Origin of the sequence: Haliea sp. E1-2-M8 (genome assembly GCF_030649675.1) — a bacterium.
GTDB lineage: Bacteria > Pseudomonadota > Gammaproteobacteria > Pseudomonadales > Halieaceae > Haliea.
On the sequence record NZ_JAUTDR010000009.1, the window covers coordinates 1 to 57,671 of the forward strand.

Genomic DNA, 57,671 nt, shown 5'->3' on the forward strand with positions numbered 1-57,671 from the left:
CTCCCGCAATGCCCTGCAAACGGCTTCCTGCGCCTCCTGGCGCACCCTGGCTGGCTTGTCTGTGTCGAGTGACTTCATTACCGGAGTCTAGCCGGTAGGCCAGTGGACGGCCACTGGTGGGGCATGTGCACCAGATGTGCACCGGGATTTTTACGGTTTTGAGGCGGCAGAGGCTGGCTTGGCGCGACTGAGAAATATGCTTTAAAAATAGGTGTTTTCTGGTGCCCGGGACCGGAATCGAACCGGTACGATCGCAATGATCGGGAGATTTTAAGTCTCCTGTGTCTACCAATTTCACCACCCGGGCGCTTTGGGGCAGCGCCGGACCCGGCGCTGCGGCATGATAGCACACCGCTTTCGGTGGACAAGTTGCGGCGCCGCCGCGTGCTACACTGCCGGCAACTGACTTTCCCTGTTTGGTGGACATGCGCAAGCTCTGGATACTGCCTGTCGCGTTGCTGGTGGCACCGCTGGCAGCGGGCGCTGCCCTGCTGTCCTCGCCGGCGCTGCTGGTGCCAGCGCTGCAGTGGGGCGTGGAGCGTTTCACCAGCTTCCGGCTGGAGCTCAAGGGCCTGGAACTCCGCCCGCGCACAGTCGGCCTCAGCCTGGAGGCGCTGCACCTCTACCAGCAGGGCGTCGATGGGCCCGCGCTGATTTCGGTCCTCGGTTTCAGCGGCAACAGTCGCCTGCGGGACCTCTGGGATATGGACTTCGTCAACACCACTCTGAGTGCGGACAGCGTCATCGTTTATGTGGCGGCCGATGACGCCGCGGAAGACCCCACCCCGGAGCAGTGGCTGCAGTACCTGCGCTTCCTGCCGCGGCAACTGGATGTCGCTACGGTGCATGTGATCAACCAGCATGGCGACGTCTCCATATTTCCCGTCGAGGGCCTGTCCGGACGGCGCACGGACAGCGACGGGTTCAGTGCCGAGTTGCGCGCCGACATAGACGGAGCGCCGCTGGACGTTGCGCTGGCCCTGTCGTCCATCAGGCAGGATCTGGATCGTGGAAGTGTGAACTTCTCCGCCGATGTTGAGGCGCCGGACAGCGCCACCAGGGCACAGCTGGAGGGCGTGTTCGCAGCCGATGCGCAGTCGGTTCGCTACGATGTAACGGTGAATGCGCGGTTTCCGCAGGTATCCGCCCTGCTCGGAGCCTTTCCCGATGCCCCGCCGCTGGCGGGGAACCTGTCGCTGCGCGGGCGGCTCACCGGCGACCTGGTCAACTACGAGCTCTCCGATGCCGGCTTTGAACTGGACAACCGCCCCGCCTACTATTTCGAAGCCAGCGGCAATCTGCAGCGGGCGGATAGTGCGGACCCGACCCTGGCCCTGGTGGCGTCCGGGGAAATGGACTCGCTGGCCTATTTCCTGCGCTGGCTGGACCTGGACCTGTCACCGCTGGGGGGCATCCGGGCCAGTATTGCGCTGTCGGGTACGCTGACGGCGACTGCCGTCGACCAGTTAACCGTTGTCACCCAGAGCAGCGAGGGGCTGTGGATTACCCTGAACGGCTCTTCCGGCCCCGGCAGCCTCGGCAGTACCCAGTTGCCGGCCGGCGCCGACTTTACGCTCCACGCCTTCGCCCCGGGTCTTGCGGCACTCGATCCCTGGCTGGAGCAGCCGATTGGCTTTGATGCCGGCCCCTGGCAACTGTCGGCCAGCCTGATGGAAGCGGAGGGTGACCTCTGGGTGCGGGATATTCAGGCGCAGCTGGGCGTCGCGGGCGCCACGTTGCTGCGCGCCAGCGGCGAGACCGCGCGTATTGACCTGGACAGAATCGGCGACCCGGCCGGGGTGCAGGGCATCAATATGGAGCTTGCGGTCGCCAGCCCGGATCTGTCCGTCCCGGCGGGTTGGCTGGGGCAAACCGTGCCCCCGGACTTCGCCCTGAAGGCGAGCGCCATGTTGAAGGGCAATGGTGACGAACTGGCGCTGACGGCCGGCACTGGAACGATTCTCCATCCGCAGCTTGAGATTCGTTTCGAGGATGCGGGCCTGCGGCTGCACCGGGCCGAGGACTACCAGCCCCTGGGCGGCCAGGCCAGCCTGCGCGTGCAGGCCCCGGAGCTGGAAGCCCTGTCTGGCCTGGCCGGCATGGCACTGCCGGACCTGGGCAGGGTGGACGTTACTGCAGGGGCGCGGCAGCGCGACCAGCGCATCGATTTGCAGGACATCACTGCCAGCCTGGCGGGCCCGCGCCTGAATATCACGGCCCATGGCAGTGCCCGTGACATTGCTGGCGCGCGCGAGGTCAAGCTCACCAGCACCGTTGACCACCTCGATATCGACGGACTCCTGGCGTTGCTGGCGCCGGAGGCAACGCTGCCGGAGAACCTCGGCACACTGACCGGCGGCTTCAAGCTGGCCACCAGCGCTGTCCGCTACAGCCTGTCAGATTTGGCCCTGGCCAGCCCACCGTGCTCTCCGCTGCGGCTGCGACTGGACGGGAGCGGAAACTACGGTGCGGAAGAGGCCTGGCAGGGTCAATTCGCGCTGGACTTCGGCAGCGAGGATCGCGCCCTGCTGGAGGCATTGAGCGGCCTGCCGCTGGCACCGGTGGGTGGTTCCATGGCGCTGAACATGGACCCGGCCAACGCGGTGCTGACCAGTAATACCCGGGTAGGCGATACCGAGTTGGCGCTGAAAGTCGAAGCCAGCCACAGCGGCGGCACTCTGACCAGCCTCAGCGCCAGCCTGGAATCCCCGCTCGCCAGGCTGCGCGACCTGGGACTGCAGGCCACCGGCACCGAAGAAGAGGACTACCGGCCAGCAGACAAGCTGGAACCTGTCGCCGAGAAGACCACGCTACAACGGCTACTCGAACTCGCGCCGCGCTATCCGGTGGACCTGCGTCTGGCGCTTGGCAGCCTGCAGGGGGATGAGAGCCAGTTCGACGACATCAAGGTCCACCTCACCGGCGCCGACACCACCTACCTGCTGCGGGAATTTGACTTTGTCTACGCCAGCGCACCCGCCCAGATCCGGGGGGTGATCGATATCAGCCTTACCCCGCCGGGGCTCAGCATAGCCGGCCAGGCGGAGTCCATTCCACTCAACACCCTGTCCCGCGACCTGGGCATCGAGACCGACATCAGCGGCTCCCTCAACGTGCGCGGGGGCATCAGCGCACAGGGCCTCACCGGTGGCGAACTGCTGAGCCAACTGGACGGCACAGTGGGCTTCGCGCTGGAAGCCGCCACAATCGAGGGCGCCGCCTATGACGTGCTGGCGAGCGGTATCCTTACCTGGCTGTTCTCCGGTGCCGCGCGGGAGGAATCGACCTATCTGGACTGCGTGATGGCCCAGTTCAGTCTGGAGGATGGAGTCGCCCGCAGCAGTGACATCTTCATAGAATCACCGAACATGACCGCCAGGGGTGTTGGCGAGTTCAACCTGCCCGCCAAGACCCTGGCCCTCACGCTCACTCCGCGCTCGAAATCCCGCAGTATCCAGATTCCTTCCAGCATCAGCCTGCGAGGGGACATGGCCAGCCCGCGCACCTCGGTGTCGCCTGTAAGCACCACTTTGGACATTACCAGCGAGGCCCTGCTGTTCCTGCCGCGTCTGGTAATGAGGATTTTCGGTTTCGGCAAACATGACAAGACCGCGCAGCGCAGCTGCGTGATTACGGTCAACCCGTAGGCTGAACCACGGATCATCGTGATACACTGCCCAGGACAATAAAACAGACACTGACGGACCAGAATATGGCATCTCCAAGGGGCGAATTCAGCTCGCGATTCGGCTTTATCATGGCAGCGGCCGGCAGTGCCGTTGGCCTCGGCAACATCTGGGGTTTTCCGACCCAGGCCGCCAGTAACGGCGGCGCGGCTTTCCTGCTGGTCTACCTGGTGCTGGCCTTTACCCTCGCCTATCCGGCATTGATGGCAGAGCTGATCATCGGCCGCCACGCCCACGCCAATGCGGCCAGCGCCCTGCGGCTGATCTCGCCCAATAGCGGCCTGCGCCGGATCGGCACCACGACCGGCGTCATCGGCTTTATCGTCGCCAGTTTCATCCTCAGCTTCTACGCCATCGTCGCCGGCTGGATGCTCGCACATTGCGCGGCGGCGGTCGCCGAACTGTTCCGTTTTGACGGTCTTGCCACCTGGCTGACCGAATTCAGCCTGGCCCGCAACCTGGGTTTCATGCTGGTATTCATGGCCCTGACCGTCGGCATCATTTCCGAGGGTGTACAGCAGGGCATTGAACGCTGGTCCAGCCGACTGATGCCCATGCTGCTGGCATCGCTGATCCTGCTCGTTGTTTACGTCTTTACTCTGGATGGCGCCGTGGACGGACTGCGCGTCTACCTGTTGCCGGACTTCGAGCGGGCGCTGACGCCGGATCTCATCGTGAAAGCCCTGGGTGCGGCCTTCTTCTCCCTCTCGCTGGGGGTTGGCACCATGCTGATATACGGCTCCTACATCAGCGACCGGGAGAACCTGCCGGTGGTCGGTGGCCTGGTAACCCTGGTCGATATCTTCATTGCGGTGCTGGCCGGCTTCCTGGTGCTGCCCGCAATGTACGTCGCGCTGCACAACGGGGTGGAGATCTTTACCGCAACCGGCGAGCTGATTTCCGAGGACACGCTGATCTTCAACGTGCTGCCGCGACTGTTCGACACCATGGGACTGGCCGGCGTGTTGGTCGGCTTCGTGTTTTTCTTCCTGATGAGCATCGCCGCCCTCACCTCCTCCATTTCCATGCTGGAAGTACCGGTGGCCTATACCATTGAGGAGCACGGGGTCGATCGCAAGCGTGCGGTGGTGGTGATCGGTATCCTGATTGCGCTTGCCAGCACGGTGATACTGCTCAACTTCGAGCTGCTGTTCGGGCTGGTGATTGCGGCCACTACCCGCTATAGCCAGCCCCTGCTGGGCTTCATGTTCTGTCTTTACGCCGGCTGGGTCTGGCGCCGGGACCAGCTACTGCAGGAGTTGCGCAAGGGTAACGCCATGGTCGAGCACAGCCTGTTCTGGAAGATCTGGCCCGGCTATGTACGCGTGGTATGCCCGGCCATCATTCTGCTGATCTTCGCCCAGTCGTTGTTGGGCTAGCATTCAACGCGACGCTGCCGCTGTCCTCGACATACTGGGTCGGCAGCAGGCCACGAAAGTCGATCTTGGCCTTGAATCGGTAATCCAGCGCGTCGCCGCTGCTGTGGCCCAGATTGCCGAGCAGGCGCAGCAGTTCCAACAGGTTCACCCCGGCGTCAATGACGACCTGTTCTTCCGTGTAACCCGCGATCCGGGGCACCTGGTTAGTGACGCCGCTGACCAGCTCCCGGCCCAGCAACTCGACGCCATAGCTGATGCCGGCGATATCCAGGGCCCGGGCATTGGGATTGGCAATCCGCAGGACGATCTGAAAGCGGGGCCCGCTGCCCTCGGCGGGAACACTGCGTACGCTGTCCACACTTACCTTGGGGGGCTCGATGCCCTGGAACAGGCTGCTGCAGCCGCCCAGGAGCAACGCCAGGGTCACCGCCACCAGTAGCCGTGCGCTCGGTAACATCATGAGATATCCCTGTCGCGGGGGGTAACAGAGAGAAAGAATACGCCGTAGCCGAGACTGAATGCAGCGAACACGAGCGCAACCCAGTCCCTGGTCTGCAGGTACATCCAGCCGCTGAACACCAGCATGGCCAGGGTGACAACAATGCCTATGGCCCGCGCAGTCTGTGACACCTTTTCGCTCCACTGTGGTATTCTCGGACCCGTCTTGAAACAGGCGCAGGGGCGCATAATAGCATCAGCATGGCGAAATTTATTGTTATCTTCATGTCCGTTCTGGTGGGGCTGTTCACGCTGGAAATGCTGCAGCCGGTACAGGCGGCGGTCATTCAGCCCTTCACTGCCTCGCTCGCCACCCTGAGCGCCGCACTGATCACTCCCTTTGACAGCAACGTGCTCGCTTACGGGCGGGTTATCGCCCACAGCGTCAACAATTTTGCCGTATCCATTGAATCCGGCTGTAACGGCGTGGAAGCGGCGATCGTGTTGATCGCCGGGGTGCTCGCCTACCCCGCACCCTGGCACTACCGCCTTGGAGCCATAGTCGCCGGCTTTGTGACCATCCAGGTTCTCAACATTGCCCGCATCATCAGTCTTTTCTACCTTGGGCAGTGGAGCCAGGAGGTCTTTACCTGGACCCACCTGTATCTGTGGCCGGTGTTCATCATGCTGGATGTGCTGATCGTGTTCGTGGTCTATCTCCGCTTCCTGGAACGGCGCCGGCCGCTCGCTGCCGCATGACCCTGTACCGCTTCATTGGACTGGTCGTCCTGCTGATGATCCCCTGCTTCGCCCTCTGGTACGCCCTCGGCGCCCTGCCGGCGGCGCCTGCGGTCTGGTTGGCCCAGTTCAGCATGCCCTGGGCGATGCCGGAAATCTTTGCGAAGGTCACGCTGGACCAGAACAAGCTCATGGTTTTCAGTCAGTTTGGCGAGAGGAACGGTGCTATCGTTCCCCTGGCCGAGGCCGAATATCAACTGGCCTTCCCGCAGAGTATCCGCCTGCTGTCCTATTCCATACCGTTCTACACCGCACTGCACTTCGCCAGTTCCATAGAGGCCTCTGTTGAACGCTATGCCAGGAGCCTGCTGGTACTGTGGGTGCTGATGTTTGTCGGCATTATCGCCGTGGCGCTAAAAGACGTGATGCTCGGCGTTGGGGCACCGATGCACGAGGCTTCCGGCCTGCCCCTGCCGCCAGAGGCGATCGGACTGTTGTACCAATTCAGTGTGCTGATTGTGCCTACGGTGGCACCGATACTGCTCTGGGCCTGGGTGGTGCGCGACAGCCCCCGCTGGCGCGCCCTTCTGCTGGGCCGACCAGAAGTGGATCAACCCCCTCCCGACCATCCGGCCTGAGCCCCCCCTCCGGCTCAGGCGGCGGCATCTCCCACAGGGCTCTCGACGACTTCCCTGAGCAACCCCTGGTATTCGTCTCCGCGCTCCTCCAGCACAGCCTGCAGGGCCCGCTCCATCAGCCAGCGAGCCTGGCAGGTGTAGGCGTAAATGCAGGCGTGGACGGCCGCATCGTGCCAGTTTTCGACTGAGCAGTTGGAGGTGTACTCCTCGAAATGGCTGAGCGAGCGGATCAGGTCGGCTATGTGGCGGGGACATTCACAGTCGAGGGTGCTTTTCAGCTGGCGCGCAGCGCGCAGCTGCAGCTCGCTGAACTGGCGCGGTTTGGCGCTCATCAGGTCTCCCAGGTTGGAATCGCCCTGGCTGGTGCTTTTGTCCGCCACGCTGCGGGCGAGCTCAAATGCCAGGTAGGCGGGGTCCGGGGGAAACGAAGTCGCGGAGATATTCTGCTTTTCCAGCGCCTGCAACCAGCGCTCGCTGGCAAACTGGTAGGTAACCAGCGCCTTTTCGACGTCCAGATCCCGCATCAGATCACCCAGCTGCCGGGTCTGCAGACCACTGACATTGGCGCACTCGACCACCAGGGAGTCGGCCCGGCCAATTTCCTCGCAGCATTGCGGCGTAATGTCGCCCAAAGGGAGCCTCACCAGCAGCGCATCCACCCCCGCGAGACAACCCTGGTGCTCTTCCAGCCATTCGCAGAGCTGGAGCCCGATGAAAACGACTCTCGGCTTCGGCGCAGACAGGGCTGCGCGACCGCTCTTGCCACGGCTGCGCAGCAGCATTTCCAGCGTCTTGCGCTCGGTGGACGCGATTTCCCCGATCCTGGAGCCGCTGTTAACCAGCGCCGCGATCAGCTGCAGGTGCTCCAGATCAGCCTGGGAATATTGGCGGCGCCCAGTCACGGACTTGTGACTTGCGCCCAGCCCGTAGCGGCGCTCCCAAACCCGCAGGGTGTCGGGCTTGAGTCCGGTGAGCCGCGCGACGGTGCCAATGCCGTACAGGGGGCGAGGTTCCATAACAGCCTGGTCCATAATACAAAGCCTCAGTGGGTTGTCGAGTTTGTTACGCTGCCCAGGCCCGGCTGGATGAGTTGCCCAGCTTGTGTTCGCATGTTATCTGGACAACTGTACGGTTTGCTTGTCCAACACAGTGAGAGAGGGCGTATCAACAGCAAACCGGGAAGGAGCTGTATTGTGGATAACTGGAAGACGGAAACCGACGAGCGGGAACTGGAGCGGTTGTTTGCGGAGGCCCGCCGCTACCCTCTGTTAAGTGCCGACCAGGAGCGCGACATTGACGGCAGCAAGTGGCAGGCCGTGGCTGGCATCCAGGCCCTGCTGCTGGCCAGCGCCGGAGGGCGGGCATTTTTCCGGGATCTGCTGGACCGCATTGTTGCCCAGCCGCCGGACGTTGCCGCTTTCGTCAACCGCGACCATCACTTCCTGCTGCGTCGCGAGTTGGTGGCTTATCTGCCCGGCGGAGACCACGCCAACTGTGTAGCCCAACTGGCTGCGGCGTTGGCGGCAGGTGATCACTCTGCCGCCAGCGACATTGCTGCCGATATGTCCCTGCCGGCCAGCCTGCTGGTCGGCATGGCCAGCGTCGTCAGCCGCCACAACAGCCACGCTGCGAAGTGTCGGGTGGCAGATGCCCTGCAAGCGTGGCAGGCAGTGGCTGAGGGCGTCGAGCGCGGCGACCAACGCTACCGCCTGGAGCCGGCCCAGGTGGCCACTCTGAAGCTGGCGCTGTCGCGCTTCAACCAGGCCCGGGACACCCTTACCCTGCACAACCTGCGGCTGGTCTATTCAATTTCCGGCAAATACCTGGGCAAGGGCGCTCCCTACCGCGACCTGATCCAGGAGGGGACTCTGGGCCTGATTCGCGCTGCGGAAAAATTTGAAGCCCACAAGGGTTACCGGTTCAGCACCTACTGCTACAACTGGATTTCCCAGGCTGTGCGCCGCTACGTCAACGACGGCGCCGCGTTGATCCGCTATCCCACCCACGTCCGGGAACAGGTTGGCAAACTGTACCGCGAACGCAATGCCATCTGGTCGAGTACCGGCGAAGAGCCAACCGAGGAAGAGCTGGCCAGCGCCGCCGGCATCGAACCGGAAAAAGCCCGTCAGCTGCGGCAGCTGCGCAACATGGCGGTGTCCCTGGACCAGCCCCAGTACGAAGACGATGACGAGTCGCTACTCGACAGCGTCCCCGGCGGACCCTTCCAGGACATCGCCGCGCGCGCCGAGACCGCCTCCCTGCAGCGCTGTCTGTTGCAGGAGATCGAGCAGCTGGAGCCCGCCGAACAGCAAGTCGTCATCGCACGCTGGGGCTTGCACCAGGGCCCTCCCCTGACCCGGGCCGAGGTGGCCGACAAGATGCGGGTAAGCCGTGAGTGGGTGCGCCAACTGGAGCGCTCAGCGCTGGAAAAGCTGAGCCGCAACAACACCGTGCGCGATGCGGCCCGGGATCACGGCAACCTGTCGCCCGCTTGAGCGTCAAAAATGGCAGCCAGTGCATCTTCGATAGCCGGATGCCTGAATCTGAAGCCCGCGCGCTGGAGGGCCTCGGGCAGTACCCGCTGGCCGGTGAGCAGCAGTTCACCCGCCATTTCGCCCAGCAGCAGGCGCATGACCGGGCTCGGCACAGGCATGCCTGGCAGGGTCCGGAAATGCGTCTGCAACGCCTGGCAAAACTCGCGCTGGGTCACAGGCGCGGGAGCGGTGAGGTTGAATACGCCCGCCAGATCATCTTTCTCAAGCAGAAACCCCATCGCCGCCACCACGTCCTCCCGGTGAATCCAGCTCAGGTACTGGTAGCCAGTGCCGGGCCAACTCGCCACGCCGAAGCGAAAGGGCAACGCCATTTCCTTGAGCGCTCCTCCCTGGCTGTCCAGGACCACGCCGAGGCGCAGCAGACAGGTACGAATGCCGAGTTCCGCGGCCCGGGCAGCCTCCGCTTCCCAATCCTGGCACAGCTGGCTGGCGAAGCCGCTGCCGGGCGCGGCATCCTCCGTCAGCGGTTCATCTCCACGCGCCCCGTAATAGCCAATGGCGCTCGCGCTCAGCAGTATCCGCGGGCGCTGGGCGGAATCGGCAAAGTGGTCAACCAGCGCCCGGGTACCCTGCACTCGACTGGCGACGAGCTCCTCTTTATAGGCCCGCGTCCAGCGTTTACCCGCCAGGGATGCCCCGGCGAGATTGATCACCGCATCGGGTCCGGAGTCAGCTGGCAATTCTTCCAGAGAGCGCAGGTAGGTACACCGGGAGGTGTCGCGGTGCTGGCTGCGACTGAGAATACTGATGCGGTGACCCGCCTGCAGCAAGCGGGGCACCAGCGCCTGACCAATAAAACCGGTGCCCCCGGTGATAAGGATGTGCATGCCCCGTCTTCTCCCCTCTCAGCGTGAAACACCATCATGAACAATATCGGGCCTGAACTGCAACAGCTGCTGACTTTGCTGCGCCGGCGGCCCCGTCTGGTGGTCCTCACCGGTGCCGGGATCAGCGCCAGCTCGGGTATCCCGACCTACCGCGATGCAGACGGGCAGTGGCTGTACAGCACCCCGATACAGCATCGGGACTTCCTGCAGGACCCTGCCACCCGCCAGCGCTACTGGACCCGTTCCTGGCTGGGCTGGCCCGGAGTACGGGACGCCAGCCCCAATGCGGCGCACCGCGCCCTGGCCACACTTGAGCGCGCCGGCGCCATTGAACTGCTGGTGACCCAGAACGTCGACCGCCTGCACCAGCGTGCGGGCAGCGACGCCGTAGTGGATCTGCACGGACGCCTGGACCGGGTGCGCTGCCTCACCTGTGGCAGCTACTCGCCGCGCCAGGAGATGCAGGGGCGGCTGTTGCAGGCAAATCCCCACCTTGCCTCGCTGGAGGCAGATGCCGGCTCGAGGCCCGATGGCGACATGTCCCTGCCCGATGGGCAGGCGCAGCACACGGTAGTTCCGCCCTGCCCCGTGTGTGCGGGCACCCTGATTCCCGACGTGGTCTTCTTCGGCGGCACTGTGCCCCGGGAGCGGGTGGAGCGCGTCAGCGCCGCAATCGACTCAGCGGATGCCCTGTTGGTGGTAGGCTCCTCCCTGCAGGTCTACTCCGGCTTCCGCTTCTGCCGCGCGGCCCACGCTGCAGGCAAACCACTGGTGTTGCTGAACCCAGGCATTACCCGTGCCGATTCAATCGCCAGCCTGAAGTTCGCCACGCCCTGCGAACCCCTGCTCGGCGCGCTGGCAGATGCCCTGAGCAACAGCCACGACGACACGCCTCAGCCGCCGACCGGTTATCATGCCAGTTTGCCAGACTCCGGGAACCTCGAGTGAAAGCCATGACCACCACCATTTACCTGTTCCGCAACGACCTGCGTCTGGCCGACCTGCCGGGCCTTGCAGCTGCGGCCGCAAACGGCCCGGTACTGCCGGTTTATATCCTGGATGAGGACAGCGCCGGAGAGCGGGCACCCGGCGGCGCCAGCCGCTGGTGGCTGCACCACAGCCTGCAGGCGCTGGCTGCCGAGATCGAGGCATCCGGTGGGCAGCTGCTACTCCGCCGCGGCGACACGGTGAGCTGCCTGCGGGAACTCGCAGACGCCAGCAGCGCCGACGCCATTCACCTGAGCCGCAGTTACAGCCCCTGGGAGACAGCGCTGGAACAGCGGTTGCACAAGGCATTTGAAAGTAGCGTAGAGGTGAAACGCTTCCCCGGGGTCCTGCTGCACGAGCCCGAGAATATCGCCAACCAGGCCGGTGAGCCGTTCAAGGTATTCACGCCGTTCTGGCGCCACTGCCGGCGTCAGAACGAGCCGGGGCAGCCCCTGCGGGCGCCTTCCACAATTACCTGGGCGGAGATACCCGGCACTTCCGACACCCTTGCGGACTGGGCGCTGCTGCCGCAAAAACCGGACTGGGCTGCGCACTGGCCAAAGCTGTGGACACCCGGCACAGCGGGGGCACGGCACGCCCTGGAACAGTTCCTGCGCCACGTTATCCAGAACTACGCCAGCGGCCGCGACCATCCGGCCGAAGAAGCCACTTCCCGGCTGTCACCGCACCTGCGCTTCGGGGAGATTTCGCCGCGCGAAATCTGGCACAAGGCCCGGGAACTCGCCGCACGCAATCCGCAGCGGCAGGAACAGGTCGACAAGTTCCTCAGCGAACTGGGCTGGCGCGAGTTCTCCTACCACCTGCTTTTCCACTTTCCGACAATTCCCGAACAGCCCTTCAAGGCGCAGTTCGCCGACTTCCCCTGGCTGGGCAGCAAGGCACAGTTGCGCGCCTGGCAGTGCGGCCAGACCGGTTACCCGGTGGTGGACGCCGGCATGCGCGAGCTCTGGCACACCGGCTACATGCACAATCGCATCCGCATGGTGACCGCGTCTTTCCTCACCAAGCACCTGCTGACCCACTGGCGCGCAGGCGAGCGCTGGTTCTGGGACACCCTGGTGGACGCGGACCCCGCCAGCAATACCTGCAGCTGGCAGTGGGTTGCCGGCAGCGGCGCCGACGCGTCTCCCTACTTCCGTATTTTCAATCCGGTTACCCAGGGCGAGAAGTTCGATACCGGCGGCGACTATGTGCGGCGCTGGGTACCGGAAATTGCCGGCCTGCCCGACCGCTATCTGCACCGGCCCTGGGAAGCGCCCGCCGAGGCATTGTCAGCGGCCGGCATCGTGCTCGGAGAAAGCTACCCGTTCCCTCTGGTTGACCACCGCGAGGCCCGGGAGGCCGCCCTGACGGGCTATCAGCAAATCCGCGCCGGCTGAAACGGCCGCGACAGCGGTCCACTGGCTTTCCGCGGGCTCAGGGTCGATACTGAGAGCCAACAGGGGTAGCATTCCCCTTGAACCAACCCGCCAGACCCGGAGTACCGATATGATCACGACAGCACGCCGCGCACTGTACCCCGCCCTGCTCCTGACTCTTGGACTCGGAGCTGGACCCGCCAGCGCCGATATCGCCCAGGTGGTTAACGCAGAAGGTGACAAAATGACCTTCGAATACCAGGGCGACCAACTGCGTATAGACATGAACAAGGACAAGAACTATATGCTGGTGCGGGGCGAGGAGATCTATGCCGTCACCGACAACGACGGCGAGATCATGGTTATCGACGTCAAGCAGACCCTGTCCATGTTCGGCAATATGGCCCAGTCCGCCATCCCGGATATGGCGGCGGTTAACGTGGAGTCACTGGAAGCAACCGGCCGCAGCGAAACCGTCGCCGGGATCCAGGGCGAAGTGTACAAGCTCACGTATACCGATCAGGAAGGCAAACGCCAGCAATCAGACCTGGTGCTCTCGGCGGATCGCCGGGCCATGGGCTTTCGCGACGCAGTGCATCGCATGGCATCGACCCTGTCCAGCATGCTCGCACAACAGGGAACCCATGACCGCCTGCAGGCGCAACTCGCTGCACAGAACCTCGGGGTATTGCGCTACGGCGAGGACATGCGCGTGACCGCCATCACCGAAACCCAGGTCGCCGACGCCCGCTTCGTGCTGCCGGCGGAGCCGACAGACCTGTCTGGCCTGGGCGGATTGTTCGGCGCAGGTGCAGTGGGCGGCGGCGATGGCGGCTTCATGTCGGGTATTCTGGGAAGCAATAACGCGGAAAAAGCCGCTGAGTCAGCCGAGGGGGAGGAAGAAGCCGCCAACCCGGTCGAAAATGCCGGCAAGGAGATCGGCAAGGCCCTTGGCAAGCTGTTCGGCAATTGAGCGGCAGTTTTGCCGGAGATTGAACTGGCACCGGAGGCGGCTTTAGGGCAAAATGCGCCCCTGATTTTACGAGGGATTGCCGCCGCATGGCAAAAGAAGACCAGATCGAGATGGAGGGCGAGGTTATCGACACCCTGCCCAACACCACCTTTCGCGTACAGCTGGAGAATGGTCACGTTGTGACTGCACACATCTCCGGCAAGATGCGCAAGAACTACATCCGCATCCTGACCGGAGACAAGGTAAGGGTGGAACTTACACCCTATGACCTGACCAAGGGCCGCATTACCTACCGCGAGCGGTAGGCTTTCCTCTAGGCCGGTTCGGCCTCGGTTTCCTCGACCAGCACCTCGAGCCCGTCGTGTGCGTCATTCACGCGCACCCGGGCCATGCCGCCGGACTGGGCGAGGGATCCGAACAACACCAGCTCCGCCAAAGGCTTCTTTATGTGCTCCTGGATGACCCGCGCCATGGGGCGGGCACCCATGTTGCGGTCGTAGCCCTTCTCCACCAGCCACAGACGGGCATCTTCATCCACGTCCAGCATGACTCGCTTCTCGTCCAGCTGCCCCTGCAGCTCGGTCAGGAACTTGTCCACCACCGTCAGGATAATATCCTCGCCCAGGGGCTCGAACTGCACGATGCTGTCGAGACGGTTGCGGAACTCCGGCGTGAACAGGCGGTTGATTGCCTCCATGCCGTCGGTGCTGTGGTCCTGGGTGGTGAAGCCAATCGTGCGGCGACTGATGCTCTCGGCGCCGGCATTGGTGGTCATGACCAGGATAACGTTGCGGAAATCTGCCTTGCGGCCGTTGTTGTCGGTGAGGGCACCGTGGTCCATGACCTGCAGCAGCAGGTTGAACACCTCCGGATGTGCCTTCTCGATCTCGTCCAGCAGGATCACCGCATGCGGGTGCTTGGTCACGGCGTCGGTCAACAGGCCGCCCTGGTCGAATCCGACATAGCCCGGAGGCGCACCGATCAGGCGTGACACGGTATGGCGCTCCATGTACTCGGACATGTCGAAGCGGATCAGCTCCAGGCCCAGCAAGCGTGCCAGTTGCCGGGTCACCTCGGTCTTGCCCACCCCGGTGGGGCCGGCCAGCAGGAACGAACCGATCGGCTTGTCACCGGAGCGCAGCCCCGCGCGTGCCAGCTTGATGGACGTGGCCAGGCTGCTGATGGCCCGGTCCTGGCCAAAAACCACCATCTGCAGGTTGGTTTCAAGTTTCTGCAGGGTTTCGCGATCATCCGAGCTGACGGATTTCGGGGGTATCCGGGCTATTTTGGCAACCACGGCCTCGATATCCGCTACCCCGATAACCTTTTTCCGCTTTGAAGGCGGCTGCAACTGCTGGTAGGCGCCGGCTTCGTCAATAACGTCGATGGCCTTGTCCGGCAGGAAACGGTCGTTGATGTAACGGGCCGACAGGTCGGTGGCCACCCGCAGCGCCTTGTTGGTATAGCGCAGGCCGTGGTGCTCCTCGAAGCGCGACTTCAGACCCTTGAGGATCTTGTAGGCATCATCCGGGGTGGGTTCCATCACGTCGATCTTCTGGAAACGGCGGCTGAGGGCCTTGTCCTTGTCGAAAATACCGCGGTATTCCTGGAAGGTGGTCGAGCCAATGCAGCGCATCTTGCCCGAAGTCAGCAGCGGCTTGAGCAGGTTGCTCGCATCCATGACGCCGCCGGAGGCCGCACCGGCACCGATGATGGTGTGAATCTCGTCGATAAACAGAATCGCGCCCTCGCGCTTCTTCAGATTGGCGAGCAGCCCCTTGAAGCGTTTTTCGAAGTCGCCACGGTATTTGGTCCCTGCAAGCAGGGCGCCCAGATCCAGCGAGTAGACCACGCTGTCCTTGAGCATCTCGGGCACTTCGCCGTCCACGATCATTTTCGCCAGACCCTCGGCTATGGCCGTCTTGCCAACGCCGGACTCACCCACCAGCAGCGGGTTGTTCTTGCGCCGACGGGCGAGAATCTGGGCCACCCGCTCCACTTCCGGGATGCGCCCGATCAGCGGATCGATGCGCCCGGCCCTGGCCTCCTCATTGAGGTTGGTGGTGAAATTGTCCAGCGGGTTGCCCTCGCCCTCCTCCACCGTTGCGCCCTCGGCACCCGGGGCACCGGGTTCAGCGCCCTCGTTGTCCTCGGAAACCTTGGAAATGCCGTGGGTGATGTAATTGACCACGTCCAGGCGGGCAACGCTCTGGGTCTTGAGGAAGTAAACAGCCTGGCTTTCCTGCTCGCTGAAGATGGCCACCAGCACATTGGCACCGGTGACTTCGCTGCGGCCGGAAGACTGGACGTGGAACACCGCCCGCTGCAACACCCGCTGGAACCCCAGCGTCGGCTGGGTCTCTCGCTCGTCATTGTCCTCGGGAATCAGTGGCGTGGTGGCATCCACAAACTCGACCAGATCACCGCGCAACGCCTTGATATCGGCGCCACAGGCCTTCAGGACGCGAATCGCGTCGTTATTGTCCAGCAGCGCAAGCAACAGATGCTCCACCGTCATGAACTCGTGACGCTTGCCCCTTGCATCCCGAAACGCCTCATTCAGCGTCAGTTCCAGGTCTTTGCTCAGCATACCTTACCACTCCCGGGCTCTTAGCCCTCCGATGCCTCGATTTCGCATAACAGCGGGTGCTGGTTCTCCCGCGCGTACTGATTGACCTGGGCCGCCTTGGTCTCAGCGATGTCTCTTGTGTATATACCACATACGCCCTTGCCCTTGGTATGGACCGTCAGCATGACATGGGTCGCCTGTTCGCGGTTCATGCGGAAGAACACTTCCAGCACCTCAACCACGAACTCCATGGGGGTGTAGTCATCATTCAGCAGTATGACTTTGAACAGCGGAGGCTTCTTGAGTTCCGGTTTGGACTCCTGCAGCGTCAATCCGCCGTCGTTGTCACGCTCTTCGTCGCCGGCGGCAAGCCGCCAGTGGCCGACTACGGGTACCTCGTTCACACCTTTCCTCTCACGTCGTTGTCATGCCCAGATAGTGGATATGGGCTTATTATAAGTCAATTCAAGAGCACGCTGTGTGCTCAGCGCCCCATTGGGCCCCCGTGTATCCATTGCCGCAGTAGTTCGCCGCGCAATTTGCGCCTCTCTGGACATGCCGTGACTTCCCTCGGGAGGCGAGGTAGCGTCGGGGAAGTCGCCGCGTAACCTGCATGGATGCGCGTTACGAGCCTACATGGATGTACTTGCGGCGTGTCCCGGAAAGCCCCGCAACGCATGCGGCCCGGCCTACGAAGTGCCGTCGCCAACCGAGAAGTACCGTCAAGAACTGACCACAAAAAAGGGCCCGTGTTGCCACGAGCCCTTGAGGGTAACGCCGCGAACGGAATTACATATTGTCGATCAGTTTCTGACCAAACCCGGAACAGCTCACCAGGGTAGCCCCTTCCATCTGGCGCTCGAAGTCATAGGTGACCGTGCCGTTCTGGATGGCGCCGTTCATGCCCTTGATGATCAGGTCGGCGGCCTCATTCCAGCCCATGTGGCGCAGCATCATTTCCGCCGACAGGATCAGGGAGCCGGGGTTGACCTTATCCTGGCCGGCGTACTTGGGCGCGGTGCCGTGGGTCGCTTCGAACAGGGCGATGGTGTCGGACAGGTTGGCGCCTGGCGCAATGCCGATACCACCGACCTGGGCCGCGAGGGCGTCGGACAGGTAGTCACCGTTCAGGTTCAGGGTGGCGATGACGCTATAGTCCGCGGGACGGGTCAGGATCTGCTGCAGCATGGCATCGGCAATGACGTCCTTGACGATGATGTCCTTCCCGCTCTTGGGGTTCTTGAACTTCACCCAGGGGCCGCCGTCGAGCAGTTCGCCGCCAAATTCTTCCTGGGCCAGTTCATAACCCCAGTCGCGGAAAGCGCCTTCGGTGAACTTCATGATGTTGCCCTTGTGCACCAGAGTCACGGAAGGCAGGTCCTGGTCGATCGCGTACTGGAACGCCTTGCGCACCAGACGCTTGGTGCCTTCTTCGGAGACCGGCTTGATGCCAATGCCCACTTCCTGCGGGAAGCGGATCTTGGTCGCGCCCATTTCCTTGATCAGGAAGTCCACGACTTTCTGCGCTTCCGGGGTGCCGGCCTGGTACTCAATGCCGGCGTAGATGTCTTCGGAGTTCTCGCGGAAGATGACCATGTTGCAGGCGCCGGGATCCTTCACCGGCGAGGGCACGCCTTCGAACCAGCGCACCGGGCGCAGGCAGGTGTAGAGGTCCAGCTCCTGGCGCAGGGCCACGTTCAGGGAGCGGAAACCGCCGCCAACCGGAGTGGTCAGCGGGCCCTTGATGCCCACGGAGTATTCCTTGATGGCCGCCAGGGTCTCTTCCGGAAACCAGTCGCCGTCGTACAGTTCGGCCGCTTTTTCACCGGTATAGATTTCCATCCAGGAAATCTTTTTCTCACCGCCATAGGCCTTGTCGACCGCGGCGTCGACCACGTTGATCATGACCGGGCTGATATCCACGCCGATGCCGTCGCCTTCGATGTAGGGAATGATCGGATTGTTGGGGACGTTCAGGCTGAAGTCGTCGTTGACCGTGATCTTTTCACCGGTCGCTGGCACCTGGATATGCTTATAGCCCATAGATTGTTCTCCGTAGATGTGGGTCCATTGATTCTCGGGGTGCGGTATCCTTGCAGGATGCCCCGTCAAAACGGCGCCTAGTGTATCAGGTTTCCGGCTATTTCTGCTTTGCCGGGGGCAGTTTTTTGGCCGCGCGGCGGAGTTACGATGGCTACACTGATTCTCTTCAACAAGCCGTTCCAGGTGCTGAGCCAGTTCAGTGACCGGGAACCTGTAGGAGCCCGCTCCTCTGTAGGAGCCCGCTCCGCCGTGGGAGCCCGCTCCGCCGTGGGAGCCCGCTCCGCGGGCGATGATCCGGGGTCGCCCGGAGGACCGGGCTCCTACAAGGGTCCGGGGTCGCCCGGAGGACCGGGCTCCTACAAGGGTCCGGGGTCGCCCGGAGGACCGGGCTCCCACGGGAAGCGGGGTTCCTCGAGGGCAACGCTCGCGGACTATCTGCAGGCGCCGGGTTTCCGGGTCGCGGGGCGCCTCGATTATGACTCCGAGGGCCTGCTGCTGTTGACCGATGACGGCCGGCTCCAGCAGCAGATCGCCAACCCGCGCCACAAGCTGTGGAAAACCTACTGGGTACAGGTCGAGGGCGTCGCCGACGATGCCGCCCTGGCCAGTCTGCAAAGCGGCGTGGAACTCAAGGACGGCCGCACCCTGCCCGCCCGGGTGCGCCGGATACCGGAGCCGGAGGGACTGTGGGCCCGCGACCCACCCGTGCGGCGGCGTCTGACGGTTGCCGACAGCTGGCTGGAAATCAGCATTCGCGAGGGCCGCAATCGCCAGGTCCGGCGCATGACCGCGGCGGTGAATCTACCCACCCTGCGGCTGGTCCGCTGCCAGGTCGGAGACTGGACGCTGCAGGACCTGGCGCCGGGCGAGCACCGGCAACTGACCATACATCGTCCTGCGCGCAAACCAGCCGCCCGGAGAGGCAAGCCGGCGCCACGAGCACGGAGAACAGAGTAATGCCCAACTGGTACGCCCACGTCACTGTCGCCACCGTAGTCGAGCGGGAGGGCAGCTACCTGCTGGTGGAAGAGCGGGACAAGAGCAGCGGCCGGATCGTCTTCAACCAGCCAGCGGGACACCTGGAGCGCGGCGAATCGCTGCAGCAGGCGGCGTTGCGGGAAACCCTGGAAGAAACCGGCTGGAGCGTGTCGCTGGAGGGCGTGCTGGGGCTGGCTCTGTACACCGCGCCGGGCAACGGCGTGACCTACTACCGCACCACCTTCTGCGCCCGCGCCGTCGGGCCCCAGGCGGGGGCGACACTGGACCCGGACATCCTGGCCGTGCACTGGCTCGATTACGAGGCAATCCTGGCCAACTCTGCTAGAATGCGCAGCCCGCTGGTGCTCGCCGCTATCGACCAGCACCGCAGCGGGCTCCGTTATCCGCTGGATCTGATTGCACCGCCATGAGTCTCAACGCAGCCACCACAGTGATCGTCGGCATGTCCGGCGGCGTCGATTCCTCCGTCGCCGCGCTGCTGCTGAAGGAGCAGGGCTACCGGGTAGAAGGCCTGTTCATGAAGAACTGGGAGGAGGATGACGGCACCGAATACTGCACCGCGAAGGAAGACTATGCGGACGCGCAGGCCGTTGCCGACAGGCTGGGCATCACCCTGCACGGCGCCAATTTTGCGGCGGAATACTGGGACCATGTGTTCGAGCACTTCCTCGCGGAATACCGGGCCGGTCGCACGCCCAACCCGGATATCCTCTGCAATCGGGAAATCAAGTTTCGCGCCTTCCTCGACTACTCGCTGATGCTGGGCGCCGACTACATCGCCACCGGCCATTACGCCCGCCGCGGCGAGTTCGAGGGCAAGGCGACGTTGCTGCGCGGCCTCGACAGCAACAAGGACCAGAGCTATTTTTTGCACGCGGTCGGGCACCGGGAGCTGGCGCAGTCGCTGTTTCCGGTTGGCGGCATTGCAAAGCCCGAAGTGCGGGCGTTGGCACAGACGCACGGCCTGGCGACGCACAGTAAAAAGGACTCCACCGGCATCTGTTTTATCGGCGAGCGCCGCTTCCGGGATTTCCTGCAACAGTATCTGCCGGCCCAGCCCGGAGAAATTCACAACCTGGAAGGCGAAGTTCTCGGGCGCCACCAGGGCCTGATGTACCACACCATCGGTCAGCGCCAGGGCCTCGGCATCGGCGGCCTGGCGAACCACGACGACGCACCCTGGTATGTCGTCGCCAAGGACCTGGAGCGCAATGTCCTGCTGGTTGCACAGGGCAACAACCACCCCGCCCTGTTCAGCGGTACGCTGGAAGCCGGGCAGCTGTGCTGGATCGCCGGTGACGCGCCGGCCCTGCCACTGCGCTGCACCGCCAAGGTCCGCTATCGGCAGGAAGACCAGGCCTGCACGGTGACGGCCGCTGGAGGCGGCTGCCAGGTTGCTTTCGACGCCCCCCAGCGCGCGGTCACCCCCGGCCAGTCAGTGGTTTTTTACAGCGGCGAGCGCTGTCTCGGAGGAGGCATCATTGAACGCACCGATTGAGGCGGGCCGGCCCCGGCGCAGCGCGCTGGACGAGCAAACTATTGCCCTGGCAGGCGTGGCCCAGGCCGCGCGCCTGGTTGATCATGTGTCACGCACTGGCGCCTGCCCACCGGAGTTCCTGCAGGCCTCACTGAACAGCCTGTTTGCTTTCGACACCGACAGCGTCGAAGCCGTCTATGGCGGGCTGCCGGGAATCAAGCTGGGGCTGGACACGCTGGCGATGGTGCTGCACAACCAGCAGCCTCCAGAGCAGCGGGACATGGTGCGCTACATATTCAACTTGCTCTATCTGGAGCGCAAATTCGCCGCCGACCCGGCGATGATGGCGGTGGTGCGCTCGCGTCTGGAACATGCGAGCTTTCGCGCCGAGCACTTTGCCGCCCACGCCAACGACATCTGCCACAGCGTGTCCGGTATTTACCAGGACACCCTGAGCAATCTGAAATTCCGCATCAAGGTCAGCGGCAGCGCCCAGCATCTGCAAAATCGCCAGTCCGCCGATACCATTCGGGCCCTGCTGCTGGCGGGCGTCCGCGCCACCTTCCTCTGGCGCCAGCTTGGTGGCCGTCGCTGGAAACTGGTACTGCAGCGCCGGGCCATCGGCCAGCGCGCGCAGGAACTGTCACGCGAACTGGATGTGATTTAACATTTCTGACTGGTTTTTTGGAGCACAGCATGGACCTCACAGCCCTCACCGCGGTATCACCCATCGACGGCCGCTACGGCGCCAAGACCGCCAGCCTGCGCGAGGTATTTAGCGAATACGGCCTGATCAAGCGCCGGGTACTGGTGGAAGTGCGCTGGCTGCAACAGCTGGCGCGGATGCCGGACATCGCCGAGGTGCCTGCGCTTTCGTCGGCGGCCAATACGCGGCTGGACCAGATCGCCACCGGCTTCAGCCCCATTGACGCGCGCCGTATCAAGGACATCGAGGCCACTACCAACCACGACGTCAAAGCGGTGGAGTATTTTATCAAGGAGCGCTTTGCCGGCAACGCCGAGCTGGAGGCGATCTCCGAGTTCGTCCATTTCGCCTGTACCTCCGAGGACATCAACAACCTGTCCCACGCCTTGATGCTGCGCGATGGCATGGAGCAGGTTCTGCTGCCGGCCATGCGCCAGCTGGTCGCGGCACTGACCGAGCTGGCCACCACCCACGCCGACGCGGCCATGTTGTCGCGGACCCACGGCCAGACCGCCAGCCCCACCACCATGGGCAAGGAAATTGCCAACGTGGTGGCGCGCCTGCGCCGGCAACTGCAGCAACTGCTGGCCATGGATTACCTGGGCAAGATCAACGGCGCGGTGGGCAACTACAACGCCCACCTGTCGGCCTACCCCGATGTCGACTGGCAGGCCAACGCGGCAGCCTTCGTCAACGGCCTCGGGCTCAGCTGGAACCCCTATACCACCCAGATCGAACCCCACGACTACATGGCCGAGCTGTTTGACGCCGTCGCCCGCTTCAACACCATCCTGGTGGACCTGGACCGGGATATCTGGGGCTACATTTCCCTGGGCTACTTCAAGCAGCGGACCATCGCCGGCGAAGTGGGCTCGTCCACCATGCCGCACAAGGTCAACCCGATCGACTTCGAGAATTCCGAGGGCAACCTCGGTCTCGCCAACGCCGTGTTCCAGCACCTGGCCGCTAAGCTTCCCGTCAGCCGCTGGCAGCGGGACCTGACCGATTCGACAGTGTTGCGCAATATGGGCGTGGGTTTCGGTTACAGCCTGATCGGCTACGAAGCCAGCCTCAAGGGCATTGGCAAGCTGCAACTGAACGAAGCGCGTCTGGCCGACGATCTGGATCACAGCTGGGAGGTTCTCGCCGAGCCCATCCAGACCGTGATGCGCCGCTACGGGATCGAAAAACCCTACGAAAAGCTCAAGGAACTGACTCGCGGCCAGGACATGAACCAGGAAACCCTGGAGCAATTCATTAGTGGCCTGGGCCTGCCGAAAGAAGCCCGGGAGCAACTGCTGGCTCTGACCCCGGCCAGCTACACCGGCAACGCGGCCGCCCAGGCCCGCGCCATCCGCGAGGGCTAGCGGCGCCATGCTGGCGCTGGACCGGGCCAAATTCCTGGCGCAGTACTGGCAACGGGAACCGCTGCTGCTGCGCGCCGCGGTGCCCGATTTTGCACCGCCGCTGGGCGCGGAGGAACTGGCAGGACTGGCCATGGAACCGGAGGTGGAATCGCGCATTGCGGAATACCGAGGAGATCCGGGAACCGCCGGCGCCTGGCAGTTGGAGCACGGCCCGTTCCCCGCCAGCGCCTTCGACCGCGGCCATCCGTGGACCTTGTTGGTACAGGGAGTTGACCAGCTGCTGGATGAGGTGGCGGCACTGCGCTCGCTGGCGGGCTTTATTCCCGGCTGGCGCCTCGACGATATCATGGTCAGCTACGCCAGCGATGGCGGCGGCATCGGCCCGCACTATGACCTCTACGACGTCTTCCTGCTCCAGGGCGAGGGTGAGCGCAGCTGGCGCCTCGGCCAGCGCTGCGACGACAACACAGCGCTGCTGCCGCACCCGGAGCTGAAACTCCTCGCGGAGTTCGACTGTCAGGCAGAGTACACCCTGCAGTGTGGCGACGTGCTCTACATCCCGCCCGGCGTTGCCCACTGGGGCATTTCCCGCGGCGACTCCACCTGCTTCTCGATCGGCTTTCGCGCGCCGCGCCTGGCGGATCTGCTGTCACGCTGGGTGGATGCGCGACTGGAGCGGCTGCCGGACAGCCTGTTGCTGCGGGATCCCGGCCGCGCGCCGGCCAGTGCAGCGGGAGAAATCAGTGGCGCCGACATCGATAACGCCCGGCAGCAAGCGTTGGCGCTGCTGACAGCGGGTGACGACGAGCGCTGGTTTGGCGAGCTGGTTACCGAGACTACGCTGGAGCCGCCCGCAGCCAGGACGCTGCGCAGACTGCAGAAAGGGCTTGCTGCAGCCGCCAGCACCAGATTGGCAGCGGGCGCCCGGGTTGCCTGGCAGGCGGCAGACAATGCAATCCTGGTATTCGCCAACGGCGCCAGTGCCAGTTTTACAGCGTTGCCGAAAGAACCACTCTGCACACTGTGCGCCGGCGACCTGCTGCCGTTACCTGCCGACCCGGCCGTAAATGACATGCTGCAATTTCTGCTGCAACAGGGGGCTCTCGATGTCGACTGATACGCTACCGGAACTGGAACTGTGCATGGCGGACTGGAGCACGGACCGCGACGCCCTGCGCGCCCTGCGTGAACAGGTCTTCATCGTCGAACAACAGGTGCCGCGGGACATTGAGTGGGACGGCTGCGACGAGGACGCCCTGCACATACTGGGGACCCTGGACGGTGTGCCCAGCGCCTGCGGCCGCCTGCTGCCGGGAGGCAAGATCGGGCGCATGGCCGTGCTGGCAGCACAGCGCGGCCGCGGCCACGGCGCCGCGGTACTGCAGGCTCTGGTCGACGCGGCCCGCGAGCAGGGACTGACCGAAGTCTATCTTCACGCCCAGCAGCACGCGGCCGACTTTTATCGCCGCGCCGGTTTCGAACCTGAAGGTGAGCCCTTCGTGGAGGCCGGCATCCCCCATATCGCCATGCGCCAGCAATTGCAGCCACCCGTGGGCAAGGTCTACACCAGCGGCATCGAGTACCCGCATCCTTTTGCCGAATGGGCGACCGCACTGACCGCAGACGCTTCCCGGGAGATCTGCATTCTCAGCCCCGACCTGGACCACCGCGCCTTCGACCACCGCGACCTCGTCGATGCCCTCAGCGCGCTGGCCCGACGCTCACGCCAGTCCCGAGTGCGCATCCTGGTCAGCGGCTACCGGCCCATGGTGCAGCGCGGCCACCGGCTGCTGGCTCTGGCCCGGCGTCTGCCCTCCTCGATCCTGCTGCAACAGCTGGACGAGCACCCGGACTGGAAAGGGGAAACGCTGGTGCTCAAGGATCGCAGCGGAGTACTGTGCAAACCGGCGGAAGCGGACAAGGCAGCGTTTTGCGAACCGGACTCCCGGGCCAGGACCGAACGCTACCTGGAGCTGTTCGAGGAACTGTGGCGCCACAGCGCCCAGCACATCGAGTTTCGCAGCGTGCCGCTGTGATTATCTGGCGATACTCTCACCCAGCCAGCGCTGGGTAACAACCCCGGCGGTCATTGAACCATTCACATTGAGCGCGGTACGCGCCATGTCGATCAGCGGTTCGATGGAAATCAGAACCGCCGCCACGGTCACTGGAAAACCCATCGCTGGCAACACAATCAGTGCGGCGAAGGTCGCACCGCCGCCGACCCCTGCCACGCCAAAGGAGCTGATCGCGATCACCCCGATCAGTCCCGCCATGAAGTCCAGCGCCAGAGGGTCCAACCCCATGGACGGCGCAATCATTACCGCCAGCATGGCCGGGTAGATCCCGGCGCAGCCGTTCTGGCCGATGGTCGCACCCAGGGTGGCGGAGAGATTGGCGATGGGGGTTGCCACCCGCAGTGAATCGATCTGGGTCTCCACGTTCAGCGGAATGGTGGCCGCGGAGCTGCGCGAGGTAAACGCAAACGCCAGCACCGGCCACACCGCCTGGAAGTAGGTGGACAGGCCAACACCGTGCAGGAACAGCAGAGCCGCGTGCACTGCGAACATGATCGCAATCGCCAGATAGGAGGCGACCACGAACGACAGCAGAGTGACGATATCCCCGGCGTCCGAGCTCGCTACCACGCCGCCAATCAGGGCGAGAATACCGTAGGGGGTCAGGGCCATCACCAGGTGCACCAGCCGCATCACGATCAGACGCGTGGTTTCCACAAAGGCCTCGATCTGCGCGCCGCGCGCGGGGCTCTCCCGGGCCACCCCCAGTGCGGCAATGCCGAACAGGATCCCGAACAGCACCACCGCGATGATCGACGTGGGCCGGGCCTCGGTGAGATCGTGGAAAATATTGGCGGGCACAAAGCGTATCAGGACCTCGGGCAGGCTGAGCCCGGCAACAGTTTCATAGCGCTGGCTCAACGCCTCGGCGGAGGCCAGTTCACGGGCGCCCTGGGTGATACTGTCCGCGGTGAGGCCAAAGGCGCTGGTGACCAGGATACCCACCAGGGCGGCAATCATGGTGGTCCCGATCAGCAGGCCAACAACCGCGCCACCGATGCGCCCGAGATCCGCGACCTCACGCAGCTTCAATACCGCCGCAATCATCATCACCAGTACCAGAGGCATGATGATCATGCGCAGCAGGTTGATGTAGCCGGCAGCCACGACGCCAGTCCACTCCAGGGTGGCGGTCACGACCGCGGACTGCGCGCCGTAGGCCCACTGCAAACCCAGCCCGAACACCACGCCTGCCAGCAGTCCTGCCAGGATCTGGCGGGACAGCTTCCAGCCGCTCCGGCGCAGCCGAAACAGCAGCAGGCAAAGGCCGAGGAACAGGATCAGGTTCAGTCCGGGATACATGCAATGTGCTCCAGCTAGTGCGGGACGGCGCTGGCCGTCAGTTCAGGGCTCAGCCGGGCAGCAGCAGGCCCACCTCGTTGCCCTCATAGATCACCTGCCAGGTTCTCAGATGCCGGCAGGGTTCTTCGGCAGCGTACAGCAGTTGTCCGTCCGCGAGGGCAAAGCGATAGTGGTGCATTGGGCACTCCAGCACGCCCTGCTCAATGTGAGCGTTTTCCAGTGAATGTTCGCGGTGGGGACAGCGGGGTTCGATCAGGTACAGCTCACCTTCGTGTTGCACCAACATTAGCGCCAGGTGATCGATGCGGAAGTGGCGGCGGTAATTGTCATGCAGGTTTATCAGTTTTTCCAGGGGCTGGAAGCGCATGGGATTCAGTCCGCGAGCCGGAACTGGCCGTGATAGCAGCTAGTACCCTGCCTCATAAATATCGACACATTCTGAGGCACGGTACCGAACTCACAACAGGTCGATCAGCTCGCGGGCCGCCAGATAGGGCGTGGTGCTGCCCTCCTCCACCGCCTGTTCCAGTTTCGGCAAGAGCGCGCTGATCCGCGGATTCTGCCGCAAGCGCTGCAGCAACAGCTCATGCAACAGTTGCCGCATCCAGTCCCGGCTCTGGCGGGCTCGCTTGCGCTGGAAAGCATCGGCCTTCAGGGCCTGGAAATAGTAGTCGACGATCATGCCCCAGACTGCGTCTATACCCTCGTTTTTCAGGGCCGAGCAAGTGACCACCTGGGGAGTCCAGAAGCTGCTGTGACGCAGCAGGTGCATGGCCGACAGATAATGCTGGCGGGCCTGCTTGGCGAGCATCACGCTGTCGCCGTCGGCCTTGTTGATTACCAGGGCGTCCGCCAGCTCGAGAATTCCCTTCTTGATTCCCTGCAGTTCATCACCGCCACCGGGCAGCATCAGCACCATGAAGAAGTCCACCATGCCAGCCACCTGATATTCGGATTGGCCCACACCCACGGTTTCCACCAGGATAACGTCGTAGCCGGCGGCCTCGCACAAAAGCATGGTTTCCCGGGTTTTCTGCGCCACGCCGCCCAAGGCACCGGAGGTTGGCGACGGGCGGATAAAGGCCTCGTCGCGGCGCGAAAGCTGTTCCATACGGGTCTTGTCGCCGAGGATCGAGCCACCGGCAACGGGCGAACTGGGGTCCACCGCCAGCACCGCGACCTTCTTCCCCTGGCTGATCAGATAGAGGCCAAAGGTTTCGATAAAGGTCGACTTGCCCACTCCGGGCACCCCGGATATACCGACGCGGATGCTGTTGCCGGTGTCGGGCAGCACTGCCTCCAACACGCTCTGGGCCTCTTCCCGATGAGACTCCAGGGAGCTCTCTACCAGAGTGATGGCCTTGGCCAGGGCGCGGCGATTCCCCCCGCGCAGCGCTTCAAGGTCAATACTGGTCACGGTCTCAGGCCGAGCCCTGCGCCTCATTGACCGCGTCCAGCACATCCCGGGCACAGACCGGAATCGGGGTGCCCGGGCCGAAGATGCATTTGACCCCTGCCTCGTAGAGGAAATCATAGTCCTGCCGCGGAATGACACCGCCCGCAATCACCACGACGTCTTCCGCTCCCTGCTTGCGCAATTCTTCCACCAGCTGCGGAATCAAGGTCTTGTGCCCGGCCGCGAGCGAGGACGCACCGACCACGTGGACGTCGTTCTCGATGGCCTGGCGCGCCACTTCTTCCGGGGTGGAAAACATGGGGGACAGGTCAATGTCGAAGCCCACATCGGCAAATGCGGTGGCCACCACTTTCGCGCCGCGGTCGTGGCCATCCTGGCCCATCTTGCACACCAGCATGCGCGGGCGGCGGCCGTATTTGGCGACAAACTCATCGATATCCATGCTGATTCCCTGCCAGTTCTCGTCCTGCTGGAAGGCGGAGCCGTAGACGCCGGACACGGTCTGGGCCTGGGCATTGAAGCGACCGAACTCGCGCTCCATGGCAAAAGAGATTTCCCCCACCGTGGCGCGGCGTCGGGTGGCCTCGACAGACAATTCCAGCAGATTGCCCTCGCCGCTGACGGCGGCCTGGTAGATCTGCTCGAGGATCTCCTCCACCGCGGCCTCATCGCGATTTTCCCGGACCTTCGCCAAGCGCGCCAGCTGGGAAGTGCGTACGGCGTCATTGTCGATCTGCAGCACGTCAAACACGCTGGCATCGTCGGTGCGGTATTTGTTGACCCCGACGATGACATCCTCGCCGCGGTCGATCCGGGCCTGCTTGCGCGCCGCCGCCTCTTCAATGCGCAGCTTGGGCATGCCGGTTTCAATCGCCTTGGCCATGCCCCCGGCCTGCTCGACCTCTTCGATCAGCTCCCAGGCCTTGTCGGCGATCGACTGGGTCAGGCTCTCCATCATGTAGGAGCCGCCCCAGGGATCGACGACGTTGGTGATACCTGTCTCTTCCTGGATGATCAGCTGGGTATTGCGGGCTATGCGCGCGGAAAACTCCGTGGGCAGGGCGATCGCTTCGTCCAGGGCATTGGTGTGCAGGGACTGGGTGCCGCCGAAGACCGCGGCCATCGCCTCGATTGTGGTACGCACCACGTTGTTGTAGGGGTCCTGCTCGGTGAGCGACCAGCCGGAGGTCTGGCTGTGGGTGCGCAGCATGGAGCTCTTCGGGTTTTGCGGGTTGAACTCGCTGACGATCCGCGTCCACAGCAGGCGCGCCGCGCGCAGCTTGGCGATCTCCATGTAGAAATTCATGCCGATGCCCCAGAAGAAGGACAGGCGCGGCGCAAACTCATCGATGTCCAGGCCGGCCGCCAGCGCCGTGCGGATGTACTCCTTGCCGTCTGCCAGGGTGTAGGCCAGCTCCAGTGCCGCGTTGGCACCCGCTTCCTGGATGTGGTAACCGGAGATGGAAATGGTGTTGAAGCGGGGCATATTGCGCGAGCAGAAGGCGATGATGTCGCCGATGATCTTCATGCTCGGCGCCGGCGGGTAGATATAGGTGTTGCGCACCATGAATTCTTTCAGGATGTCGTTCTGGATGGTGCCTGCCAGCTGTTCCTGCTTCACACCCTGCTCTTCCGCGGCGACGATATAGCCCGCCAGAATCGGCAGTACGGCGCCGTTCATGGTCATCGACACCGAGACCTGGTCCAGCGGGATGTCGTCGAACAATATTTTCATGTCCTCGACGGAATCGATGGCGACACCGGCCTTGCCGACATCCCCGGCTACCCGCGGGTGATCCGAGTCGTAGCCGCGGTGGGTGGCGAGGTCAAAGGCCACCGACACGCCCTGGCCGCCAGCGGCGAGCGCCTTGCGATAAAACGCGTTGGATTCCTCGGCGGTGGAAAAGCCTGCGTACTGGCGAATGGTCCAGGGCCGGCCCGCATACATGGTGGCCTGGGGGCCGCGCAGATACGGCGTAAGCCCGGGCATGGTATTGGTGTATTCGAGGTTTTCCAGGTCTTCGGCAGTGTACAGGGGCTTGACGTCAATGCCCTCCGGCGTGTGCCAGGTCAGCGCTTCAATGCCCTTGCCCTTGAGGCCCTTCTCCGCTTGGGTGCGCCAGCTTTCGGGGTTGGCGCTGGCGGGGTCGTAGATCTTGTCACTCATGGTAGCTGTCTCCGCGGGCCCGCTCAGTGTTCGTCGGCGGGCTGGTTGATTTCGATCAGGACGCCGTCACAGCTTTTCGGGTGAATGAAGATCACCCGGGAGTTGTGCGCGCCGGGGGTCGGTGACTCCGACAGGAACTGGTAGCCCTTGGCCTTCAGCCGCGCCACATCCTCCTCGATATTGTCGGAGCGGAAGCACAGGTGATGCAGGCCACCGCCACGCTTTTCCAGGTAGGTGGCGATGGGGCCCTCGCCGTTGAGCGGATGCACCAGCTCGATGTTGGTGGGCGGTAGCGGGAAAAACGCAGTTGAGGTTTTCGCCGGCGCCACGTCCTCGGTGCCCTCGAAGGGCAGGCCGAAGTCCTCCATGAAACGCTTGATGGCCTTGTCGAAATCCGGCACCGCGATGGCGATATGGTCCAGGGCTGTAATCATGCTCTGCCTCTCAAAGTACTTGTTGCAGGAAGCCGGCGGTGAGTTCGCGTTTGCGGGCGGCGATCTCCTCCGGGGGTACGACTTCGATTTTTTCGTCCGGGGTGATCTTGAACAGGGGCTGGCCCTTGTGAATGATGACCCCGTCGGTTTCCACCAGCACCTTGTCTACCGTGCCGGCAAACGGCGCATAGACCTTGTTGAACATCTTCATGACTTCGACGATATACAGCGGGTCGCCGGCCTCGAAATGGTCGCCCTTGGCAACGTAGAGTTCGTGCTGTGGCGATTCACGGCCGTAAAACATGCCCCCGCTCTCCGCCAGGATCTCGTCGCCCCGGGCCGCTACGGGCGGCACCAGCACCTTGGCCATGCGGGCCTGGTGTTCCGTATCCAGCAGATCTTCCGGGATGTGAATGCTGAGGTCCTGGTTCACACCGAGCTTATAGTATCCGGTGGCTTCGGCGATGCTGGGCAGAACTGCCATGATGTCGACGCCAGCCTGGAAACCCAGGTGTGCAGAGCGGACCTGGTTCCAACTGGCGTCGGTAAAGCCTGTGGGCGCGGCCTCGTCTGCCAGCAGGGTCTGCAGGGCAATCCAGTCGGACGCGTCGACACGGTTGTTGAGTTCAGCGTAAAAATCCAGTGCCTGCTGCAGGATCTTGTGATCGTGGTCCCAGATCATGCTGGCGGCTGGCGCACGCGGGGTGAAATCCATGTTGAGGAAATGATAGGTGTCCGCCAGCAACTCGACAGGGTTCTCGTTCCAGCACAGTTTGCCTTCTATCACCGTGTAACAATCGCGATTGATGCTGAGCCAGCCGCTGAGTACATGAGGCTCTTCCAGCAGGCGGTACAGCGGACGCAGCAGCAGCGTGTGTTTCAGTTCCATCGCATCGTGCAGGGCCTTGGCAGCGGCCTCGCCCAGCCCCTTGACCCGTGCACGGCAGATCTCCCGCCAGGCAAAGTCCAGGTCGATATTGTTGGCCTGGTCCTTGAGCTCACCCACCGCTGTCAGGTAGGGCACGATAAAACGTGTCGTCGGCCGGGCATTGATATTCTGGCCAATAAACCAGTTCACCAGACCGTAGTGGAATTCCAGATTGGTGGCGAGATCCTTGCCGCGCATACGGGTCCGGCGGATGGTTTCCGCCATTTTCTCGTAAGTCTCCAGCCGGGTCTCGCCCACCGTCAGCAGCAGCGCGATATTGGAGTCGTACGCACCGGCCAGGGTGTACTTCATGAACACGTCGGAGTCGGGATTGTGCAGGCTGATGCCCTGGTCGTCGCGGATTTCCCCTTCCAGGGCATCGCTCCAGTGCTCAATCACGCCGCCCGCAGCGGGCTGCAGTGCCTGGTTGGTGGCATTCAGGCGGGCCTCCACGCTGTCATTGTGACGCAGGATGCGGGTGGGCTGCGGCAGGCGCGGGCCGTGAGCCGCCAGCAGCACCATGGCCTCGACCAGCGATTCCACTACAAAGCTGTCCTTCGGGTCATCGGGATTGCTGAAGCGCAGCGCGTAGCACAGCTCGGTCACCCGGTGCTCCACCTGGATGCGGGTGTTCATTTCCATGAAGAAGTGTTTGTCGCCGTCAACGATGCACTCGAAGGTGGACACCGAATCCAGACCCACCGCAGCCCCGAAGCGAGCGGCCTCATCTTCCATTTCCTCCAGGGTAAGCAGATCCTGGCGCAGCACCCGGGCTTCAACCTCCTGACCTGCCGCCTCTGCCTGCTCAACCGCCGTGCGCAGGGATTCCACCGTGACCGACACTTCCAGCAATTTCTGCTCGTGCATCTGCAGGGAACAATCGCGGCCGCCCATGGTGATGCACCAGTCACCGTTGCCGACGACCTGGATTTCCTGATGGCGCGTGGTCTCAATATTGAGTTCGACAAGCACGTTCTTGTTATCGCCCACGCCGGTGGTTTTTACCTCATTGAGAATTTCCCGAACCAGTTCCGCGGTGCGCTTGGCCTGGCCGACGCCAAGAATGCGCTGGCCCTTGCCGCCGCCGCCGCTTATAGCCTTGAGCCGCACCCGATTGCGCGGGTAATCCGCCTGCATGCGGCCCACGGCTTCGGTGAGCGTTTCGCTGAGCTCATCCACAGTGTAGAGATCTATGCCCTTGGTGTAGGACGCGGCCAGCACTATGTCGGCCTTGTCTTCGATGCTTATGGTGTCATCATCGAGAATTTCGGGGTCTACCGCCAGACCTTCGGCCTCGCACAGGGCGGTCAGCGCAGCGACATCGGGATATTTCTTCAGCAGGGTCAGTGCCGTGCCGTTGTCGATACCGGGAGTAACGGAGACGCCGGACTTGAGTGCGGTACGCTTGGCTTCATCCTTTAAGCCGGCATCGTGCACGGTGCGCGAGCAGGGGCCGATGAAGTTGAGGCCGGCGCGCTCCATGGCCGCGACCATGGTTTCGTCCTCGGCCATGAAGCCGTAACCGGCGAAGATCGCATTGTAATTGTTGTCACGGGCAATGCTGATGATTTGCGCGATGCGCTGGTCCCGCTCTTCCTTGTTGGCGCCGGTGTAGTCCGGCACCCGGTGGACCCGGTCCGGATCAGTCAGGGAGCGCAGTTCAGGCGCCAATGCATTCTGATAGACGATGGAGTCTTTCTCGGAAAGCAGAATACCAAAGTGGTCGATTCCCATTTCACTGAAGACGTCCATCGCCTCCTTGCGGATGGGACCGCGGCAGATGATCAGCGGCCGCAACTCGCTGCAGTCAAACTGCGCCACCCAGGGCGATGCTTGCCGCGCGAGACGCCGCTCGCGGTGGATCAGGGGGTTGCGCAGATAGTGTTCGTTGGACACGCGATCTTTCCTCTGTCTGTCTGGTGTTGGAGCGGGCTTAGTGGAACTCACGCTGCACAGACGTGAGCGGCTCCGCTGTGTAATGGCGCAGGCAGAAGTCCATGTGCTCCGCGAGAACCTGGCGCAGATCGGAAGGCATCACAATCTGGGAAATCGATCCGAGGCTGAGAGCCTCATTCGGGTTCATCAGTTCCTGCTCGTAGCGCTGGGCCAGCAGCTGTTCTTCAGCGCGGACCCAGGCATTGACCAGCTGGGTGGCGGCGGTGTTTGCCTCCTCAGCCGAGAGGCCCGCGGCCACTTGCGCCCTGGTCTCGGCGGCGATCTTGTCCGCCACGCCGGCGCGAATATGGCGCAGTTCATCCTTGTATACATACTCGACACCCGCCGGCCCCATCACCGCTACCCGGGTGGTCGGCAGAGCGACCACGAAATCCGCCCCGGTGGGATAGTTGTTATAGGAGGCATAGGCACCGCCGAAGGCGTTGCGCACCAGCACCAGGAAACGCGGTGTGCGCAGGTCGACAATCGCGTCCAGCATCGCTCTCCCGGCCTGCACGATACCGCGCGCCTCCTGCTCCTTGCCGGGCAGGAAACCGGTGGTGTCTTCGAGGAAAATAACAGGGATGTTGTACAGGTTGCAGAAGCGGATAAAGCGCGCGTTCTTGTACGCCGCGCCGATGTCGATCTGGCCCGAAGCCACCGCCGAGTTGTTGGCCACGAAACCCACCACGTTGCCGCCGAGGCGCCCGAGCGCGGTAATGGTGTTGCGGGCACGCTCGGCCTGAATCTCGATGAAATCACCGTGGTCGCAGAGCTGCTGGATAAGAATACTGATATCGATTGGCGTGTTGTAGCCGGTCGGTGAATTGAAGGCTTTTTTGAGCAGGATATCGATATCCCAGGTTTTGCGACTGACCGGATCCGAGGAAGCCAGAAAGGGCGCGGCACTGCTGTTGTTGTCGGGCAGGTAGTTGAGCAGGGCCCGCACCTTGCGCAGTGCTGCAACTTCGTCCGGGACCACGAAATCCGTGACCCCGCTCTGACTGTGGACACCGGGGCCACCGAGTTCGTCCGGAGTCACATCCTCGCCCAGCACGGATTTCACCACGCCTGGGCCGGTAAGGCCGAAGAAGGTATCGTTGGGCTGGATCAGGAAGCTGCCCTGACGCGGCAGGTAGGAACCGCCGCCGGCATTGAACCCGAACATGCACATGATGCTTGGCACCACGCCGCTGATCTTGCGCAGCGCGGTAAAGGCATCGGCATAACCATCCAGGCCGCCAACACCGGCTGGAATGTAGGCGCCGGCGGAATCGTTGAGACCGACCACGGGAATCTTGCGCTTGGCCGCCAGCTCAAACAGTCGCGCCAGCTTCTTGCCGTTGGTGGCGTCCATGGAGCCGGCGCGAACCGTGAAATCATGCCCGTAAATGGCAACGTCGCGGCCGTTGACCTTGATCAGGGCGGTGACCAGTGACGCGCCGTCGAGATTTGGCCCCCAGTTCTGGTACAGGATGGTGGGCGCTGCATCTGCCAGATAGTCGATGCGCTCCCAGATCGTCATCCGGTTCTTCTGGTGCTGGCGCTGGGTATTGCGCACGCCCGCCGCCCGCAGCGGACGCTGCTGTAGTTCCCAGCCGGCCTTCAGGGATTTCTCATACAGGCCAGGTTCCGAAGCCAGCTGGCCAGGTACCTTGAATTCCTGTTCATCCACTGTGGCGAACGGGTTGTTGAGAGAGGCAATCAGGTCAGTCTCAGTGCTTGTCTTCATTCTGTTTCCCATGCTGGTGCAATGCCGGTTCCGGCAGAGCCGGCCACTGCCTCTACCTTCTGTCGAGATTCCCGGGTTTACTTGTGACGGCGGCCGGGCTTACGATGTTACCCCGGCTCAAATTCGGCGCACCACATTAATTCCAAGGCGTGGGAATGTCAATTTAACGGCCCGCTAACGCGACGGCGAAAGATACCGCATATGCCCTGCCCTGCCCCCTCCCACACCTCGTATTGCGTAGTTTATACCCGCTTCAACTACGCAAATACTCAGCGTCAACATGGCGCCAGACGGGCGTCACGCGCCGGTGACTGCCGGTGAGCCTGCACTTCGACGAACTCGACTGGCAGCCCGATAGCGCGCGCCTGTTCACCGCCCTGCGCGACCTCCCGTTTCCGGCCTGGCTGGACAGCGCACAGCCCTGGGCCGGCAATGGCCGCTACGACATCCTGGTGGCGGCGCCGACCGCAGACACGCCCGGTGCACCGGCTGCAGACGCGTCTGCTGCCACCTGGCGCAGCTACTTCGACACTCTGTCCCAGTACCACCGGGAACGCTATGCCGGGATCGCGCCAGCGGGGCAACGCCTGCCTTTTTGTGGCGGCCTGCTCGGCTACCTGGGCTATGAACCCGGCAACGCCCTGCATGCCGTTGCGCACCCGCAAGCGACCTCCACCGCGACAGCCGCAGCCCACATCGGTGCCTACGACTGGTGCCTGGTCCAGGATCATCTGCTGCGACGATCCGTGCTAGTGTCCCTGCCCTGGGTGAGCGCAGCTACGCGTCGGGAGCTGCGGCTGCGGCTGCAATCGGCGCAGGAGACTGCCAGCGATGACACCTTCCGGCTGCTCGGCAGCTTTGCTCCGAGCATCAGCCGCGACGACTACCGGGCTGCCTTCGCCCGCATCCAGGAATACATTCAGGCCGGAGACTGCTACCAGGTCAACCTGGCGCAGCGCTTCGAGGCAGCGTTCAGCGGCGATCCCTTTGCCGCCTACCGGATACTGCGCGAAGTTGCCGCCGCACCCTTCTCCGGCTACCTGCAGCTGGCCGATCAGCAGGCGCTGCTATGCCTGTCTCCGGAGCGGTTTCTGTCCCTGCAGGGACAGCAGGTGGAAACCCGCCCGATCAAGGGGACCCGCCCCCGCTTCGCCGATGCCGATCGCGACCTGCGCAGCGCTCGGGAACTGCGTGACAGCCCCAAGGATCGGGCCGAGAACCTGATGATCGTCGACCTCCTGCGCAACGACCTGGGCCACAGCTGCGTGCCCGGCAGCATCCACGTTGACCAGCTGTTCGCCCTGGAAACCTACCCGACAGTGCACCACCTGGTCAGCACCATCCGCGGCGAGCTCGTCCCCGACCGCGGCCCCCTCGACCTGCTCCGCGACAGCTTCCCCGGCGGCTCCATCACCGGCGCCCCCAAGCGCCGCGCGATGCAGATCATCGCCGAGCTCGAACCCCATAGCCGCGAGGCCTACTGCGGCTCCCTCCTCTACATCAGCGCCGACGGCCACATGGACAGCAACATCGCCATCCGCAGCCTGGTTGCCACTAACGGCAGTATACGGTGTTGGGGGGGCGGTGGGATTGTGGCGGATTCGGAGGCCGATCAGGAGTACCAGGAGACTTACGACAAGGTTGGCCGATTCCTCAGCACTTTGGAGCAGCGGTTCAGGTAGCTGTAGTGTGAGCGTTGGTGTATGGCGCCCTGTGGGTAAGGGCCTTGCGGGACTCGCCGCAAGTACATCCATGTAGGCTCGTATCGCCTGGGCGGCCCCGCGCCTCCATGCGCTCAACGGTTCCGCAAGGCCCTTAGCCACAGACCGCCCTCTCGCACCGAGTACATCGAAGCTGCAAAGAACCGAAATCCCGAACATCTGAACCGAACCGGCGATCGGACAGCCTGCATTCACTCCCGAAGTGAAGCACTGTGCATGCTGCGACTTCCCCGGAACCGTAACGACATCCATGCCTTGCTCCGAGTCCGCTACCGGAAAGGCTGGCTGCACTCCCAGGCTGAAGCGCTGTGCATGCTGCGGCCTCCCGGGACCGTTGACGGCATGGATGCCGTCACCGAGCCTACACGGACGTATTTACGGCGAGTCCCGGGAGGCCGCAGCATGGGCAGCGCGCGTTCGGAGCACCAGAGGCGTCGCGCCGGCAACCTGGCAACCTGGTAAGTCAGCAAGTCGGTTCAGACGGTAAGCGGTCTGTCGCTGGCATCGACGAATGCCTGCTTCAGCGTCGGAAAGTCATGCACCGCCTGGAACTGCGGAAACTCCTCAACCACATTCTGCGGCGCGTGGAACAGGATGCCGACTTCGGCCTCGCCCAGCATCGAGGTGTCATTGTAGGAATCGCCGGCGGCGATGATGCGATAGTGCAGGCTGTGCAGGGCCTGTACCGAGGCGCGCTTGGGATCTTTCTGGCGCAGTTTGTAGTCGACCACGCGGCCGCTGTCGTCAACTTCGAGCCGGTGGCAGAACAGGGTCGGCCAGCCGAGTTGGCGCATCAGTGGGGCGGAGAATTCGTAGAAGGTGTCGGAGAGGATGATGACCTGGAAGCGCTCGCGCAGCCAGTCGAGAAAGCCGGCGGCGCCGGGCAGTGGCTCGAGGGTGGCGATCACTTCCTGGATGTCGTCTATCCTGAGGCCGTGCTGGTCAAGGATGCGCAGGCGCTGCTTCATCAGCACGTCGTAATCGGGAATGTCCCGGGTGGTGGCGCGCAGCTCAGGAATGCCGGTGCACTCGGCGAAGGCGATCCAGATTTCCGGTATCAGTACCCCTTCAAGGTCCAGGCAAGCCAATTCCACGTCTCGTTCTCCCAGCTCAAATCAGACAGCGGCACAATCTACCCAAGGCCGCCAGCCATCACAAGCACAGCGCGGCAAAAAAATCAGTAGACGGGGAGTTCGATGTGGGAGAACAGCTCGTCGAGCTCGGTCTTGCTGTGATGGGAGAAGGCCTCCTGCACCACGTCCCGGGTCAGGTGCGGGGCAAAATCCTCGATGAAGTCGTACATGTAGCCGCGCAGGAATGTGCCACGGCGGCAGCCGATCTTGGTCACGCTGCTGGCGAACAGCTTGGTCGCATCCAGGGGCACCAGGTCGGCATCGGCGCGCTCATCGTAGGCCATGGCGGCGACGATCCCGATACCCAGGCCGAGGCGCACATAGGTCTTGATCACATCCGCATCGGCTGCCGTGAACACCACCCTGGGCACCAGGCCGCGGGCGACGAAAGCCTCATCCAGCTTGGAGCGGCCGGTAAAGCCGAACACGTAGGTCACGATCGGGTGTTCGGCCACATCCTCCAGGGTCAGCTCGGAAAGCTGGGTCAGGGGATGGTCGCGGGGCACCAGCACGCAGCGGTTCCAGCGGTAGCAGGGCATCATGATCAGGTCGCTGAACAGCTCCAGCGCCTCGGTGGCGATGGCAAAATCGACGGTACCATCGGCGGCCATCTCGGAGATCTGCATCGGGGTGCCCTGGTGCATGTGCAGGGACACATCCGGATAGCGCTCGATAAAGGAGCGGATCGTCGCCGGCAGGGCGTAACGGGCCTGGGTGTGGGTGGTCGCAATGGAGAGGCTGCCCTTTTTCTCGTTGGAGTATTCCTGGGCGACCTGCTTGATGCTCTCGACCTTGCGCAGCACCTCCCCCGCCGCCGTGAGAATGGCCTCACCTGCCGGGGTCACATGAGTCAGGTGCTTGCCACTGCGGGCAAAGATCTCCACCCCCAGTTCGTCCTCGAGCAAGCGGATCTGCTTGCTGATGCCGGGTTGTGAGGTGTACAGGCTCTGGGCGGTCGCGGAGACGTTGAGTTCGTGGTGAGCCACTTCCCAGATATAGCGCAATTGCTGCAATTTCATCGCCTGACATACTCCCCTAACGCAGCCCACTGGGGTGGCGGGCATCCAACGCTTATGAAGAATAGTAGTTAAAGAGGCGGTTTGCCAACAGCAATGGAATAACGAACCGAAAGTTCTTTCAACGGTTGGCCACGCCGTGAGGTACGTGCCCGGTGGCAATATGGGGACCGGCGAGCTGGCAGTGTGTCTCCTGGTCATCGAAGAAGACATCTGCCTGGTACGCGCGCAAAAACTCGGTCTTGTTGAGCCCGCCGAGGAATATCGATTCGTCGATGCGAATGTTCCAGGCGCGCAGGGTGCGAATGACCCGTTCGTGGGCCGGCGCCGAGCGGGCGGTCACCAGGGCAGTGCGGATCGGCGCCTCGGTGGCGGGGAAGGCCTGCTGCAGCCGGTGCAGCGCAGCGAGAAAGGGCTTGAAGGGGCCGCCACTCAGGGGGGTGCGTGCCGCCGCCTGCTCGCTGGCGGTAAACGCCTCCAGGCCTTCGGTCTTGTACACGCGTTCGGCCTCATCGGAAAACACCACTGCATCGCCATCGAATGCAAAGCGAAGCTGGTCCGAGCTGCTGTTGCCGCCCTTGTTGGAGACCAGGGTCGCCGCGGCGACGCCACAATTGAGGGCGTAACGTACATCCTCCGCCTCGTTGGAGAGGAACAGCTGACAGCCAAAGGCATTGATGTAGCGCCAGGGACTCTCACCGCCACAGAAGGCGGCGCGGCTGATGGGCAAGTCGTAGTGCTGGATGGAATTGAACACTCGCAGGCCGGTATCCGCACTGTTGCGGGACAGCAGAACCACCTCAACCTGCACGTTGTCACCGAGCAGGGTATTCAGACGCAGCAGTTTTTGTACCAGCGGGAACGCCTCCCCAGGCTGCAGCGGCTCCTCCTCGTGGGCAATCTGGTATTCGGAGTAGGCTTTCAGGCCGTCCTGCTGAAATACGCGATGACTCTCATCGAGGTCAAACAGCGCCCGGGAAGAAATCGCGATCACCAGCTTGTTGGAAAAGTCTTCTGCCATGGGACTGAGTTTACCCTTTACACAATGGTCCGCATAGCTGGACTGGCCGCGCCCCGGACCTGACCCACACTATTCCCGCGATGGCGACCCCTCCTCGCTCCGCAGGGGAAACTGCTCCAGCGGGTCGGCTTCTGCCAGTTCGGCCTCGTGCTGTTCCAGCATGCGCTGGATGCGCTCGCGCAGCAGAGCTTCGTGCAACTCGGCCTGCCGGCGTTCGTTGCGCAGGGATTGGAGCAGGGACACCGCCATGAAGATCATCAGCACCATGAACGGAAAAGCGGCGACAATGGACATGGTTCGCAGGGCACCGAGCCCTCCGCTCAGCAGCAATACAGCCGCCACCAGGGTCTGCATCACACCCCAGGTCAGACGCAGCCAGCGCGATGGGGTCAGCACACCCTTGCCGGTAAACATACCGAGGACAAAGGTGGCTGAATTGGCCGAGGTGATAACAAAGAGCACGATCAGGATCAGCACCAACACCGCCAGCACATCCGCCCCGGGCAAAACCTGCAGCATAAGAAACAGGCCAGAGCTGATCTCCGCTTTGACCGCTGCGGCAATGCCGGGCTCCCCGAACAGCTCCTGATACAGGGCCGTGCCCCCAAAGGTGGCAAACCAGACCGCGCTCAACAGCACCGGCATGCCGATAACACCGAGCACGAACTCCCGGATTGTGCGGCCACGCGAAATGCGGGCGATAAAACTGCCCACGAACGGCGCCCAGGAAAGCCCCCAGGCCCAGTAGAAAATGGTCCAGCGCTCGACCCAGTCTTCCCCGGTGTAGGGGGTCATCAGCAAACTCATGCCGATGACGTTACCGAAGTAATCGCCCAGCGCGTTGGTCAGGGCTGCGGTGATGAAATCCGTGGGCCCGGCAAAGAACACGAACAGCAGCAGGCCCGCTGCCAGCAACATGTTGGCATCGCTGAGGTAGCGGACACCACTCTCCAGCGGGGTGAGGGAGCAGAGCAGGACAATCACCGCAATCCCGCCCAGAATGGCGAGCTGGGAACTGGTTGCGAAGGCAATGCCCGCCACCGACACCAGACCACTGTTGATTTGAATCACCCCCAGCCCCAGCGTGGTCGCCACCCCGAATACGGTGGACACTACCGCCAGCACATTGATGGCATGCCCGAGACCGCCATCCACCCGATCGCCGAGGCTGGCCCGGAACGCCTCACTGATCAGGCCGGGGCGCTGCTGACGGAAACGCACATAGGCAATCGCCAGCCCCACCACGGCGAAATTGGCCCACTGGTGGAAACCCCAGTGGAACAGGGAATAACGCATGCCCAGGCTGGCGGCCTCGGGTGTGCCGGCCGGCGCCAGACCCAGGGGCGGGGCGTTGTAATGCGTTATCGGCTCGGCGACGCCCCAGAACACCAGGCCTACACCCATACCGGCGGAGAAGATCATGCCCAGCCAGGCCGGGTAGGGAAACTCAGGCACCTCGCCGTCTGACCCCAGGCGTATACGGCCATAGTCAGACAGCGCCACCGCCAGGCAGAAAACCAGGAAGCCGGTGGTTGCAAACAGGTACAGCCAGCCAAAGTGCTCGGTGGTGAAGTGCAGCGCCTGTTCCGCGCGGCTCGCCAGCAGCTCCGGCGCCCACACACCCAGGGCGACAAAGGCCAGCAATAACAGCAGCGACAGGTAGAGAACCCAGCCCGGACGGTGGGTCATCACGCCTCCGCTTTGAAGTATTCCCGGCTGATGCGGAAGACCAGCGGCCCGAGCAGCAGCAGCGCGATAAGGTTGGGAATGGCCATGAACGCATTGAGCGTATCGGCGATCAGCCACACCAGTTTCAGTTCAATCAGGGTTCCGACCGGGATCACGGCTACCCATAGCAGCCGGAACGGCAGGCTGGCCCGCACCCCGAACAGGAACACCGCGCAGCGCTCGCCATAAAAGGACCAGCCGATCATGGTGGTGAACGCGAACAGGCACAGGCCCAGGGTAACCACGTACTGCCCGCCCGGCATGCCCCCGGCGAAGGCCATGGAGGTCAGGCTGGCGCCGCTGACACCGGAGGGCAACACGTCCATGATCACGATCACCAGGCCAGTCATCGTGCACACCACCAGGGTGTCGATGAAGGTACCGAGCATGGCGATCATGCCCTGATGCACCGGTTGGTCGGTGCGGGCCGCGGCATGGGCAATGGGCGCGCTGCCCAGCCCGGCCTCGTTGGAAAACACGCCGCGGGCAACACCGAAGCGGATTGCCGCCCAGACCGTGGCGCCGGCAAAACCGCCGGCGGCGGCGGAGCCGGTGAACGCGGATTCGACGATGACCGCGACCGCAGCCGGTATGGCGCTCATGTGGGTGATGAGGACAATAAAACCCATGAGGATATAGCTCAGGGCCATGAAGGGAACCAGCCAGCTGGCGACGCGCGCGATGCGTCGCACCCCGCCGAGGATTACCGCCGCCACCAGTACCATCAGCACCAGGCCGGTGGCCAGCGGCGGCACGGCAAAGGAATCTTCCAGCACCTGGGACACGGAGTTGGACTGAACGGTGTTGGCGATACCGAACCCGGCCAGGGTGCCGAAAATCGCAAAAGCCCAGGCCAGCCAGTGCCAGCGCTTGTGAAGCCCGTTGCGGATGTAGTACATCGGCCCGCCGCTATAGTTTCCGTCAGCATCCTGCTCCCGGAAACGCACCGCGCACACCGCCTCGGCGTACTTGGTCGCCATGCCCACCAGGGCAGTGATCCACATCCAGAACAGCGCTCCCGGCCCACCCAGCACCAGGGCGGTGGCCACCCCCGCAATGTTGCCCGTCCCTATGGTTGCCGACAATGAGGTCATCAGGGCGCTGAACGGTGAAATATCGCCTTTGCCGTGCCCTTCCCGGCCCCCGAGCAGTAGCCCAAACGCGCGCGGGATATTGCGCAGGGTGAGGAAACGCAGGCCGATACTCAGGTACAGGCCGGTCCCCAGCAACAGGGCCAGCATGACAGGGCCCCAGACCCAACCGTTGACGGTGGTGATAAATTCGCTCATTAGGCCGGATCCCCGATTCAGCCGCGCATGTCAGCGCCGGTGAAAGTGAACTGTTGCGCCTGCGGGAAGACCCCGAAGACACCCCCTGTATGCAGAAAGATGATATCGCGGCAGTCGCGAAAACGCCCGGCATCCAGTTCGGCGAGCATGCCCTGAAAGGCCTTGCCGGTATAGACCGGGTCCAGCAGCAGGCCCTCCAGCGCCGCCAGTTCCGCGATCAGCGCGAACACCTCGGGCCGGGCAATGCCGTAGCCGTCGCCAACATAACCATCCAGCACCCGGGTTTGCGCAGTAACGGAGGGAACACCGGGAAACCGGGCCCGCCAGTCCGCGCGGTCCGCAGCCACCTTGTCCAGAAAATATTGTTCATCATCGCAGACATTGACCCCCCACACGGTCAGCGGCAGGTCGTAAAGGCTGGCGCCTAACGTCAAGCCAGCCTGGGTGCCGCCGGAACCCGACGCAGTCACCAGGTGGGCGCTGTCGATGCCTGCTGCGGCGAGGTCAGACGCCAACTCCTCGCACGCGGCGATATAGCCCCAGGCTCCGAGCCCGTCGCTGCCACCCGTGGGAATGGCCAGCGCCTTGCGGCCGAGGCCGGCATAGTGATCCTGCCAACGGGCAAACAGATCCGGCAACTCGCTGACATACTGGTGTTTGGGATAGCAGTTGATGGTGGCGCCGGCGAGCTGGTCCAGCAGAAAGTTGCCCTCCCCGATCGCGGGCTCTTCTCCCCGCAGCAGCAGGTGGACCGCAAGACCGCTCTGGGCGCCGGCAAAGGCGGTGGCTCGGCAGTGGTTGCTCTGCAGGCCGCCGCAGGTAATGAGGGTGTCACAGCCCTCCGCCAGGGCGTGGGCGATGATGAATTCGAGCTTGCGAACCTTGTTGCCGCTGAGCAGGCAACCGCTCAGGTCGTCGCGCTTGACCCAGAGCCGGTGGCCCTGCCCCCAGCGCTCGCTGGCCCGCGCCAGGAACTGCAACGGGGTGGACCGGCGAGCCAGCTCGACCCGCGGCGGGAACTCAAGCGCGGCCATCAGCCAATGGACTTGAGGGTTCCCTTGGGCAACACGGCGTGGACGTGAATCCGCTGAAACTTCATCTCCACATTATTGGCGACATTCAACACCATGTAATTGTCGTCGAGGCTGGTGATGCGGCCGAGGATACCGGAACTGGTGACCACCTCGTCGCCCTTGCCCAGCGCCGATACCATCTGCGCGTGTTCTTTCTGGCGCTTGCGCTGGGGGCGGATCGCGATGAAGTAGAACAGGGCGAAAAGGCCCACGAGGAACACAATCTGGAACATTTCACCGCCACCGGCGGGGGTACCTTCGGCCTGGGCATGGGCACTGGCAATGAACAAACTCATGGAAACTCCTTGTTGACGGGTAGGAATAGAGGGCTTTGCGAGAGGCGGCAGACAGGCGCAAATGTACAGTGAATCCCCTGTCCCTGCAATGTGAATGGCGCGCCCGGCGCGCTCAGGCGCGCTCAGGCGCGCAGTTCGAGATCGTACTCCATGATCTGCGGTGCGTGATCGGAAAACCGCTGGGCCTTGTAGATATCGGCCCCTCTGACGGTAGGCACAAGGCCCGGCGTAATCACTTGGTAATCCAGCCGCCAGCCCACGTTCTTGTCCCAGGCCTGGCCGCGGTTTGACCACCAGGTGTACTGGTCCGGTTCCTGGTTCACCAGACGGAAAGAGTCAATGTAACCCAGCTTGTCGTAGACCTGGTCCAGCCAGGCGCGCTCCTCCGGCAGAAAGCCGGAGTTTTTCTGGTTGGCTTTCCAGTTCTTCAAGTCTATGGGCCGGTGGCAGATGTTCCAGTCCGCACAGATGATGAACTCGCGGCGCTTGCGGCGCAGGCCGCGCAGGTGCTCATAGAACTGGTCCATGAAGTCATACTTCTTTGCCAGCGCAGCCTCGCTGCTGGAACCGGAGGGCAGATACAGGGAGATCACGCTGATGCCGTCGTAGTCCGCCTGCAGGTAGCGGCCTTCGGTGTCAGCCGACTCCCAGCCCAGCCTGGACACGACCGCTCGCGGTTTGACCCGGGAATACAGCGCGGTTCCGCTGTAGCCTTTCTTGCGGGCATCATTGTAGTAACAGTGATAGCCTGCGGGGGTAAACACCGGGTCCGCAAGCTGCTCTTCCTGGGCCTTGGTTTCCTGAATGCATACCACATCCGCGCCCTGCCGCTCCAGCCAGTCGAAGAAACCCTTGCGGGCGGCGGCGCGGATGCCGTTGGTGTTACAGGTAATGATGGTCGCCACGATTCGCCCTGGTCAGCACAAAGCGAGGCAGTGTAACGGAATGGACCAGCCTGCTTCAATTCGCCGCCCTCAGGCGCCGCCACTGCCCCACGCTGCCCGGCTTGTGTATCATCCAACACTATCCATTATGCCCTCTCCACCTACCCCCAACACCGACGACGACCGGGAGACCCCAGATCGCCATGAATGATGTCGCCGCAATCAGCACCCGCCTGCAAACCGCCTGTGAGCAACTGACCGCACCCGGTGCGCCCTTCGAACTGGAGACCCGGGTGGTCAACGGCGTCGAACTGCGCTGCTACCGCAACGCGCCCGCCGATCTGGCCAGCGCACTTGCCGCCGGCCGCACCCATGCCGACCGAACCGCCATCACCTATGAGGATGAGCGCTACAGCTTCGATGAATTTTTTGCCGCGGCAGACCGCTTTGCCCACTACCTCGTCCACGAAGCCGGCATCAGGCCCGGTGACCGCATCGCCATCGCCATGCGCAACTACCCGGAGTGGATGTTTGCCTTCGTCGGTGCGGTCTCGGTGGGTGCGGTGGTGGTGCCCCTGAACAGCTGGGGCCGGGCGGAGGAACTGAGCTACGCCCTCGGCGACGCCGGCGCCAAACTGGTGGTGTGTGACCCGGAACGGCTGGCCCTGGTAAGGCCGCGGCTACAGGACCTGGACTGCAACGCCATCGTGGTGCGCAGCGCCGGCACCGACACCAGTGGCGCGGAAACCTGGGAAACCACCCAGCGCGGGCCGGCAGAATGCCCCCAGGTGGACATCAATCCGGACGATCTGGTGATGATCATGTACACCTCGGGCACCACTGGTAAACCCAAGGGCGCCGCCTCCACCCACTTCGCCATCGCCCAGGCCCTGTACAACTTCGAACTGATGGCCTACATGTCGGCCATGGCCAACCCGGAGATCGTCGGCACGATGATGTCCTCGGGCTTTGATCCCTCGACCCTGCTGTCGGTGCCCCTGTTCCACGTCTCCGGCTGCTACGCCGTATTTCTGCTCAACCTGCGCGGCGGGCGCAAGACCAGCATCCTGTACAAGTGGGACCCGGTGGCTGCGCTCAAGGTTATTGAACGCGAGCGCATCACCGTATTCACCGGCGTACCGGCGATGACCATTGCCATGCTGGAGTCACCCGAATTCGAACGCACCGACACCAGCAGCCTGTATTCTTTGGGGGCGGGCGGCACCGCCTGTCCGCCCCACCTGAAGGACCTGATCTACGGCAAGATACCCCACGCCTATCCCGGCACCGGCTACGGCATGACCGAAACCAACGCCACCGGCAGCAGCTGCACCGGCGAGGCCTACCGGGTGTGCCCCACCGCCGCCGGCACCCTGTCGCCCATCGTCGACCTGCGCGCGATTGACGCCGACGGCAATGCCCTGCCTCCCGGCCAGGCCGGGGAACTGATGATCCGCAGCCCCACCAATGCCCGGGAATACTGGAACCTGCCCGCGGCAACGGCGGAGACCTTTGTCGACGGCTGGGTGCGTACCGGTGATATCGGCTATGTGGACGAGTACGGTTTCGTTTACGTCGTCGACCGGATCAAGGACATGGTGATCCGCAGCGGGGAAAACATTTACCCGATTGAAGTCGAAGGCGTACTCACCGCCCACCCGCAGGTGCGCGAGGCTTCTGTGTATGGGCTGCCGCATCCGGAACTGGGCGAAGAGCTCGCCGCCACGGTGTACGGCGAGCCCGGTTTGCGCCCGGAGGACCTCACTGCCTACCTGAAGGAGCACCTGGCCGGATTCAAGGTTCCCACCCAGTGGTTGCTGCCGGAGGAGCCGCTGGCACGCAATGCCACCGGCAAATTGCTGAAGCAGGAAATCCGCTCAAAGCACCTGGCGCAGTGGCCCCACTCCTGAGGCTGCTGCCCTCGAGCAGCGCTAGTCGCCGGAGCCCGCGCCGGTGACCATGGCGCGCGCCCTTCGCGAAAACGCAGCGGCGTCTTCGGTGTTCTTCGCGTCCATCAGCTCGGCGATATCCACCGGCACCTTGACCCCGGCGCGGGCGCGAGGCCGCCCGGAGATCGCCCCCATCCAGCGCGACAGATTATCCAGGCCCTCGATGGAGATGCCCGACCAGCGGTGGGTTCTGACCCAGGCCCAGTTCGCCATATCGGCAATGCTGTAGTCCCCGGCCAGGAACTCGCTCTCCCCCAGCCGCGTGTCCAGCACTTCGAACAGGCGCCGACCCTCGGCCTGGTAGCGGTCGATCGCGGGCTGGATTTTTTCCGGGAAGTAGCGGTAGAAAACGTTGGCCTGGCCCATCATCGGGCCGATCCCACCCATCTGGAACATCAGCCATTGCAGCACCCGGGAGCGACCGCGGATATCGGTGGGCAGGAACCTGCCGCTCTTCTCCGCCAGGTAGATCATGATCGCCCCGGACTCGAACACCGCAAAGTTGTCCTCGTCGCGGTCGGTGATCGCGGGGATGCGGCCATTGGGACAGATGCGCAAAAACTCGGGCGCCCTCTGCTGACCGGCGCTCAAGTCAATGGTGTGCACCTCGTAGGGTAGCTCCATTTCCTCCAGCGCGATCGAGGCCTTGTAGCCGTTGGGGGTCGGCGCGGTGTACAGGTCGATCATGGCAATCCTTTCAAAGATTCATGAAATCCGGCGCGTTGAATACCCAGCTCTTCTCTTCCACACGACGCACGATGCGCCAGCCGGCGGCAGTGCGGCGGTATTCGTCGACATACCACAGCCCGATCAGGAACACCTGGCGGCCACCCTCGGGCAGGTTCATTTCCATCGGATTGAAACACATTACCCGGCCCGTGGCGCTGTCGCCGTTGACCGTGAATTGCAGGTTGGCGTTCAGGTGCTGGGAGTTGGGAAAAATCTCATCGGCCACCGCCTGCTTCAGGTAGGCAATGGTCTCTTCCAGATTGCCCACCCCGCCGCCGAAGGCGGAGTAGTCGATGTGCGCGTCCTCGGTAAAAACCTCGCGCAGGGTGTCGAAGGACTTGGTGTCGATCAGGTGGGAATAGAAATACACCAGATCCTGCAGTTCCAATCGGTCGGAGAGTTCCTGTTGTGACAGCATGGGGTTTACCTCGTTATGGTTTTATCGATTTGTTCTGGCAATCAGAAATCCAGCGGCAGGGTCATGTGCTGCCGGTACATGCGATCCCGGTGTGCCAGCAGGCGCGGCGTCAGCCAGCGGGCGGTTTCCTCGGCACCGGATTGGTAGAAGCCGCGCAGGTACTCGGGCATTGGGTTGAACTCCGGCGGCAGGGGTTTGACCATGCCGGCGAAGTTGGCCCAGTAGAAGTCCACGGCGCTCACCGCTTCCCCCAAAAACCACTCGCGGCCGGCGTCTTCCTGTGCCGCCAGGCGCTGGTCCAGCAGCCCGGCGATAGCCGCCAGCTTGCCGCCAGCCGCCTCTGCTGCAGGCGCGCTCCAGGCATACTTGGCGGCCATCCGGGCAATGCTCGCCGGCGGTTCCGGCTGGCTCATGCCGGGGGTAAACAGCTGCAGACGCCGCTGCCAGCCAAACCCGTCCACGCCGGCTATCAGTGCCGACAGGCCCAATACCTCGGCCCGCAGCGCGGGATCCTCGGGCAACAGGGCCGGCTCCGGGGCCAGCCTTTCCGCCAGGTGCAGCAGGTCCAGCCAGTGGCACACCGGAGGCAGGTCGTCAAAGACGGCCACCGGCGCCGAGGTCTGCCCGGTCCAGGCCTGCAGGGCCGCATTTTCACCGCCGCCCTCCTGGCGCACGGGCAGGTACTTGAGCCCCTTGAAATCGAACAGCGACTTGGCCGTTTCGCCCCAGGGTCCCGGCACACCCGCGGAAAGCACCAGGCGCAAGCCCGGGGCATTGATCGCGTCTTCAACCTCTACGTAGTCCATCGCGATGCTTCCTTTCAGCTATCCAGCTTGAACACGCGGAGGGCATTCTCGCGCAGGAATTTGGGCCACACCTCATCCCGGAAGGGCACATCCGGCATCTCGCTGAAAATGCGGTCCAGGGACAGGCCCATGGGGAAATAACCCGCGTACATGACCTGGTCAGACCCGCGGGTATTGGCGAAGTGCACAATGTCCTTCGGGTAGTGCTTGGGGGCGAAAGCGCTGGTCATGTAGTGCAGGTTCGGGTACTTGAGCATGAGCTTCCAGGCCACATCGGTCCAGGGCTCGCAGCCGTGGCGGGTAACGATATTGAGCTCCGGGAAAAACCACAGCACCTCGTCCAGCAGCTCCACCTTCTGCGGCCCGAACGGCAGGCGCGGCCCGGGGATGCCCATGCACGGGCAGAACGGAATATCCAGTTCCACCAGCTTGGAATAGATCGGATACCACTTCTTGTCGTTCACCGGTACCGGCGGGCAGATCATCGCCGGGGACGCGGTTACCGCCTTGATATCGAACTCTTCCTTCAGCGCAACAATGGTGCGCACTTCATCCATGCCGTTGTTGGGGTTGGCTTCGTAGCAGGCAAAAAAGCGGTCCGGAAAGCGGCGCAGGGCTTCCTTGTGCTGTTCCGCGTAGGGGCCAATACCGATCATCGCCCGCTCGATATTGTGCTTGTCCATCTGGGCGATGGTGTAGGCGACGTAGTCGTCCTGGCCATCGATCTTGGGAATGTCCTTGAACATGTACTGGGCGGGCATCTTGAACATCTCATGGCTTTGCTTGTCCATGAGCATCGGCTTGATCCACTCGTAGAAGTGGCTGTTGTCGTCGCCGGGCACGGCCAGCATCAGGTCTATAACGCCAATATCTTTCGGCATGGGCATTGCGGGACTCTCCTCGGATTACAGAGCGCTCATTGTGCTTGCAGTGGCGGGCGACACCAAGGCCGTCGACCGGACCGGGCCGAGAATTCAGCCCGGGGCACAATAGCATGAACCGGCGCCAGCCGCCGCCCGGGCCCGCTCCTACACCACGTCGAAGGCAATCGGCATGTGCTTGATACCGTTGATGAAGTTCGAGCGCAGCCACTGGATATCGCCATCGAAGCGCGGGTTGCGGATGCGGCGCACTATCTCGTCAAAGATCGCCGTCAGTTCCAGCCGCGCCAGGTGCGAACCCAGGCAGAAGTGCTGGCCAATACCGAAAGCGCGATGGCCGTTGCGCACGTCCTCGCGCTGGTTGCGCAGGATGTCGAAGCTGTCGCCGTCCACGAATACCGCCTCGTCAGCGCTGGCGGCACCGTAGAACAGCTGCACCAGATCCCCTTTGCGAATCCGTACCCCGTTGAGCTCGGTATCCTCCATGGCCGTGCGCCGGAATGCGATTACCGCCGGATTGAAACGCAGGAACTCCTCGATCGCGTCCGGCACCAGCGTCGGGTCGTCCACCAGCTGCTGGAACTGCTGCGGATGCTCCAGCAGCATGCGCATGCCCTGGCTGGTGACGGTACGGGTGGTCTCGTTGCCCGCCACGATCAGCAGCAGGAAAAAATTGCAGAACTCATCATCCGTCAGCGGCTCATCCTCCACCGTACCTTCCAGCAGGGTGCCGACAATACCCGAGGAGGGATCTTCCCGGTGCAGCGCCGCCAGTTCCAAACCCAGCATGAACATTTCCATCATGGCGTTCATGCCATCTTCCTGCGAGGTGGTCAGATCCGGGTCATCCATCCCCAGCATGATATTGGTCAGCTCGAACAGGCGCTGGCGCCGCTCCAGCGGCACCCCCATCAGTTCGCAGATGGCGATCAGCGGCAGCTCTGCCGCAATATCGGTGACGAAATCACAGCGCCCGCCTACCACCGCGCGGTCGAGGATGTCCCGGGCAATCTCCCGGAAGCGCGGCTCATAGCTGTCCACCTTCTTCGGGGTGAAGGCAGAGCGCACCAGGCGGCGGAATTTGAGGTGCTTCGGCGGATCCATGTTGATCATCAGCATCCGCATCATTTCGATCTCTTCCGCCGTCGGATTCTGCAGCATGCAGGTGCGCTCGGCGGAAGAAAACAATAGCGGATTCTTGGATACGTAATCCAGCTCCTCCTGCCGCGTCACCGCCCAGTAGCCGGGGGTGGCGGCGTCGGCCGCGTGCCAGTAGACCGGCTCTTCCCGGCGCAGGTAACTGAAGACCTCCCGCGGCAGGCCGCCGCGGAAAGTATCGGGATTGTTGAGGTCGATATGGGGACACGTGGCCATGTTGCTCTCCTGAACCGTCGCTGGTTCGTGGCGGGAACTAATGGGTATTAGTCTGAGCCGCCTCGCGGGCGCCGTCAAGTCAGGACTTGCCGGAGAACACGTGTGTTGGCTGACAGATCGACAGCAGCCGCGCGGCTGACGTATCCTCGCCCCATGGCTAGCAAGATTTTCGACAAGCTCCCCGCCCCGGCAAGGCACTGGCTCGGCATCCTCGGTGCTGCGAGCCAGAACTGGCTGGCGAGCCAGGCCTTCATTTACGCGGCAGCGCTGGCGTTCTTCACCGTATTCTCTATCGCGCCGATCATGGTGGTGGTTGTCACCCTGGTCGGGCTGGTTCTTGGCGAGAGTGCGGCCCAGGGTGAAATCTTCGAACAGCTCGAGGGGACTCTCGGCCCGGAAGCGGCAGGCGTGGTGCAGACGGCGGTGATCAATTCCCAGATCGACCAGAGTGGCATCTGGCCGGCGCTGATCGGGGTCGCCGCCACCGTGGTCGGTGCCACCACGGTCTTCGCCCAGATGCAGCAATCCCTCAATCAGATCTGGGACGTCGCGCCACGCCCCTCCAGGAGTGGCATGTGGGTCTTCCTCAAGGCCCGGGTGCTGTCGCTGACCATCATCCTGGCGATCGGGTTCGTGCTGCTGGTCTCGCTGCTGTTGTCCGTGGCGCTGCGCGGGGTCATGGCGTTTGCCGAGGGATGGCTGCCGATTCCTGGCTGGGCGCTGGTGAGCATGGAACTGTTCCTGTCGCTGTTCGTGGTCACGCTCCTGTTCGCGGCGATGTTCAAGATCCTGCCCGACGTGCTGCTGTCCTGGCGGGATGTCCTGCTCGGTGCGTTCCTCACTGCAGTGCTGTTCACGGTCGGCCGCTCCCTGATCGCCATGTACCTGGCCAATACCGCGACGGCATCGGCCTACGGCGCCGCCGGCTCTCTGGCGCTGCTGCTGCTCTGGGTAAACTATTCCTCGCTGATCCTCCTGTTCGGGGCGGCGTTCACGCGTGCCCACCTCGAAGGCAGGGGCATGCCCGTCCGGCCCAAGAGCACGGCAGTGTGCGTGCACCGGGAATTGGTCGAGGACCTGCCGGAGGGCTGAGGTTTCTGCTGAAGATTCACCGTCCCGCGTCCCTTGCGTTGCCAATACCACCATATGATAAGGTGGCATTCGGCCCTCAACGATGTACGAGTAAAAGTTGAACGGACCTGTCATCTAACCATAAGAATATGAGAGGACATGATCATGTGGACCAATCAGAAAAATTCAAACCGAACTCCACCCCGTCTCCGTGCCGCACTTTTGCCGCAGATTTTTCGGCGATCCCTCGCTGCATCTCTACTGATATCTGTTAGCGGGACTCTGTCCGCCGAGCAATCGATAATGGAAGAAATTACAGTGACCGCGCAGAAGCGCGAGCAGTCTCTGCAGGATGCGTCTGTGTCGGTATCGGCGTTCTCTGGCGATGCAATTGAAAAAATGGGGTTTGAAGAGGGGCTGGATATCGTCGCACAAGTGCCGAACATGAATTTTTTTGCGATCTTCGGCGAGGCATCAAGCCCCTCTATCAGCCTGCGAGGTATCAGTCTGGTGAATTTTTCCGACTCCTGGGAAGCGCCAGTCGCAATGTACGTGGATGATGTTTACCGCGGTAATCCCGCCGGTTCGGCCATCCAGTTGTTCGACCTGAAGCGCGTTGAGGTACTCCGCGGTCCTCAGGGTACCCTCTACGGGCGCAATGCAACCGGCGGATTGGTTCACTATATCTCCAACGATCCGACAGACCAATTGGAGGCCTCTGCGAGCTTTCAGGTAGGCAGCTATTCAGAGCGCGTCTTCGAGGGCATGGTGAGCGGGCCACTCAGTGATGGCATGCGCGGCCGTGTAGCAGTCAAAGTCAACCAGGCCGATGGCTGGCAGAACAATAATGCCGATCCAGTCAACGATTACGGGTTTCCGGTCGACATTGATCAGGATCTTAACGAAACGGACAGTATAGGTTATCGCGCAAAACTGGCAGTAGATATCGGGGCTGACGGTGAACTGCTTCTCGACGTACATGGCAGCCAGGCCGATCAGGCCAGTGTGGGCTTTGCGCACATGGGCTACCAGGAAACACCGGGAGGCGAAACCTGCGCGATGTCTCGCATTCACAGAGGGGAATGCACCAGCAATACCTTTCAAACGACCGGTATTGAGCAGGCGGGTGGCGATTTCAATCCAGAAGACGTTTCCTCCAGTGTCAGCGGTGGCCTGGATACGGAAATTGATACCTTTGGCGTTTCGGCAAGGTTGGAGTGGGCCTTTGCAAATGGCATGGATCTGACTTCCGTTACCGCGTATGAAAAGCTGGAAAAATATCTGCAGGATGATGGCGATGGTGTTGGTAGCGGCCCTGCTTTTGATGTGTTCTTCGACGAGGAATATACCTCCGATGCCAAGCAATTATCCCAGGAGTTTCGGCTGAGCAAGACCGATGAAGTTTCAACCTGGGTGGTCGGCTTGTACCTTTACGATGACGAGCGGGATATGCGGACGCAAAATCCAACTGCTGTTGAATTTGCCGACGCCGCCTCGTTCGATTTTGCCCATCGTGAAGATGTTTCACTCGAGTCCCAGTCCACCGCACTATTTGGTCAGTGGGAATGGTATTTCTCCAATGGATTCACTCTGATTCTGGGAGCTCGCTATACAGATGAGGAGCGAGACTACGATTACGTGAGGAATGTTTCCTACTACAATACGCCAACCACCACCACGCCAACCCTGGTCCAGGACTCGATATCTGACGATAATTTTTCCGGCCGGATTGGTCTGGACTGGCGGCCAGGGGAGGAGATGCTGGTATACACCAGTCTATCCACGGGTTTCCGCAGCGGAGGCTATTCGGCCAGTTACAACAGCGTGCCGGAAGCGTTTGAACCAGTGGATTCAGAAGAAATGACCAACTTTGAAGTTGGCCTGAAAACCACGCTACTGGATGGCAGAGCCCGGTTAAACAGCGCTGCGTTCGTCTATGAACTGGAAGGTTTTCAGGCTCAGCTGTTTGACACCCTGGCGAGTGGAGCGCGCATCCTCAATGCCGGTGATGTTACCGGTTACGGCCTGGAAGTGGAGCTCACCGCCCAGGTGGCCGATGATTTCGAGTTGATTTTCGGGGCAGGCTACCTGTCAACTGAAATGGACTCGGATCAATCAAGCCCCGTGGCAGGTGATTTCTATGATTACGATGGCATAGAATTGCCTTCTGCGCCGGAGTGGAGCTTCAATACGGTCATGCGCTACTACATTCCCCTGGGCGAGTCGGGCGAAATTACTCTGCAGGCGGATTATTCCTGGCAAGATGACCACTTCCTTCAGGTGGAAAACGACCCCTACTCTCGCCAGGACGGTTACGGCATTGCCAATGCAAGAGTCAGCTGGGCATCATCGGATGGACGCTACATCCTGGAGGCCTTTGTCAATAATCTGAGCGATGAAGAGTACTTCACCTATCAGAATACTTTGGGCGATGACTGGGGCTATGGAGTCTGGGGTAAGCCTCGCATGGTAGGGGCGCGGCTTACCTGGCACTTATGATAGCTGCAGGGGCAAGCGCCGCTGACGCACACCGGTGGCGGCAAAGAGGGCATTGGCCAGTGCCGGTGCCGCCGGCGGAGTGCCCGGCTCACCGACACCGGTAGGCGGCGCGTCGCTGTCGAGCAGCACGACCGTCATCGGCGGCACCTCGTTCTGGCGCAGGATGGGGTAGTCGTGATAATTGCCCTGCTCTACCGCGCCGTCCTTGAGCGTGATCTCGCCGTACAGCGCGGCACTGAGGGCGAACACGATGCCGCCAATCATCTGGTCACGGACAATATCCGGGTTGATCACCTGGCCGCAGTCCACCGCACAGTACACATGCTCCAGTTTGGGCTTGCCATCCGCGAGCGAGACTTCCACCACTTCCGCTACCACCGAATGGAACGACGCGTGCACTGCCAGCCCCTGGAAACGACCCGGGGCGGCCCGGCCCCAGTTGGCCGCCTCCGCCACCGCATCCAGTACCCTGCGTTCCGGCGCGTCCGGCGCCAGGTAGCGGCGGCGGAAAGCCAGCGGGCAGATTCCCGCGGTGTGGGCCAGTTCATCGACAAAACTTTCCACCACAAACGCCGTGTGGCTGTGGCCCACGGAACGCCAGTAGCCCAGCGGCACCGGTAGCGGCAGATTTTGATACTGCACGCTGACACCGGCAAAAGCGTAGGGCAGCTCCTTGGCGCCTTCCACCGAAGCGAAGTCCTTGCGCGCCGCCGCCTTGCCCGCCAGCCGGCGCGCCCCGGCGGGTACCCACTGGGGCAGCATGGTACCGGCGAATACGGGGATCACCTGCTGGTTGATGCTCGGGCCAACGATGCGGTGGCGCCAGTGACTGACCTCGCCTTCCGCACCCACCCGCGCCTGTATTTGCCCGGCCATCGCCGGGCGGTACCAATCGTGGCGGACATCGTCTTCCCGGCTCCACACCAGTTTCACCGGGCGCTCCAGCTCGCGCGCAATCGCCACCACTTCAGCGACATTGTCCGCAGCGGCACGGCGGCCAAACCCGCCGCCCAGGAACTGGTTGTGAATGACCACCGCCTCCCGCGGGACCCCCAGCACCCTGGATGCCGCATCCTGCGCCACATCCGGCGCCTGGGTCCCGACCCAGACTTCGCAGCCTCCCGGCGTCAGCCGGCAGGTGGCGTTCAGCGGCTCCATCGGCGCGTGCGCCAGAAAGGGTACCTCGTAGCGCGCGTGCACCAGCTCGCCGCCCTCGGCGTCGGGACCAGAGTCATCGCGCACACTGAGAAAATCGTCCCCGTCCAGCGCCGCCGCCATGGCACTGGCAATCGCCGCGCTATCCCGCAGACCCTCCGCGGGTGGGGTAAAGCGGACGTCGACCTTGGCCGCGGCCTGACGCGCGGGCCAGTAGCCCTCGGCCACGACCGCGACCCCATGCTCTGTGGCAAACACCGCAGCCACACCGGGCATATCAAGCGCTGCGGCGGCGTCAAAGGTTTCCACGGCACCATCGAACCAGGGGCAGCGCAGCAAGACCGCGGTCAGGCAGCCCTCGGGGGCGACATCAATACCGAATTGTGCCGTGCCGTCGCTCTTGGCCAGCGCGTCCACACGCTGCTCATAGCGGCCTATAAGGCGAAACTCCGCTGCAGGTTTCAGGGCAACAGCCGCGGCGGCGGGCAGTGTGCGCGCCGTCGGCACCAGCTCGGCATAGGACAGCAGCACCCGACCATCATTGCTGCGGACCTTGCCGTCGCTCACCTGCAGCGCGTCCTGCGGCAATCCGCTCTGGCTCATGGCGGCGGCGATGAGCGTTTCCCGCGCGCTCGCCCCCACCTGGCGCAGGATGTCGTAGTACACCCGGATCGAGGCGCTACCGCCGGTAATCTGCAGGCGCATTTCCGGGTCGGCAAAGGCGCTGTGCACCGGCGCCATTTCGTAGCGCACCGTGGCCGGGTCCACTTCCAGTTCCTCGGCCACCAGGGTCACCATACCGGTGACGATCCCCTGGCCCATTTCCGCCTTGGGGATCTGCAGCGTGACCACGCCATCGGTGTCAATGCGCAGGAATGCGTTGGGCCTGAAGTCGGCCTCACTGCCGACCTGCAGCGGCTTGTCCGAGCAGCCAGTGAGCTGAAAGCCAAGCGTCAGGGCACCCCCGGCAATGGACACATTACGAATGAACTGACGCCGGGTTTGCTTCACGAGTCAGCCTCCGCAGATGGTTCCCAGTGCGCCACTGCGGCGACGCTGAGAATTGCCCGCTGCACCTTGTGATAGGTACCGCAGCGGCACAGGTTGCCCGCCATGGCCTGGCGAACGGCCTCTTCGTCCGGGGCGGGGTTGGCAGCCAGCAGCGCCGCAGCGGACATGATCTGCCCCGACTGGCAGTAGCCACACTGGGGGACGTTGTGCGCCACCCAGGCCTGTTGCAGCGGGTGCTTGCCGCCCAGCCCCTCAATGGTCGTTACCGCCTTGCCCGCTACCGCTTCCAGCGGCAGCGAACAACTGCGCACCGCTGTTCCGTCCAGATGCACAGTGCAGGCACCGCAGAGGCCCATGCCACAGCCGAACTTGGTACCGGTCAGCTGCAGGTTGTCGCGCAGCGCCCACAGCAGTGGCGTCTGCGGGTCGGTGTCCAGGCTGACATCGCTGCCGTTGAGAGTGAAGGTTATCATCGGGCTAGAGCTTCAACTCCTTGATCAGTTGCAGGACATCGTCGTGATGGCTCTTGGTAGCAACCTTGTCCATCACGTGCTTGAGGCGGCCATCCTTGCCGATGATGAAGCTGGTGCGAAGGATGCCCATGAACTCCCTGCCCATGAATTTTTTCAGACCCCAGGCGCCGTACTTTTCCGCGACGGCGTGGTCTTCATCCGACAGCAGGGTGAAGTTGAGATCCTGCTTCTCGATGAACTTGCCCAGCCGCGCGACCGGATCCGGACTCACCCCCAGCACCACGGTATCTGCCTTGGCCAGCGCTTTCTGACTGTCGCGGATACCACAGGCCTGCACGGTACAACCTGGAGTCATGGCCTTGGGGTAGAAATAAAGCACCACATTTTTCT

49 protein-coding genes, 1 tRNA gene and 1 pseudogene (1 of these 51 running past the window's edge) are annotated in these 57,671 nt (G+C 63.0%); 20 read left to right on the forward strand and 31 right to left on the reverse strand.

Annotation, left to right across the window (positions count from 1 at the left end):
• Nucleotides 1-219 precede the first annotated feature (219 nt).
• Nucleotides 220-307, reverse strand: a tRNA-Leu gene (locus tag Q6D67_RS09040).
• A gap of 118 nt (nt 308-425) precedes the next feature.
• Between Q6D67_RS09040 and Q6D67_RS09045 the strand changes: the two genes are divergently transcribed.
• Together Q6D67_RS09045 and Q6D67_RS09050 are read left to right on the forward strand one after the other, a co-directional pair.
• Nucleotides 426-3,647 carry an AsmA-like C-terminal region-containing protein gene (locus Q6D67_RS09045; protein WP_304705278.1) on the forward strand — a complete coding sequence of 1,074 codons (3,222 nt, stop codon included), beginning with the start codon at nt 426-428 and terminating at the stop codon, nt 3,645-3,647.
• A gap of 65 nt (nt 3,648-3,712) precedes the next feature.
• Nucleotides 3,713-5,065 carry a sodium-dependent transporter gene (locus tag Q6D67_RS09050; protein ID WP_304705279.1) on the forward strand — a complete coding sequence of 451 codons (1,353 nt, stop codon included), beginning with the start codon at nt 3,713-3,715 and terminating at the stop codon, nt 5,063-5,065.
• Here the strand turns inward: Q6D67_RS09050 and Q6D67_RS09055 are convergent.
• Entirely contained in the window at nt 5,028-5,525 is a 498-nt protein-coding gene (locus Q6D67_RS09055; protein ID WP_304705280.1) for an LEA type 2 family protein, read from the reverse strand. The two genes, Q6D67_RS09050 and Q6D67_RS09055, sit on opposite strands and share 38 nt — an antisense overlap.
• Nucleotides 5,522-5,695 (reverse strand): hypothetical protein, encoded by a 174-nt coding sequence (locus tag Q6D67_RS09060; RefSeq protein WP_304705281.1) that lies wholly within the window; start codon nt 5,693-5,695, stop codon nt 5,522-5,524. The genes Q6D67_RS09055 and Q6D67_RS09060 overlap by 4 nt, the downstream gene beginning before the upstream one ends.
• A gap of 69 nt (nt 5,696-5,764) precedes the next feature.
• Between Q6D67_RS09060 and xrtH the strand changes: the two genes are divergently transcribed.
• Together xrtH and Q6D67_RS09070 are read left to right on the forward strand one after the other, a co-directional pair.
• Nucleotides 5,765-6,262 (forward strand): exosortase H, encoded by a 498-nt coding sequence (gene xrtH / locus Q6D67_RS09065; RefSeq protein ID WP_304705282.1) that lies wholly within the window; start codon nt 5,765-5,767, stop codon nt 6,260-6,262.
• A complete protein-coding gene (locus Q6D67_RS09070) occupies nt 6,259-6,879 on the forward strand; it encodes an exosortase H-associated membrane protein (protein WP_304705283.1) in 621 nt (206 codons plus the stop codon). Before xrtH ends, Q6D67_RS09070 begins: the two co-directional genes overlap by 4 nt.
• 14 nt (nt 6,880-6,893) lie before the next feature.
• Here the strand turns inward: Q6D67_RS09070 and Q6D67_RS09075 are convergent, their stop codons facing one another.
• Nucleotides 6,894-7,895 (reverse strand): MerR family transcriptional regulator, encoded by a 1,002-nt coding sequence (locus tag Q6D67_RS09075; protein WP_304705284.1) that lies wholly within the window; start codon nt 7,893-7,895, stop codon nt 6,894-6,896.
• Nucleotides 7,896-8,072: 177 nt separating this feature from the next.
• On the opposite strand from Q6D67_RS09075, the gene Q6D67_RS09080 reads away from it, so the two are divergent.
• A complete protein-coding gene (locus tag Q6D67_RS09080; RefSeq protein ID WP_304705285.1) occupies nt 8,073-9,374 on the forward strand; it encodes an RNA polymerase sigma factor RpoD/SigA in 1,302 nt (433 codons plus the stop codon).
• On the opposite strand, the gene Q6D67_RS09085 is transcribed toward Q6D67_RS09080, so the two are convergent.
• Complete coding sequence (locus Q6D67_RS09085; RefSeq protein ID WP_304705286.1) at nt 9,350-10,261, reverse strand: TIGR01777 family oxidoreductase; 912 nt, start codon at nt 10,259-10,261, stop codon at nt 9,350-9,352. The two genes, Q6D67_RS09080 and Q6D67_RS09085, sit on opposite strands and share 25 nt — an antisense overlap.
• 36 nt (nt 10,262-10,297) lie before the next feature.
• Here Q6D67_RS09085 and Q6D67_RS09090 point away from each other — a divergent pair, with 36 nt between their 5' ends.
• The 4 genes from Q6D67_RS09090 to infA all read left to right on the forward strand — a co-directional run bounded on the left by Q6D67_RS09090 (nt 10,298) and on the right by infA (nt 13,905).
• Nucleotides 10,298-11,209, forward strand: coding sequence for an NAD-dependent protein deacetylase (locus Q6D67_RS09090; RefSeq protein WP_304705287.1), 912 nt, complete (start codon nt 10,298-10,300; stop codon nt 11,207-11,209).
• A gap of 5 nt (nt 11,210-11,214) precedes the next feature.
• On the forward strand, nt 11,215-12,648 hold the full coding sequence (locus tag Q6D67_RS09095) for a deoxyribodipyrimidine photo-lyase (protein WP_304705288.1): 1,434 nt from the start codon (nt 11,215-11,217) through the stop codon (nt 12,646-12,648).
• 109 nt (nt 12,649-12,757) lie between these two features.
• The gene (locus Q6D67_RS09100; protein ID WP_304705289.1) at nt 12,758-13,600 is read left to right on the forward strand and encodes a hypothetical protein; all 843 of its coding nucleotides are present in this window, start codon (nt 12,758-12,760) and stop codon (nt 13,598-13,600) included.
• Between the two features lie 86 nt (nt 13,601-13,686).
• Nucleotides 13,687-13,905, forward strand: coding sequence for a translation initiation factor IF-1 (gene infA / locus Q6D67_RS09105; protein WP_027948202.1), 219 nt, complete (start codon nt 13,687-13,689; stop codon nt 13,903-13,905).
• Between the two features lie 8 nt (nt 13,906-13,913).
• Here infA and clpA read toward each other — a convergent pair whose 3' ends face one another.
• From clpA to icd, 3 genes are all read right to left on the reverse strand, one after another.
• The gene (gene clpA / locus Q6D67_RS09110; RefSeq protein ID WP_304705290.1) at nt 13,914-16,190 is read right to left on the reverse strand and encodes an ATP-dependent Clp protease ATP-binding subunit ClpA; all 2,277 of its coding nucleotides are present in this window, start codon (nt 16,188-16,190) and stop codon (nt 13,914-13,916) included.
• A 20-nt stretch (nt 16,191-16,210) separates the two neighbouring features.
• Nucleotides 16,211-16,573 (reverse strand): ATP-dependent Clp protease adapter ClpS, encoded by a 363-nt coding sequence (gene clpS, locus Q6D67_RS09115; protein ID WP_304705291.1) that lies wholly within the window; start codon nt 16,571-16,573, stop codon nt 16,211-16,213.
• Nucleotides 16,574-16,958: 385 nt separating this feature from the next.
• The gene (gene icd / locus Q6D67_RS09120) at nt 16,959-18,212 is read right to left on the reverse strand and encodes an NADP-dependent isocitrate dehydrogenase (RefSeq protein WP_304705292.1); all 1,254 of its coding nucleotides are present in this window, start codon (nt 18,210-18,212) and stop codon (nt 16,959-16,961) included.
• Between the two features lie 375 nt (nt 18,213-18,587).
• Between icd and Q6D67_RS09125 the strand changes: the two are divergent.
• From Q6D67_RS09125 to Q6D67_RS09155, 7 genes and pseudogenes are all read left to right on the forward strand, one after another.
• Nucleotides 18,588-19,169 (forward strand): annotated as a pseudogene (locus tag Q6D67_RS09125) (pseudouridine synthase); the annotation flags it as partial.
• Complete coding sequence (locus tag Q6D67_RS09130; RefSeq protein ID WP_304705294.1) at nt 19,169-19,621, forward strand: NUDIX hydrolase; 453 nt, start codon at nt 19,169-19,171, stop codon at nt 19,619-19,621. The pseudogene Q6D67_RS09125 and the gene Q6D67_RS09130, both read left to right, overlap by 1 nt.
• A complete protein-coding gene (gene mnmA, locus Q6D67_RS09135; protein WP_304705295.1) occupies nt 19,618-20,709 on the forward strand; it encodes a tRNA 2-thiouridine(34) synthase MnmA in 1,092 nt (363 codons plus the stop codon). The genes Q6D67_RS09130 and mnmA overlap by 4 nt, the downstream gene beginning before the upstream one ends.
• Entirely contained in the window at nt 20,693-21,355 is a 663-nt protein-coding gene (gene hflD, locus Q6D67_RS09140; protein WP_304705296.1) for a high frequency lysogenization protein HflD, read from the forward strand. Before mnmA ends, hflD begins: the two co-directional genes overlap by 17 nt.
• Before the next feature lie 29 nt (nt 21,356-21,384).
• Complete coding sequence (purB, locus tag Q6D67_RS09145; protein WP_304705297.1) at nt 21,385-22,761, forward strand: adenylosuccinate lyase; 1,377 nt, start codon at nt 21,385-21,387, stop codon at nt 22,759-22,761.
• Between the two features lie 7 nt (nt 22,762-22,768).
• The gene (locus Q6D67_RS09150) at nt 22,769-23,878 is read left to right on the forward strand and encodes a cupin domain-containing protein (protein WP_304705298.1); all 1,110 of its coding nucleotides are present in this window, start codon (nt 22,769-22,771) and stop codon (nt 23,876-23,878) included.
• Complete coding sequence (locus Q6D67_RS09155) at nt 23,868-24,797, forward strand: GNAT family N-acetyltransferase (protein WP_304705299.1); 930 nt, start codon at nt 23,868-23,870, stop codon at nt 24,795-24,797. Before Q6D67_RS09150 ends, Q6D67_RS09155 begins: the two co-directional genes overlap by 11 nt.
• Here Q6D67_RS09155 and Q6D67_RS09160 read toward each other — a convergent pair whose 3' ends face one another.
• The 7 genes from Q6D67_RS09160 to Q6D67_RS09190 form a co-directional block, all read right to left on the reverse strand.
• Nucleotides 24,798-26,141: a cation:dicarboxylate symporter family transporter gene (locus tag Q6D67_RS09160; RefSeq protein ID WP_304705300.1), complete on the reverse strand. Its 1,344-nt coding sequence runs from the start codon at nt 26,139-26,141 to the stop codon at nt 24,798-24,800. It lies immediately after the preceding gene.
• Between the two features lie 49 nt (nt 26,142-26,190).
• Nucleotides 26,191-26,508, reverse strand: a complete 318-nt coding sequence (locus Q6D67_RS09165; RefSeq protein WP_304705301.1) for a Rieske (2Fe-2S) protein — start codon at nt 26,506-26,508, stop codon at nt 26,191-26,193.
• A gap of 90 nt (nt 26,509-26,598) precedes the next feature.
• Entirely contained in the window at nt 26,599-27,585 is a 987-nt protein-coding gene (gene meaB / locus Q6D67_RS09170; protein ID WP_304705302.1) for a methylmalonyl Co-A mutase-associated GTPase MeaB, read from the reverse strand.
• Entirely contained in the window at nt 27,563-29,725 is a 2,163-nt protein-coding gene (gene scpA, locus Q6D67_RS09175; protein WP_304705303.1) for a methylmalonyl-CoA mutase, read from the reverse strand. The genes meaB and scpA overlap by 23 nt, the downstream gene beginning before the upstream one ends.
• A 23-nt stretch (nt 29,726-29,748) precedes the next feature.
• A complete protein-coding gene (gene mce, locus Q6D67_RS09180; RefSeq protein ID WP_304705304.1) occupies nt 29,749-30,159 on the reverse strand; it encodes a methylmalonyl-CoA epimerase in 411 nt (136 codons plus the stop codon).
• Nucleotides 30,160-30,169: 10 nt separating this feature from the next.
• A complete protein-coding gene (locus Q6D67_RS09185) occupies nt 30,170-32,983 on the reverse strand; it encodes a biotin/lipoyl-containing protein (RefSeq protein ID WP_304705305.1) in 2,814 nt (937 codons plus the stop codon).
• 37 nt (nt 32,984-33,020) lie between these two features.
• The gene (locus Q6D67_RS09190) at nt 33,021-34,754 is read right to left on the reverse strand and encodes an acyl-CoA carboxylase subunit beta (protein ID WP_304705306.1); all 1,734 of its coding nucleotides are present in this window, start codon (nt 34,752-34,754) and stop codon (nt 33,021-33,023) included.
• A 317-nt stretch (nt 34,755-35,071) separates the two neighbouring features.
• Between Q6D67_RS09190 and pabB the strand changes: the two genes are divergently transcribed.
• Nucleotides 35,072-36,436, forward strand: coding sequence for an aminodeoxychorismate synthase component I (gene pabB, locus Q6D67_RS09195; RefSeq protein ID WP_304705307.1), 1,365 nt, complete (start codon nt 35,072-35,074; stop codon nt 36,434-36,436).
• A 515-nt stretch (nt 36,437-36,951) separates the two neighbouring features.
• On the opposite strand, the gene thrH is transcribed toward pabB, so the two are convergent.
• From thrH to Q6D67_RS09235, 8 genes are all read right to left on the reverse strand, one after another.
• Nucleotides 36,952-37,569 (reverse strand): bifunctional phosphoserine phosphatase/homoserine phosphotransferase ThrH, encoded by a 618-nt coding sequence (thrH, locus tag Q6D67_RS09200; protein WP_304705308.1) that lies wholly within the window; start codon nt 37,567-37,569, stop codon nt 36,952-36,954.
• A gap of 83 nt (nt 37,570-37,652) precedes the next feature.
• Nucleotides 37,653-38,627 (reverse strand): HTH-type transcriptional regulator CysB, encoded by a 975-nt coding sequence (gene cysB / locus Q6D67_RS09205; protein WP_304705309.1) that lies wholly within the window; start codon nt 38,625-38,627, stop codon nt 37,653-37,655.
• A gap of 118 nt (nt 38,628-38,745) precedes the next feature.
• Complete coding sequence (locus tag Q6D67_RS09210) at nt 38,746-39,645, reverse strand: 5'-nucleotidase (RefSeq protein ID WP_304705310.1); 900 nt, start codon at nt 39,643-39,645, stop codon at nt 38,746-38,748.
• Nucleotides 39,646-39,714: 69 nt separating this feature from the next.
• A complete protein-coding gene (locus tag Q6D67_RS09215; protein ID WP_304705311.1) occupies nt 39,715-41,334 on the reverse strand; it encodes a BCCT family transporter in 1,620 nt (539 codons plus the stop codon).
• Nucleotides 41,334-42,662, reverse strand: a complete 1,329-nt coding sequence (locus Q6D67_RS09220) for a sodium:alanine symporter family protein (RefSeq protein WP_304705312.1) — start codon at nt 42,660-42,662, stop codon at nt 41,334-41,336. The genes Q6D67_RS09215 and Q6D67_RS09220 overlap by 1 nt, the downstream gene beginning before the upstream one ends.
• Before the next feature lie 17 nt (nt 42,663-42,679).
• Entirely contained in the window at nt 42,680-43,696 is a 1,017-nt protein-coding gene (locus Q6D67_RS09225; protein ID WP_304705313.1) for a 1-aminocyclopropane-1-carboxylate deaminase/D-cysteine desulfhydrase, read from the reverse strand.
• A complete protein-coding gene (gene yajC / locus Q6D67_RS09230) occupies nt 43,696-44,031 on the reverse strand; it encodes a preprotein translocase subunit YajC (RefSeq protein ID WP_304705314.1) in 336 nt (111 codons plus the stop codon). Before yajC ends, Q6D67_RS09225 begins: the two co-directional genes overlap by 1 nt.
• Before the next feature lie 122 nt (nt 44,032-44,153).
• The gene (locus Q6D67_RS09235) at nt 44,154-44,936 is read right to left on the reverse strand and encodes an exodeoxyribonuclease III (RefSeq protein WP_304705315.1); all 783 of its coding nucleotides are present in this window, start codon (nt 44,934-44,936) and stop codon (nt 44,154-44,156) included.
• 182 nt (nt 44,937-45,118) lie between these two features.
• On the opposite strand from Q6D67_RS09235, the gene Q6D67_RS09240 reads away from it, so the two are divergent.
• On the forward strand, nt 45,119-46,825 hold the full coding sequence (locus Q6D67_RS09240; RefSeq protein ID WP_304705316.1) for a class I adenylate-forming enzyme family protein: 1,707 nt from the start codon (nt 45,119-45,121) through the stop codon (nt 46,823-46,825).
• Between the two features lie 21 nt (nt 46,826-46,846).
• Here Q6D67_RS09240 and Q6D67_RS09245 read toward each other — a convergent pair whose 3' ends face one another.
• The 5 genes from Q6D67_RS09245 to Q6D67_RS09265 all read right to left on the reverse strand — a co-directional run bounded on the left by Q6D67_RS09245 (nt 46,847) and on the right by Q6D67_RS09265 (nt 51,072).
• Nucleotides 46,847-47,551, reverse strand: coding sequence for a glutathione S-transferase family protein (locus Q6D67_RS09245; protein ID WP_304705317.1), 705 nt, complete (start codon nt 47,549-47,551; stop codon nt 46,847-46,849).
• A 10-nt stretch (nt 47,552-47,561) separates the two neighbouring features.
• The gene (locus Q6D67_RS09250) at nt 47,562-48,011 is read right to left on the reverse strand and encodes a nuclear transport factor 2 family protein (protein ID WP_304705318.1); all 450 of its coding nucleotides are present in this window, start codon (nt 48,009-48,011) and stop codon (nt 47,562-47,564) included.
• A gap of 41 nt (nt 48,012-48,052) precedes the next feature.
• On the reverse strand, nt 48,053-48,817 hold the full coding sequence (locus tag Q6D67_RS09255; RefSeq protein WP_304705319.1) for a glutathione S-transferase family protein: 765 nt from the start codon (nt 48,815-48,817) through the stop codon (nt 48,053-48,055).
• 14 nt (nt 48,818-48,831) lie between these two features.
• Nucleotides 48,832-49,704 (reverse strand): amidohydrolase family protein, encoded by an 873-nt coding sequence (locus tag Q6D67_RS09260; RefSeq protein WP_304705320.1) that lies wholly within the window; start codon nt 49,702-49,704, stop codon nt 48,832-48,834.
• Nucleotides 49,705-49,845: 141 nt separating this feature from the next.
• A complete protein-coding gene (locus Q6D67_RS09265) occupies nt 49,846-51,072 on the reverse strand; it encodes a cytochrome P450 (RefSeq protein ID WP_304705321.1) in 1,227 nt (408 codons plus the stop codon).
• A 153-nt stretch (nt 51,073-51,225) separates the two neighbouring features.
• On the opposite strand from Q6D67_RS09265, the gene Q6D67_RS09270 reads away from it, so the two are divergent.
• Both Q6D67_RS09270 and Q6D67_RS09275 read left to right on the forward strand, forming a co-directional pair.
• Nucleotides 51,226-52,164 carry a YihY/virulence factor BrkB family protein gene (locus Q6D67_RS09270; protein WP_304705322.1) on the forward strand — a complete coding sequence of 313 codons (939 nt, stop codon included), beginning with the start codon at nt 51,226-51,228 and terminating at the stop codon, nt 52,162-52,164.
• 282 nt (nt 52,165-52,446) lie between these two features.
• Nucleotides 52,447-54,642, forward strand: a complete 2,196-nt coding sequence (locus Q6D67_RS09275; RefSeq protein WP_304705323.1) for a TonB-dependent receptor — start codon at nt 52,447-52,449, stop codon at nt 54,640-54,642.
• Here the strand turns inward: Q6D67_RS09275 and Q6D67_RS09280 are convergent.
• The 3 genes in view from Q6D67_RS09280 to bcp are tightly spaced (at most 4 nt apart) and all read right to left on the reverse strand, a layout consistent with a single transcriptional unit that may run on beyond the window.
• Nucleotides 54,637-56,808, reverse strand: a complete 2,172-nt coding sequence (locus tag Q6D67_RS09280) for a molybdopterin cofactor-binding domain-containing protein (protein ID WP_304705324.1) — start codon at nt 56,806-56,808, stop codon at nt 54,637-54,639. The genes Q6D67_RS09275 and Q6D67_RS09280 overlap by 6 nt on opposite strands.
• Complete coding sequence (locus Q6D67_RS09285; protein WP_304705325.1) at nt 56,805-57,281, reverse strand: (2Fe-2S)-binding protein; 477 nt, start codon at nt 57,279-57,281, stop codon at nt 56,805-56,807. The genes Q6D67_RS09280 and Q6D67_RS09285 overlap by 4 nt, the downstream gene beginning before the upstream one ends.
• A gap of 4 nt (nt 57,282-57,285) precedes the next feature.
• Nucleotides 57,286-57,671: the 3' portion of a thioredoxin-dependent thiol peroxidase gene (bcp, locus tag Q6D67_RS09290; protein WP_304705326.1), read on the reverse strand. It continues 91 nt past the right edge of the window; only the last 386 of its 477 coding nucleotides appear in the window; its start codon lies beyond the right edge, outside the window; its stop codon occupies nt 57,286-57,288.

Bases quoted from the DNA above. Each gene is read 5' to 3' on its own strand.
- Q6D67_RS09095 (WP_304705288.1), top strand. From the start codon at position 11,215: ATGACCACCACCATTTACCTGTTCCGCAACGACCTGCGTCTGGCCGAC.
- Q6D67_RS09075 (WP_304705284.1), bottom strand. From the start codon at position 7,895: ATGGAACCTCGCCCCCTGTACGGCATTGGCACCGTCGCGCGGCTCACC.
- Q6D67_RS09070 (WP_304705283.1), top strand. From the start codon at position 6,259: ATGACCCTGTACCGCTTCATTGGACTGGTCGTCCTGCTGATGATCCCC.
- Q6D67_RS09055 (WP_304705280.1), bottom strand. From the start codon at position 5,525: ATGATGTTACCGAGCGCACGGCTACTGGTGGCGGTGACCCTGGCGTTG.
- Q6D67_RS09215 (WP_304705311.1), bottom strand. From the start codon at position 41,334: ATGACCCACCGTCCGGGCTGGGTTCTCTACCTGTCGCTGCTGTTATTG.
- Q6D67_RS09210 (WP_304705310.1), bottom strand. From the start codon at position 39,645: ATGGCAGAAGACTTTTCCAACAAGCTGGTGATCGCGATTTCTTCCCGG.
- yajC (WP_304705314.1), bottom strand. From the start codon at position 44,031: ATGAGTTTGTTCATTGCCAGTGCCCATGCCCAGGCCGAAGGTACCCCC.
- Q6D67_RS09265 (WP_304705321.1), bottom strand. From the start codon at position 51,072: ATGGCCACGTGTCCCCATATCGACCTCAACAATCCCGATACTTTCCGC.
- Q6D67_RS09220 (WP_304705312.1), bottom strand. From the start codon at position 42,662: ATGAGCGAATTTATCACCACCGTCAACGGTTGGGTCTGGGGCCCTGTC.
- Q6D67_RS09275 (WP_304705323.1), top strand. From the start codon at position 52,447: ATGGAAGAAATTACAGTGACCGCGCAGAAGCGCGAGCAGTCTCTGCAG.
- Q6D67_RS09150 (WP_304705298.1), top strand. From the start codon at position 22,769: ATGCTGGCGCTGGACCGGGCCAAATTCCTGGCGCAGTACTGGCAACGG.
- Q6D67_RS09155 (WP_304705299.1), top strand. From the start codon at position 23,868: ATGTCGACTGATACGCTACCGGAACTGGAACTGTGCATGGCGGACTGG.
- icd (WP_304705292.1), bottom strand. From the start codon at position 18,212: ATGGGCTATAAGCATATCCAGGTGCCAGCGACCGGTGAAAAGATCACG.
- scpA (WP_304705303.1), bottom strand. From the start codon at position 29,725: ATGAGTGACAAGATCTACGACCCCGCCAGCGCCAACCCCGAAAGCTGG.
- infA (WP_027948202.1), top strand. From the start codon at position 13,687: ATGGCAAAAGAAGACCAGATCGAGATGGAGGGCGAGGTTATCGACACC.
- Q6D67_RS09090 (WP_304705287.1), top strand. From the start codon at position 10,298: ATGAACAATATCGGGCCTGAACTGCAACAGCTGCTGACTTTGCTGCGC.
- Q6D67_RS09225 (WP_304705313.1), bottom strand. From the start codon at position 43,696: ATGGCCGCGCTTGAGTTCCCGCCGCGGGTCGAGCTGGCTCGCCGGTCC.
- Q6D67_RS09285 (WP_304705325.1), bottom strand. From the start codon at position 57,281: ATGATAACCTTCACTCTCAACGGCAGCGATGTCAGCCTGGACACCGAC.
- Q6D67_RS09165 (WP_304705301.1), bottom strand. From the start codon at position 26,508: ATGCGCTTCCAGCCCCTGGAAAAACTGATAAACCTGCATGACAATTAC.
- Q6D67_RS09085 (WP_304705286.1), bottom strand. From the start codon at position 10,261: ATGCACATCCTTATCACCGGGGGCACCGGTTTTATTGGTCAGGCGCTG.
- Q6D67_RS09100 (WP_304705289.1), top strand. From the start codon at position 12,758: ATGATCACGACAGCACGCCGCGCACTGTACCCCGCCCTGCTCCTGACT.
- meaB (WP_304705302.1), bottom strand. From the start codon at position 27,585: ATGAGGCGCAGGGCTCGGCCTGAGACCGTGACCAGTATTGACCTTGAA.
- Q6D67_RS09245 (WP_304705317.1), bottom strand. From the start codon at position 47,551: ATGATCGACCTGTACACCGCGCCGACCCCCAACGGCTACAAGGCCTCG.
- Q6D67_RS09250 (WP_304705318.1), bottom strand. From the start codon at position 48,011: ATGCTGTCACAACAGGAACTCTCCGACCGATTGGAACTGCAGGATCTG.
- xrtH (WP_304705282.1), top strand. From the start codon at position 5,765: ATGGCGAAATTTATTGTTATCTTCATGTCCGTTCTGGTGGGGCTGTTC.
- purB (WP_304705297.1), top strand. From the start codon at position 21,385: ATGGACCTCACAGCCCTCACCGCGGTATCACCCATCGACGGCCGCTAC.
- mnmA (WP_304705295.1), top strand. From the start codon at position 19,618: ATGAGTCTCAACGCAGCCACCACAGTGATCGTCGGCATGTCCGGCGGC.
- Q6D67_RS09260 (WP_304705320.1), bottom strand. From the start codon at position 49,704: ATGCCCATGCCGAAAGATATTGGCGTTATAGACCTGATGCTGGCCGTG.
- Q6D67_RS09240 (WP_304705316.1), top strand. From the start codon at position 45,119: ATGAATGATGTCGCCGCAATCAGCACCCGCCTGCAAACCGCCTGTGAG.
- clpA (WP_304705290.1), bottom strand. From the start codon at position 16,190: ATGCTGAGCAAAGACCTGGAACTGACGCTGAATGAGGCGTTTCGGGAT.
- mce (WP_304705304.1), bottom strand. From the start codon at position 30,159: ATGATTACAGCCCTGGACCATATCGCCATCGCGGTGCCGGATTTCGAC.
- Q6D67_RS09045 (WP_304705278.1), top strand. From the start codon at position 426: ATGCGCAAGCTCTGGATACTGCCTGTCGCGTTGCTGGTGGCACCGCTG.
- Q6D67_RS09050 (WP_304705279.1), top strand. From the start codon at position 3,713: ATGGCATCTCCAAGGGGCGAATTCAGCTCGCGATTCGGCTTTATCATG.
- Q6D67_RS09160 (WP_304705300.1), bottom strand. From the start codon at position 26,141: ATGTATCCCGGACTGAACCTGATCCTGTTCCTCGGCCTTTGCCTGCTG.
- Q6D67_RS09190 (WP_304705306.1), bottom strand. From the start codon at position 34,754: ATGAAGACAAGCACTGAGACTGACCTGATTGCCTCTCTCAACAACCCG.
- cysB (WP_304705309.1), bottom strand. From the start codon at position 38,627: ATGAAATTGCAGCAATTGCGCTATATCTGGGAAGTGGCTCACCACGAA.
- Q6D67_RS09255 (WP_304705319.1), bottom strand. From the start codon at position 48,817: ATGGACTACGTAGAGGTTGAAGACGCGATCAATGCCCCGGGCTTGCGC.
- Q6D67_RS09270 (WP_304705322.1), top strand. From the start codon at position 51,226: ATGGCTAGCAAGATTTTCGACAAGCTCCCCGCCCCGGCAAGGCACTGG.
- Q6D67_RS09130 (WP_304705294.1), top strand. From the start codon at position 19,169: ATGCCCAACTGGTACGCCCACGTCACTGTCGCCACCGTAGTCGAGCGG.